Source organism: Panacagrimonas perspica (assembly GCF_004364935.1).
Lineage (GTDB): Bacteria > Pseudomonadota > Gammaproteobacteria > Nevskiales > Nevskiaceae > Panacagrimonas > Panacagrimonas perspica.
The window spans coordinates 1,999,494-2,055,287 of record NZ_SOBT01000008.1; the positions used below are offsets into that span (position 1 = coordinate 1,999,494).

Below are 55,794 nucleotides of genomic sequence, written 5' to 3' on the forward strand. Positions count from 1 at the left end.
GGGCAAGCGCCCGAATGGTCCTGCCGCACCCCCGGATGCATCGGGCAGGTGTACATCGCGTCCGCCCTGGCGGGTGCAGGTTGGTTCGCTGCGAGGCGCAACGCCGTGAGCGGGTAGCGATCAGGGTTCGCGACGAACTTCGTCTTGCATACCGCGCTGCAAAAATAGACTCGCTTGCTGTCACGCTGCAGCACATGCGGCGATTGTTCGGTGACACTCATGCCGCAAACCGGGTCCTTCAGCCCTTCGGCTGAATGGCCGACGGGCTCTTCATGAGATGAACCGCAACTGTGAGTCGAGCGATCCTGATGCAAGAGAGCCTTGGGGTCGGTGTGCTGATGACTGCGGGCAGCTTTCGTGTCCTTCATATACGTGCTCCGTCGATCGGGATGCATGCAGGTTAAGCTCTGTACCCGACCCCAGAGTCAAGGCGCTTCATCATGCCCACACAGAACCCGGAGTCGATGACCATCGGCCGGCTTGCGCGAGCGGCTGGCGTCGGTATCGAAACGATCCGCTACTACCAGCAGCGTGGCTTGCTGCCGCTACCCGCGACCGTCGGCGCCTACCGGCACTACCCGGTCGTGCTGACGGAGCGGATACGCTTCATCAAGCGCGCACAGGAACTCGGCTTCTCTCTGGATGAGATCTCCAGCTTGCTTCGACTGGAAGACGGCGCTGATCGCGCCTCAATCCGCAAGATCGCCACGGACCGGCTGCAACAGATCGAGCAAAAGCTTTCGGACCTTCGGCGCATGCAGAAAGCGCTGAAGCACCTTGTTTCCGAATGCGAACACACTCGTGCGGATTTGCCGTGTCCGATCATCTCCACTCTTGCGGTGGCTGCCGGGGGGTAATGGAACCGTCCGCGCTGGTCCTGGATTGGGATGGTGATCCCGTTTGGCCCATCTCGACGTAGAGGGGCTCGCGGCGAGTATTCGATGGTCCGCTCAGAGTGGCTACCCGAGTACTTCATCGAGTGGGTATTCGGGTGAGGTCAAAGGCTGGCAGCGTCATTCGCCTGACGAACTCAAAGCGATGAACGATGATCTCGAGCGGCTCAAGCAACAGGGTATCGAGACAATCCAAGACGGAGTTCGCAGCTTGCGGGCCGCATCCGAAGGTTGGCGAAAAGGAAGAATACAGCGATGGACATGAGCGGACTGATCGACGACCTCGAGCAGGGCAAGACCCACGAGTACCTGCTGTTCTGGGGTCATCGAAGCCCCGCGAGTGGCGTCGTCACCAAGTCCTGCTTCAGCCAGTGGTTCGATGCGCCGTTCGAATCCGGCGGCCATCGTTATCGCACCGCCGAACATTTCATGATGGCGCACAAGGCCGAGTTGTTCGGCGATCTCCGGACGCGCGACGAAGTGCTGGCCGCCGACGATCCAGGCAAGGCGAAGGCACTGGGACGCCAGGTCGAGAATTTCGTGGAAGACGTGTGGGTCCGGCATCGATGGGACATCGTCGTGCAGGCCAACCTGCTGAAGTTCGGGCAGCACGACGGGCTTCTTCGTTTTCTGCTCGGCACCGGCCGGAAGGTTCTCGTAGAGGCCAGCCCGCTGGACAGGATCTGGGGGATCGGTCTGAGCGCCGACGTGCCCGAGGCGAACGACCCGCGGAAATGGAACGGCCTCAACCTGCTCGGCTTCGCGCTGATGGAGGTCAGGGAACGCTTGGCGTCGACGCCGCCGGCGATCCAGCCCCAGGGCCGCGCCTCCCACCGAAACACCGGCCGGAAACGGCGTGCCGGCTCATGACCGGCGTAATCTAGGCATCTGGCCACGCAGGGCATTCCGACCCATGAACGTTCCGCTCTCTCAAGCTGGATGACCGCAATGGATCCGATCGAGATCCGGGCCTGCGTACCCGCGACGGACGCGACCGCCCGATGCTGCGCGTCAAGCCGCTAGGCGCCCACGGTTCGCTGATCTACCAACCGCTCTCGCCGAGCCGGTTGATCGGGGGCCTGTTCTCGATCGCGTTCGGACTCACGATGCTGTTCCATCCGCAGGGCTGGACCAACGGCCACGTCCAGGACGGCGTGAAACAGATGGCGGATCCCAACCTGATCCGCGCCATCGGAACCGCGATCCTGGCGTTCGGCATCCTGCTGCTGTTCCTGAAGGTCACGTACTTCGTCAGCCGCAATATAGGGACGGTGATCGAACAATGGCGCGTGATCGTGCCGGTCCATACTTCGGGTCATGCGCTGTCGGATTTCTCGGAAGTCAGCGTCATTTCCGAGGCCGCCCGCAGCGCCGACGACAATTCCACGACCTATCGACTCTGCCTCGTAGGGCCGGCCCACAAGCTGTGCCTCGCATCCAGTCGCTATCGAGACGTTCTGACAGCGGATCGGAAGCTCGTCGAAGGCGCGACCGGAATAGGATCGTGACGCTGCGGACACTGTGCGGCAGGCGTCCATGTCCCTAGCCCGCCTGCTCGTCATCGTCGCGCTCATCGCCGGCGGCATGCAGTGGTGGAACCAGCGACGGGACGAAAAAGCCATGCAGGCCCTTGCGACGCCGGGCGGTTTTCTCCCGGTGCCGATGCCCGACGGAACGCCTGCGAATACCGTGCTGGTCTTCGCTCCGCTGAACTGCCCTCGCGAAGGCGCGCAACGGGCGAAGGCACTCGCGCAAAGCCTGGCCGATCGCGGAATCCCGGTCGTGAAGACGGACCACTACGCGGCGCAGGCCTTCGAGCCGAATCCCGAAACCGAGGCCGCGTTCAAGCGCCTGAACGTCGTGATGACCGGCGAGATCCCCATCGTGCTGGTCAACGGCATGGGCAAGGCGAATCCTTCCGCCGACGAGGTGGGCGCGGAGTTCCGGCGAACGCATCCATGACGGCATCCTCCACTCGCAACGCCGTCTGCCTGTGCGGACAACTCTCCGCGGCATGCGTGGGCGATCCGGTTCGCGTCTCGGTCTGTCACTGCACCGCGTGCCAGCGACGCACCGGCAGCGCCTTCGGCACCCAGGCGCGCTTCCCTGCCTCCAGCGTCACGCTGTCCGGCGCGGCCACGCCGTACACCCGCATTGCCGACTCCGGCCACGCACTGACCTTCCATTTCTGTCCCGTCTGCGGCTCCAGCGTCTACTACACCAACGATGCGCTGCCCGGATTCATCGGCATCGCGCTCGGCACGTTCGCGGGCGCCGCGACGTGGACGCCCTCGTTCTCGGTCTACGAGTGCCACAAGCATCCATGGGTCGAGTTTCCGGACAGCATCGAGGGCTCTGGATGACGATGAAGAAAACGGTTCCGGCGCCCAACCCCGCCGCCTACGTCGGCGCGCTGTCGGGCTGGCAGCGGCTCACGGTGGAAAAACTGCGGAGCGATGTACTCGCCGCCGCGGCCGCGCTCGACGAGGTCATCAAGTGGGGGCACCTGGTGTATCTCTCCAACGGCCCCCTGCTCCTGATCCGCGCCGAGGAAAGCCGGGTGCTGTTCGGCTTCTGGCGCGGAAAGCTTCTGCGCGAGATCGAGCCGCGACTGAAGCCCGGGGGCAAGTACGAGATGGCCACCGTCGAGCTGCACCAGGGCGACGAGGTCGCGTCGAACACGACGCGCCGCCTGGTCAGGGAAGCGATCCGGTTGAACAGGACGCTGGGAGATCCCACGCAGATCTAGAACCCAGGACCCCGCCCGCACCGATTATTCTCGAGGCTGCGAACCCTGCAGAATCGCGTCCAGAACCGATCGCCCTCCACCCGAATCCATGAACCCGCTCCCCAACACGGTGTGTCCGATCTGCGGCGGATCAAACCAATGTGCGCCGGCCTCGACCGGCACGTTCGACGTCGAATGCTGGTGCACCACGGCCAGCGTCAGTGCCGAGGCGCTGGCTCGCGTGCCTGCCGACCTGATCGACAAGGCTTGCCTCTGTCCGCGCTGCGCCGCAGGCCTGAACCTGTCCGGGTCGGCGCAGCCTTCGCAGGCGCCGTAAGACACGGACGCTGGAAATGGCCGGCAAATGCCCGACGACGATCGCCGAATACATCCAGGCCGCTCCACCCGAAGGCCAGGCCCATCTTCGACGGCTGTACGCACTCCTCCAATCCGTGGCTCCGCAGGCCGAAGAAGCGATCAAGTGGGGAACCCCTTTCTTCATCGAGCCCCGATTCCTGTTCGCCTTCTCCGCACACAAGGCGCACATCAGCTTTGCACCCACGAAGACCACGCTGGCGGCGTTTCGCAAGGACCTGGAACCGCACAAGACCACCAAGGGCACACTGCAGCTTCCGTACAAGAAGCCGCTGCCGGAAGATCTGATCCTCAGGATCGCGGAGTGCTGCGTCCAGGACGTGAAGAAGCGTGAAGATGATTCGTTCTGGTGACGGCGCCAGTCCCTACGCTTTCGGGCATGCAGCGATGATCGTGTTTCGACAACCGCGAACGAGGACGTCTTTCTAGGATGCAGGCATTCCCTCTGCTGATCGGCCTGTTTGCCGGCCTTTGTCTCGTAGCGCTCGTGTTCCTGCTGCGCTGGGAACGGGCTTACTTCCTGCAGCGCGGAAAACACGGATCCTGGCTGCCGGTGCGACTCGCGACGGTACCCATCGCGCTGGTGACCGCAGCGGCCGTAATCATTCCCGCGCGCGGCACGTCCGGCATGGAAGGGCTCGCCGTCTTCTACATCCTGCTGTTCACGCTCGGGCCCGTCTTCTGGTTCGGGGCGCACTGGATCGTCGGCAAGCTCGTGAAACCCGCGCTCGGATTCGGCGAGTCGGCACAGATCGCCGGGTCGCCAATCCTGCTGGGCGTCGCGCTGAGCGTTCTTGCGCACACCCTGCAGCCCATCGCCTGGTCGATCCTCAGGTCGACGGGGACAGCCTGAAGCTCGTTGGCACCATCCCGGCTGCTCTCCTCACCTCGGGCGCGATTTGCAAATCTGCGTTGGCATGATGACCCCGCTCGCCCGCGGATCGTATATTGGGTTTCGCTCCTGCCAGAACCCCTCATGCAGCATTCGATCATGGCCATCGTCGTCTGCATGACGATCACGCCCGCGCTCGCAGCCGACTTCGCCGCCTGCGACCCAGGCGGAACGCAGATCGAGATGACCGCCTGCGCCGTCGACGATCTCGACGTGGCGGACAGGAAACTCAACGAGACCTACAAGGCGCTGATGAAGAAGGAGGCCGCGAACAAGCCGTTCGTGGAAAAGCTGCGAGCCGCGCAGAAGGCCTGGGTGGCGTTTCGCGATGCCGAGCTTGCGGCGATGTTCGCCTGCGACAACGCAGATCCCGACGTGTGCTGGGGCAGCATGACGTCGCAGTGCTATTCGTCCTACCAGGCGAAGATGACGCGCGAGCGGACGAAACGGCTGGCGCAATTCCTCGAGCAGGGGCAGCCCGCCGACGAGTGTCACTAGAAGGCCGGCGTAGCCCGGACGAAGTCCGGGAGATTCGTCCATTTATCGAGCGTCATCCCGGGCTTCGCCCGGGCTACGGGGAGCGTCTCTCCCGCCCGATCACAAATTGATGCGGCTCTCGCGAACCGCACGGATCGCCTCGAGCCGGCTCTTCACGCCCAGCTTCGCGTAGATGTTCTTCAGGTGGTACTTCACCGTGTCGCGGGTGACGAACATCGCGGCGGCGATCTGGTCGTTCGACATGTAGTTCACGATCATCGAGAGGATCTTCTTCTCGCGTTCGGTGAAGGCCTCGCCCACGCCGCCACCGTGGCCGGTCGTCTTCGTATCGGTACGGCCATGCGCTTCGGGCGCGCTGGTGCCGATCAGACCGATCAGGAAGCGATCGCTCTCGGACTCCACCACGGCCGGCGACGCGTTCAGCCGCGGACGCACGTGCGCGAGCAGCAACTGCGCCACTTCCTCGCCCTCGTCCAGCAAGGCACGTGCATAGCCTCCCGGCGCCGCCAGGCTCAGCGCCTGGTCGAGACTGCGGTGGGCCAGGCCCTCGTTGCCGCTCTTCTTGTGCGCCAGCGCCGATAGCACGTGCAGCTTGATCTGCCGATGCACGCGCGTGCGCAGCGACGCCTGGCGCAGACAGGGCTGGATCAGCCGCAGCGCCTCGCGGTGCTCGCCCGCATGCACGTGCAGGCGGATGCGCCCGATCACGGTATCTTCGGAGTCCTCGGAGATGCGCACCCAGTTGGTGTCCGCACGCTCGCCGCCGTCTTCGATGCGCCCCGCGATGATGCGCGCACGATCCAGACGACCGGCCAGCAGCTCGCGACGCACGCGCTCCCACGAGATCAATCTGACGGCACGCGGCCACTGACCGCTGAAGGCCAGTTGCTCGGCTTCCTCGAGCATCGCCAGGGCTTCGGCAGGCTCATGGCGCTGATCGTGGATGCGCGCGATGGCGCGATACGCGATCACCAGATAATCGTGGATGCCGGCACTGGCGATGATCTCGCGGTACTGACGGTACTGCGCCATCGCGAGGTCGAGTTCGTCGGCCTCGTACAGCGCTGCGATCCACCCGCAGGCGAGACAAGCGGTGGACTGCGACTCCTCCACATACATGCGCGGATCGGACAGCGCGTTGCGGAACAGCGTCAGGGCTTCCTGGAGCTGGCCCTGCGATACCAGCGTGAGCGCGCTCTTGCCGATGGAGTATGCCCACGTGAACGTTGCATCCGCGCCGTCGCTGAGTGCGCGGCCGCGCGCGAGAAATCGCAGCGCTTCGTCGTACTGGCCCGCCGCCATCGCGTTATATCCGCGCGCATTCGACACGGCGCTGAGTTCGAAATTGCGGAAGCGCGAGGTGCTGGCCACGCTCGTGTCGATCATCGAGATGACATCGGCCATGCGCACGAGGTCGTCCTTCATGATGGCGGCCATGCTGATCGCCACGCGCGGATCGCCGCTGACGCAGGCGTCTTCCGGGATCGCGCGCAGCAGGCGCAGCAGTGGTTCGATCTTGCGATGGCGGCTCAGGAACGCCAGTGCCCAGACGATCTTGACCACCAGGCCTGGCCGGCGTTCGAGTTCCTCCATCGGCACCGTGTCGGACCAGCGATCGACGGTGACCATGTGTCCGTCCGGCACGAGCCGTTCGGCCCACATCTCGAACACGTCGGCAGCGTCCGCGTGATCGCCCGCGCACGAGAAATGATGCAGGGCCTCTTCGAAATGCCCTTCCTCGCGATGCCACTGTGCAGCGCGACGGTGCAGGCCTTCGATGCTGTCCGGATACGCGGCACTGAGATGATCGCGCAGGAAGCGCGAGAAGATCGCGTGGTACGTGAACGACTGCTGGTCGGACTCGTTGCGGCGCACGAACAGACCGGTGCGTTCGAGGAAACCCAGCACGTCCTGCGCGTCGCGCGACTCGAGCGCCGCGTTGCAGAGCGGCACCGTCATGCGATCGAGCATCGACGTCTTGAGCAGGAACTCCTGCACGCGCGGCTCCTGGCGGGCCAGCACGTTGTCGGCGAGGTAATCCGCCAGCTCGCGCACCTGATGCGCGCGTCCCTCGCGCAAGGACTGGCGCACGGCCGGGCTGTCGAGCGCCAGGCGATAGAGTTGCACGGCCGCAGGCCAGCCCTCGGTGCCCTCGTGAATGGCCTGCACCTCGGCCTGCGTGACCTGCACGTCGCCGGCGCGGTCGAAGAAGCGCTGAACTTCGAGTTGGGAGAAACGCAGCTCCTCGGCGCGGATCAGCATCGCCTGGTCGCCGACGACCAGGCGCGGCAGACCCAGTTCGGGCACCACGCGACTGGCGAGGAACCAGCGGATCCGAGGCGGACTGCCGGCCAGCAGTTCCCGCAGGAAGCCCAGCATCATGCGGCTGCTGACGAAGTGCAGGTCATCGAGGAACACCGCGATCGGGCGGTCGAGCTCGAGCAGGCGGCTGACGAGCCAGTCCGTACGCGAAGTGACGTCCGGCGCACGGGCAGGATCGGGCGAGGCGCCATCGAGTCGCGCCTCGGCGCGTATGCCCGACACCATCTCCTGGACGTGGCCCAGGAAGCGCGTGACGTCGTTGTCGGTCTCGTCCAGCGAGATCCAGCCGGTGAGCATGCCCCGCGTGCGGCAGGCACTCTGTGCCTGCAGCATCAGGGAGGTCTTGCCATGCCCGGCAGGCCCCTGGAACACCACCACACGTGCTGCACCTTCACCGAAAATCCGGCGCAGGAGCTGCTCACGTTCCACCGCGTGCCGATGTGCCTCGGGCGCGGAGATCTTGTGATTGATGACCGGAGCAGCGGGCTGCTCTGCACGCGCTTTGGGTCTCACGGAAACGTCTGTCCTCGGTTGAGACGCGCAGCATGGGGCCGGCGCGCAGGGGCAAGATTACCCTCAAGGGTAGTGTGCCCTCGATGCCCCAAGCCTACCGTCTACCGGTCGGGACAGATGGACATAAATAGAACCCGGCGAGCAGTCATTAGCATCTGGCGAAGCAGGTAAAAACACGTCCGGCGATAGAACCGGGCGTCTACCCGCGTCTCTTTTGGAGAGGAGCCCGATGCGCATCCGCAAATACGATTTCAACTATTCCCGCCGCAACTTCCTGGAAAAAACAGCCATGGGGGTCGGCGGCCTCGGCGTTCTGGCTCCTATGTGGTCGGTTGCGGAGACCAATGGCGACATCAGCAAGGCGTATCCCGATGAGCTGATGTCGATCGACATGTACACGAAGGGCAAGATCAAGACCGGCGATTACATCGACGCCAACAACGTCGACATCGTCAAGGATCTGCTCGACCCGATCCAGTACGAGAACCTGAAGAACCAGAAGCGTCGCATCAAGATCGTCGCGACGACGCGTGACATCACGACGATGTACAACAAGGATCACCTCGACGCGACGCTGCGCAACAAGGGGCGTGCGAAGTGGGCGGCGGATGGCAACCTGGTTGCCGACACCGGTGAGAACTGGCTCGGCGGCGTGCCCTTCATGGAGCCCAAGGACGCCAAGGAAGCGCTGGCCAATATCACGATGAGCTGGGGACGTCACAATTTCTCCATCTACGCCATCCCGGAAGTGAGCCTCGCGCCGGACGGCAGCATCGGTTACGACCGCGAATTCATCTGGGCGGAACTCCAGTGCCAGGCCCGCGCCGATGGCAAGGTGTTCAACGATCGCAAGGATCTGCTCCGCCTGCAGTCGATCTGGTTCACGCGTCCCAACGACGTCAAGGGATCTTCGTTCCTGTCGATCTGGTACTACGACCAGCGCAAGTTCCCCGATCTGCACGGCTACTTCCCGGCATTCAAGCGCGTGCGCCAGTTCCCCACCAACCAGCGCTTCGAGCCGGTCGTGCCGGGCATGACGTTCTTCCTGTCGGACGCGTGGTCCTCGGGCGACCCCATGCTGACCTGGGGTGACTACCAGATGGTGGAAAGAAAGCCTCACCTGGCGCCGGTCTCGGAGAACTGGCAGGGCGACGCGCCGAACTGGAACAAGAAGGTCCACGGTGGCGGACAGAACGTGACGTTCTATGACACCTGCTTCCAGCTCGTGCCCGAATGCGTGGTGTTCGACACCAAGCCCACCGGCTACCCGCGCGCGCCCGTGGGCAAGAAGCGCGTCTGGATCGACACCCGCAACAACATGTACAACTCGAGCATCACCTACGACCGTCGTGGCGAGGTCTGGAAGTCGTTCGAAACGGGCTCCGGCCGCCAGCAGAAGGGCACCTTCGTCCAGAAGAACCGGGACGGCACGCCGGCGTGGTCGTGGGATTACTGCCATGTCCACGACATCCAGTCCAACCGCATGACGCGTATTCATCACGCCCAGGCGAGCCCGACGGGATACAAGTCGGCATACGATCCGGATTACGACTTCTACAACCAGTTCCTGACCACCAGCGCCATCGCGCGTCTGGGCCAGTAAAAGCCGGGTCAGTAAAAGACGGAATCGAATCCAAAGACTGAATCGGCGGCACAGGCCGCCAACACGTTTTCCTCCTGCTCTCGCCAGAGCGCTCCGGCACCTTAACGCATAGGGTGCCGGATTTTTTTTGCGTTTCGCGCCACAGCTTCCCGCTCGCCAGAGCGCCCCGGCGGTCCGCCTCCTGGATCGCCGGTTTTTTTGACGAAGCGGTTCCGTCGCCGCGGGAAGCGGCCTGCCGTTTTCACTCGCCGGTCGCGGGCTCGGGCCACCCGATACGCCGTTGCGCCAATGTCATGGGCGTCCGCAAAAGACCCCGCACCACTCGCGATTCCCTGCTCGCGAAGAACCGGCGCAGGGACTTTGTCGTCAGAGCCCTTGAAGCTGTCCTCCCGTGCACTTGTCCGCTGCCTCGATACGCCACGCCACGAAAGCTGCGGTGAAGCATTTCCGATGCGCAGGAATGGGCGGGATGCGGGATCGGGGCGATGAACAGCGTTGGGAAAAAAAGCGCGGAAGCGGCGTCGGCCGCCGGGTTTTTCGGCCCCTCTGACCCGCTTTGGTGCGCCGCGGCAGCCGTCGGTTTTTTGCACGCTCGCATGCATGCCGATTCGTCTTCACGCGGATTCAGGGTCAGCCCTAATGGCGTGTTTACCCCACAGGGTAGTCATATGAGCTGGCTAGGCTTTTAACCTGCGTCAATCACAACGCGGGCCCGATTCGGGTCCAGCGGACGGTACCGATCCCCGGTTCATGCCCGCATACAAGGAGGAGATGGTGGGAAAGCTCATCAATATCGACAACGGCGGCACGCTGACCGACATCTGCGTGATCGACGGCAATCAGGTCCATAGGACCAAAACCCTGACGACACCGCATGATCTGGCGCGGTGCTTCTTCGACGGACTGACCAAGGCCTCGAAGGCCATCTACGGAAAGGAAGACCTGGTCTCGCTGATCACCAGCACTGACCACATCCGCTACTCGACCACGCAGGGCACCAATGCCCTCGTGGAGCGCAAGGGCCCGCGTCTGGGCATCGTGCTCACCGGCAAGCTCACGGCAGCGGCGCTCAAGAAGGACGCCAAGGCCGGCGAGCTGTTCGATGCCGTCATCGGTGAGCGCATCACGACGCTCGACCTCAAGCTCAAGGGCGAGGATCTCGAGCGCGCTGCGGTCAAGGCGATCAATTCGCTGTCGTCGGCGGGCGCCAACCGCGTCATCGTCGCCCACGGCGGATCGGATCGCTCGGAACAGGAAGAGCGCATCAAGAACATCCTGCTGCGCAAGTTCCCGCAGCATCTGCTGGGCGCCGTTCCCATCCTCTACACGCACGAAGTCGTCGAAGACGACAACGACGTGCGCCGCACGTGGACGGCCATCTTCAACGCCTTCCTGCATCCGGCGATGGAGCGCTTCCTCTACAACGCCGAGCACAAGCTGCGTTCGAACAAGGCGCAGAACCCGCTACTGATCTTCCGCAACGACGGCAACTCGGCCCGCGTGGCCAAGACCATCGCGCTGAAGACCTACAGCTCGGGTCCGCGTGGCGGCATGGAAGGCGCGCGCGCCATCTCCTCGCACTACAAGTTCAAGCACCTCGTGAGCATGGACGTCGGCGGCACGACGACGGACATCGGCGAAGTCAGCGACGGCAAGGTGCGCTCCGAAACGCGCGGACATGTCGAAGGCGTACAGGTGTCGTTCCCGCTCAGCGACGTGCACAGCGTCGGCGTCGGCGGTAGCTCGATCATCAAGGTCGTCGACGGCAAGATCAAAGTCGGTCCGCAATCCGTGGGCAGTGCCCCGGGCCCGGCCTGCTTCGGTCTGGGTGGAACCGAAGCCACGATCACCGATGCCTTCCTCGTGCTCGGCCTGCTGGACCCCGCCTCGTTCTTCGGCGGCGATCTGAACATCGACCTGTCGCGTGCGCGCGCCGTCATCGAAGACAAGGTCGGCAAGCCGCTGAAGCTGTCGGTGGAAGACGCTGCCGCCGCCATGGAACAGGCCTGGGTCGGCAAGATCGCCTCCAGCCTCAAGGAGTTCAGCAAGCCCACCAAGGACACGGTGCTCGCGGCCTTCGGTGGCGCGGGTCCGTTCGTGGTGTGCAAGGTCGCCGAGGCTGCCGGCATCTCGCGCGTGCTGATCCCGGGTCTGGCGGCGGTGTTCTCCGCCTACGGCCTGGGCTTCTCGGACATCGGCCATCAGTACGAGGCGCCGCTGCGCCAGCGTGACAAGGCCGGCTTGAAGGCCTGCCTCGCCGAGCTGGCCGAGCTGGCCGAACGCGGCATGTACGCCGAAGGCTTCGCCTCCGGCGACTACGACACCGAGCAGACCCTGCTCATCACGTCGAAGAAGGGCGACGAGCGCCGTCCTCTCACCAACGGCTCGCTGCCCTCCGGGCTGCCTACCGACGCCCTGCTGTCGGTGTCGCTGGCCACCACCAAGCGTCTGCCCAAGCCCTTGCTCGCCGGCGCCTTCGGCAAGAAGAAGGCGGATGCCAAGGCCACCGGCAAGCGCAAGGTCGCTGGCAAGGATCTGCCGCTGTACAAGGTCGAAGACCAGAAGCCGGGAGCCTCGGCGGCCGGTCCGGCGGTGCTCGAAGAGGCCTATTTCACGGGCCGCATCGACGCCGGCTGGCGCTTCGAGGTCAACGACAGCGGCGACATCCTGCTGAGCCGCGTCTAACAACATTTCACCGCAACGACGCAAGGAAGAAAGAGGACGCGAAGAGACGCAGAAGAAAGAAGGACGGAACACCCGACGAAACGGGATGCCCGGTCCAACCTTCGAATCCTTTGCGACCTTTGTTTTCCGTTAGCGCCTTTGCGGTAAAAAACTTTTGACGTTTGAGGAGAACAACCAATGAAAGTCCTGATGACCGAGAACCTTCGTATCAATCTCGATACGGAGAAGTGGGAATGCCGCCACTGCGACAAGGTGCTCAACTCCGCTCGCGACAACTACAAGCGCAGCCTGCTCGCCTACGACCGTGACCCCCGCGAGATCCACAAGCCGCTGCTCGATCCGAAGAAGTACACGCTCACCTACTCGCCCGACCCGACCTGGTGCCGGCTGATCGAGTACTACTGCCCCAAGTGCGGGACGATGATGGAAACCGAGTACCTGCCGCCGGGTCATCCGCCGCTGCGCGACATGGAGTTCGACATCGACGCGATGAAGGAGCAGTGGAAGCACCGCGAGGAGGTCCTCAAGGAACCGGGCGGCAAGGACTACCCGCGTAGCCGCAAGAGCGTGCATGCCGGCCAGGCGATGGCCCGCATGGCGACCGGAGACAAGGCATGAAGCGCGTTTCCGTCGATATCGGTGGCACGTTCACCGATTGCTTCGTGGCCTGGGACAACAAGTACATCGAGTCCAAGGCGCTCACGACGCACCAGAACCTGGCGCTGGGCTTCAACGAAGCCCTGAAGAACGCCTGTGTCGAGCTGAATCTCAAGGAATCCGATCTGCTCTCGCAGGTCGACTCGGTGCGCTACGCCACCACGCTGGGTACCAACGCGCTGATCCAGCGCAAGGGTCCGCGCCTGGGCATGCTCACCACGATGGGCTTTCGTTCCTCGGTGCCGCTCGCGCGCGCCAAGGGCTACGCCACGGGCCTTCCGCACAAGGAACAGATGGACGTTCCCAATGCGCAGCGTCCCGACCCCATCGTGCCGATCCCGATGATCCTGGATGTGCGCGAGCGCATCGACTACCAGGGCGATGTCCTGCTCAAGCTCGACGAGGATGACCTGCGTCAGAAGCTGCGCGAACTCGTCGACAAGGGCGCAGAGGCCATCGTCGTGACGCTCGCCAACTCGGTCGTGAATCCCGAGCACGAGCTGCGCGTACGCGAAGTCTTCCTGAAGGAATACCCGGGCCACATGCTCGGCGCCATCCCGATGCTGCTGTCGCACCAGGTCGGTGGCCGCAAGGGCGAATACGCCCGCGCGATGTCCACGATCATGGACGGCTTCCTGCACTCGACGATGTATCACGGCCTGGGCACGCTCGAACTGAACCTGCGCACCGCCGGCTACGACAAGCCGATGCTGTGCAACCACAACTCGGGCGGCATGGCGCAGCTCAACTCCACCGATGCGCTGCAGACGGTGCACTCGGGCCCGGTGTCGGGCATCGCGGCGAGCGAGACGCTGGCGCTGCAGACCGAGCTGGGCAACATCGTGGCCACCGACATGGGCGGCACGTCGTTCGACATCGGCATCGTCGTCGACGGTGGTGTGAAGTACTACGACTTCAACCCCGAGATCGAGCGCTGGATGGTGGCGGTGCCGATGGTGCACCTCGTGACGCTGGGTGCGGGCGGCGGCTCGATCTGCCAGTACGATCGCATCTACAAGACCGTGCAGGTGGGCCCCGAGTCCGCAGGTTCCGACCCCGGCCCGGCCGCCTACGACCGCGGCGGCATGCGGCCGACGGTGACCGACGCCGACCTGATGCTCGGCTACCTTGATCCGGCCAACTACGCGGGCGGCCACATCAAGCTCAATCCGAAGCGCTCGAAGCAGACGCTCGAGGAACTGGCCGAGGAACTCGATGGCGATCTGATCGAGACCTGCAAGCTGGTCAAGCAGACCGTCGACGGCAACATGGCCAACGGCATCGCGCGCGAGCTGCGTACGCGCGGCTACGAGCCGGTCAACTTCACGACGCTCGCCTACGGCGGCAACGGTCCCCTGCACGCCTGCGGCATCGCACGCGCGCTCGGCGTCAAGAAGATCCTGGCGCCCCCGTTCGCCTCGACCTTCTCGGCGGTCGGCGCCGGCAACATGAACCAGATGCACATCCACGAGCTGTCGACGTGGACGGTGCTGTTCGACGCCAACCAGAAGAAGCTGTTCCGCGACTACGCCAAGTTCAACGGCTTCGTCGAAGAGCTCGAGCGCCGCGGCCGCGAGGACCTGCTGCGTCAGGGCTTCGAGGCGAACAAGATCAACTACCGTCTCGAACTCGACATGCGCTACGGCAACCAGCGCGTGACGACGGCCGTGGTCACCGATCTGCGTCGCATGGATGGCCAGTCCGACGTGCTCAAGCTGATGGAACAGTTCCACCAGCGCTACGGCGAGCGCTTCGGCAAGGGCAGCCAGGTGACCGAGGCGGGTGTGCGCGTGAACACCTTGCGCGTCTGCTCGTTCGTCGAGACGCCTTCCGTGAACTTCCAGGGCCTCAAGCCCGAAGGCAAGGGCAAGAAGCCGCCCGCGCCGGTGAGCAAGCGCGCCTGCCACTTCGTCGGGCATGCCAAGGCGCTGGAAACCCCGATCTATGGCGAGGACGCGCTGGCGGCCGAAACCGAGATCGACGGACCGGCGATCGTCGTGACCAAGGCGACGACGTACCTGATCGAGCCGGGCTGGCGCTACCGCGCGACTGCACAGCGCGCTGTGTGGTTCACGCGGAACGACTAAAACCCAAGGACTCCGTCGCAGCGCTTTTCTGCGACGGAGCTTGAAAGTGATTGAGCGGAGCGAAGACATGAACGATATGAGCGTCACTCCCGAGGACAAGCTGCTCCTCAACAAATTCCTGAAGGACAACCAGCTGTTCCTGATCGCCGACCCGGAGATCATGAACGACCATGACATCGGTCCTCGCAGCGAGGAGGAAGAGCGCCTGCTCAGCGGCCCCAGCGATCCGCACCTCGTCAACATGGTGCGCGGTCGCATCCTGGCAGCGCTCGACGAAGGCAACACGATGATCGAGCAGATGGGCGCGGCGCCCGGCGCGAAGTGGGGTGACATCGTCGCCTCGATCTTCACCGCCAGCGGCGATCTTTCGATGATCGCGCCGCACGGCGTCGTCGGCTTCGCAGCCTGCGTCCATTACCCGATCAAGTACATCATCAAGTACTGGACGGACGAGCCCACCGTCGGCGTTCACGACGGCGACGGCTTCATCCACAACGATCCGCGCTACGGCGGCATCCACGGCACCGACCAGTCCTGCATCATGCCGGTGTTCTGGAAGGGCAAGATGGTGTGCTGGGTCTCCTGCACCATCCACGAGGGCGAGAACGGAGCGACCGAGCCGGGCGGCATGCCGCCGTCGGCCGAGAGCCGCTACGACGAAGGCCTCAAGATGTCGCCGTTCAAGGTCATCGAGAACTTCCAGCTCCGTCGCGATCTCGTCACGTTCCTGCAGAACATGGTGCGCGATCCCAAGCTGCAGCTCGAGGACATGAAGGTCAAGCTGCACACCTGCCTGCGCATGCGCGAGCGCGTGCTGGCGGTGCTCGAGGAATTCGGCGAGGAAGCGCTGACCATCTCCCTGCGCCAGCACATCGAGGACGTCCAGGAAGAAGTGCGCCGCCGTATCGAGGAACTGCCGGACGGCACCACCCGCGTCCTGACCTTCCCCGATTCGACGCTGCGCGAAAACGCCCTGCTGAAGTTCAGCATGGCGGTCACGGTCAAGGGCGACCGGATGACGCTGGACTTCCGCGGCTCATCGCCGGAGTTCATCAACCGCGCCATCAACTGCAACGCGGCCTCGCTCAAGACGATGCTGCTGACCAGCTACCTGCAGAACGTCTGGCCCGACCTGCCGCAGACGATGGCGGTGTTCGGTCCGATCAAGATGCTGTTCGATGAGAAGTCGGTGCTCAACGGCTCGTTCGAGACGCCGCAGCCGATGAGCCTCATCCCGCTGTTCAAGGCGATGACGATCCCGGTCATCCCGATGACCAAGCTCAGCTACTCGCTGCCGCACCGCTACACCGCGGTCGTGGCGCCGCAGTACGACCAGCCGGGCACGTTCATCTACGGTGGCCTCACGCAGAACGGCGAGAACGTCGGCAACTTCTGCGCGGACATCAACGGCAACGGCCAGGGCGGTCGCAACCACCGCGACGGCGAGCACTCGGTGTCCCCGCCCTTCGCCGCCAACTGCGACATCGGCGAGATGGAAGTCATCGAAGAGGAACTGCCGATCGTGCGCCTGGGTGCGTTCACCCTGGCCAGGGATCGCGTCGGCTTCGGCAAGTACCGCGGCGGCCTGGGCTACGAGATGATCGCCTCGACGCGCGGCACGGACATGTGGGGGTTCATGACGGGCTGCACCGGGTCGCTGTTCACGCCCTCGCAGCCGCTGTTCGGCGGCTACGGCCCGCCGGTGTACCCGCTCTGCAAGATCCAGAACGTCAACATCTTCGATCAGCTCGAGAAGGACCCGGGCAACATCAAGTTCGACATCCTGGACCTGATGAACAACCAGACGGTCGAGGGCGGCAAGTACTCCACGCACCCGATGGCGATGACGTTCGAGCTGTGCCAGAACGGCGAGGTCTACATGATGTGCCAGGGCACCGGCGCCGGATACGGCGACGTGCTGCTGCGTGATCCGGCACACGTGATGAAGGACATCGAGGAGAGCCTGATCTCGCACGAGACCGCGCTGGACATCTTCAAGGTGGTCTACGACCAGGCGACGCTGCTCGTCGACGAAGCTGCCACGAAGAAGCTGCGCGACAACGAGCGCAAGTCGCGCCTCAAGCGCGGCAAGCCCTTCGACAAGTTCGTGAAGGACTTCGTCACCAAGGAGCCGCCCGCGTACCTGCCCTACTACGGCAGCTGGGATGACCCGACGGTCATCTACGGCACCAGCCAGGGCAAGCGCATCAAGATGAAGGCTTCAGAGATGCAGAGCATGTTCATGCCAAATCCCAAGGACGAGAAGATCAAGTCCTTGGAGAGCCAGCTGGACACGGTGAAGGCGCAGCTCGAAGCCTGCCGCGCGAAGGGCAAGGCCAGCGTGAAGGCGGTTGCCAAAGCCAAGAGCAAGTCGAAGAAGAAGTAGGAAGAAGCTGAAGCAATCGGCCCCTCTCCCGAAAGGCAGAGGGGCCTTTTTTTGTTGGGCTGAACGTTTCTGCGGGGCCCCGTTCGGGTTTGTCCTAGGACGCTTCCCGCTGTCTTCGCGGGCACCATGCCGGCTCGGATCTACTTTTCCTGCTGGAGACCTCGATGGACGTCCGCATTTCGATGATCGGCCTGGGCCGCATGGGCTCGGCTCTGGCGCGCGGCTTCCTGCGCTGCGGTGCTCAGGTGACCGTCTGGAACCGTGATGCTGCCAAGGCCGAAGCGCTGCGGGGCGAAGGCGCAACGGTGGCGCGCTCGCTGGCCGAGGCGCTCAAGGCCAGTGACCTGATCGCCGTGTCCGTGCTCGACACGGCGGCGAGCCATGCCCTGCTCTTCTCGCCCGCATCGGCACCATTGCTGCGCGGGAAGGCCGTTCTCGACTTCACGACGAGCACGCCCGCCGTCGCTCGCGCAGCGATGCAGCACGCAACGGATGCGGGAGCGCAGTATCTCGACGGCGCGCTGATGTGCTACCCCAGCGGTGTCGGCACGCCCAACGCGACGATCCTGTTTTCCGGCGCCAAGACCGTGTTCGACCGTTACGAGCCGCAGCTCAAGGCGCTCGGCAACGCGATGTTCCTCGGCGAGAAAGCCGGCGCCGCCGCGACGCTCGACCTGGCGCTGCTGGATTTCTACTACGGCGCGACCGCCGCGATGCTCCACGGAGTCGCGATGTGCCAGTCCGAAGGCTTCCCGCTGGAGATCTACGCCAAGGCGCTCGGCGGCTTCGCACCGATCGTCGCGCAGACCGCGGAACTCGCCGCGACGATGGTGCCGGCCCGCAACTACACCGGCTCCGAGGCCACGAACGACATCCATGCCGCGGCGCTGGCGCTGATCGTGCAGGCCGCGAAGGACGCGAAGCTCGATCCGTTTCCGGAACAGATCATGGGCTACTTCAAGTCGGCGCTGGCCAAGGGCCACGGGCCCGACGAGATCGTGGCGCTGGTCGAGACGATGCGCCCGTAGCGCGCGCTCCGCGCACGATCGCCGACGAGATGAACGCGGGCGAGAAAGGGGAAAAGCGCGTGCGCGGAGCGCACCCTACGCGACCAGGCCGTCGCGCGTCGTGACCGCCTTCTCGCAAGTCTGCTTGTAGAGCGGGAACCCGCCGAGGAACAAGGTCGCAGCGCGCGGCTTGCCCGGAATGTTGTCGCCCATGTAGTAGTTCTTGCCCTTCGTGAACAGCGTCATGTTCGCGATGGCGTTGGTCAGATCCGACCACTCCTTCTCGGCCGCGGGCGTGGCCTCGACGACGTCGCCCGATCCGCATCCATCCAGGAACCTCTCGATCTGCTCGACCTGGTACTCGGCCAGCAGCACCGGGTTGTAGAACGGACTGCCTGGGCCGAACAGCCAGAACAGGTTCGGAAATCCGTTCGCCATCATCCCCAGGTAGGTTTTGATGCCCTGAGACCAGTAGTCCTTGAGGCTGCGCCCGTCGCGCCCGCGGATGTCGATACGCGACATCGCGCCGGTACCCAGGTCGAATCCGGTGGCGAAGATGATCACGTCCAGCGGCACCTCGCGGTCGCCGACGACCAAGCCCGTGCGCGTGAATTTCCGGATCGGTTCGGCACGCAGGTCCACGAGCTCGACGTTGTCGCGGTCGAAGGCCTCGCAGTAGCCGGTGTCGCCGGCCAGCCGCTTGGTCAGTACCGGGTTCTGCGTCGGCGTGAGCTTGCGCGCGACCTCCGGGTTCTTCACGCGCGACCGGATCTTGTCGTTCATGAAGGCTTCGAGCGTGCGGTTGGCTTTCTCGTCGACCAGCAGATCGACGAACGCGTGGTAGAAGCACAGCCCGCCCGAGGCCCAGCGCTCTTCGTAGACGCGCGTGCGCTCCTCGTCGCTGACATCGGACACCTTGAGCGTCGGCGGCGGAACCGGCTTCGAGTGCACCGTCGTGAATCCCGCACCGGATGCCCATTGGGCGTCGCGCAAGACTTCGTACGTTGCCTTGCGGGCACGCGTGTCTTCCGCATCCGCCTTGTGGTTCTGCAGCGGCACCGTGTACGACGCCGTGCGCTGGAACACCGTGAGCTGCCTGGCCTGCCGGGCGAGAATGGGCGTGAGCTGCACGCCCGAGGCGCCGGTGCCGATGATGCCGACGCGCTTGCCCTCGAAGTTCACCGGCTCGCGCGGCCAGCGCGAACTCTGGAGCTTCAGGCCCTGGAATTCGTCGGCGCCTTCGAAGTCGGGCCGGTAGGGATCCGAGTAGGTCCCGGTGGCGGCGACGACCACGCGCGCCGTCACCGTCTCGCCGCGATCCGTGACGACCGTCCAGTGCCGCGTCGACTCGTCGTAATGGGCCGCCGTGACGCGCGTGCCGAACTGGATGTCCTCGCGCAGGCCGAAGCGGTCGGCCACGTGGTTGCAGTAGCGCTCGAGCTCGGGCTGTGGCGGGTAGCGTTCGCTCCACTCCCATTCCTGCTCGAGCTCCTTGGAGAACGAGTAGGAATATTCGAAGCCCTCGATGTCGACGCGGCAACCGGGATACCGGTTCCAGTACCAGGTGCCACCGACACCCGAGCCGGTCTCGAAGGCGCGCACGCGCCAGCCGCGCTGTCGCGCGCGATGGATCATGTAGAGCCCGCAGAATCCGGCGCCGATCACGACGACGTCGAACGCGGGCGCGGGACGCCCGGACGAATCCGCTGCTGAAACCGCCATGTCGCTCTCCTCCTGCCTGCCGCTCCGGCGATGCGGCCCCGGGTTCTGTGCCCAAGGGTCCGCGTCGCTCGTCGATCACCGCATCATGCCGCAGCGCCTGCCCTCGCCAGCAGGCGTGCGGCCACCACAGTCGCGTCGGCTCAGGTGATCTTCAGCGTCACGCCGGCCTTCTGCAGTTCGTGCTCGACCTGGATGAAGCCGGTCGACGGCACGCGCTCCTCGGCACGATCGGCCAGTGCCGCGGCCTGCGCCGCAAGCTGCTCCGGCACGTCGTCGCCCAGGCCCAGGTGCAGGCCCTTCGTCAGCGTCACGTGAGCCACTTCGAACGATCCGCCGCCGGCGCACAGCACGGTGCGCGTCGGCGCGTGTTCCGAGGCGAGCCAGACGACACCCGACGTCACCGCTTCGGGCTTCAGCAGATCCAGCGCAGCTTCGGGCAGCACGTCCTCGGTCATGCGCGTGGCCGCGCTGGGCGCCAGGCAGTTCACGCGGATGTCGTTCTTCGCGCCTTCCAGCGCCAGCGTCTGCATCAGGCCGACCAGCGCCATCTTCGCGGCGCCGTAGTTGGACTGGCCGAAGTTGCCGTAGAGGCCGGTCGACGAAGTCGTGAACACGATGCGCCCGTACTTCTGCGTGCGCATGATCTCCCACACCGCCTTGGTGCAGTTCACGGCTCCCATCAGGTGCACGTCGACGACGGTGCGGAAATCCGCGAGGTCCATCTTCGCGAAGGTCTTGTCGCGCAGGATGCCGGCGTTGTTGACCAGGATGTCGATGCGTCCCCACTTGGCCATGACGTCCGCCACCATCTTCTCGACGGCCGCGACGTCGGTCACCGACGCGGCGTTCGCCATCGCCTCGCCCCCGGCCGCGACGATCTCGTCAACGACCTTCTGTGCCGCCGTGGCCGAACTGCTGGTGCCGTCGCGTGCGCCGCCCAGATCATTGATCACGACCTTCGCGCCGCGCTTGGCCAGCGCCAGCGCATGCGAGCGCCCCAGACCATTGCCGGCACCGGTGACGATTGCGACCTTGCCATCGAACTTCAGCGTCATTTCCTGCTTCCTTCCTGATTCGGGACATTCCCAGAGCGGAATGATGCCATTGCAGGAGCAGGCGCAGCCCGGACGAAGTCTGGGGTCCTTGCCATCTACGGACGAATGACCCGGACTTCGTCCGGGCTACGGCAGGGCCTAGCCCATCCGCATCAGCGACGCGCTCGCCTGGTCGTTCTGCTCGGCGGTGCGCATCAGCTTGACCTGCATCTCGAACTGCCGCGCCAGCGCGATCATCGTGACCATCGACTCGGCCAGGTTCACGTTGGAGCTCTCCACGGCGCCGCTGGTCATCACCGCGCCGGACGCATCCTCGGGTGTCTGTCCGGCGCGCGCGCGCATCAGACCGTCCGAGCCGCGTTCGAGCTGGTCGGCCGTCGCATCGACGACCTTGAGGCGACCCACCGTCACCGGCGCTTCGGGGCCCTGCCCCAGTGGCACGACCGTCACGGTGCCGTCGTTGCCGATGGCGATCTGCGAGTTCGGCGGCACCGACAGCGGCCCGCCATCGCCCATCACCATGTGGCCACCGCCGTTGCGCAGCAATCCGTCCGCACCGACCTGCAGATCGCCGGCGCGCGTATAGGCCTCGGATCCGTCCGGCGCCTGCACGGCGAGCCAGCGATCGGGCGCGAGCGCCACGTCCAGCGGGTTTCCGGTCTGCATGATGCTACCCAGGCTGCCGTCGAAGCCCTGGCCCTGCAGCTGCGTGTTGACGCGCGTAGGCATCAGCGGACCGTCGACCGCGACGGCCTGCTGCGCCGCGAGTTCGGCCTTGAAACCGACCGTGCTCGCGTTCGCAAGATTGTGGCTGTTGACCGCCTGCGCCTTGAGCGTCTGGGCAGCTCCGGTCATCGCAACGTAAAGCGCGCGGTCCATGTGCTTTTCCCATCAAAGGACGGGGCCGACAGGCCCCGTTTGAAAGTAATTAACGGATGTTGATGATCGTCTGCGTGACCTGGTCGCTGGTCGAGATCATCTGCGCGTTCGCCTGGAAGTTGCGCTGCGCGGTGATCATGTTGACGAGCTGTTCGGTCAGGTCCACGTTCGAGGCTTCGAGTGCGCCGGACTGCACGAGCCCGAAGCTGCCCGATCCGGCGATGCCGCGGATCGCGCTGCCGGCGTTGAACGTCTCGCCCCAGGTCGTGTCGCCGAGCTGCTGCAGGCCCTGCTGGTTCGGGAACGTGGCGAGTGCGAGCTGGCCCAGCGGCGCGGACTGGCCGTTGGTGTAGCGGGCCTGCACGACGCCGCCATCACCGACCTCGATGCCGCTCAGGCGCCCGGTGGTGTAACCGTCCTGGCCCAGACGGCTGACGTTGAAGCGTTCGCCGTACTGGGCGGACGCCGACAGATCCAGCGTCATCGCCAGCGGCGCCGAGCCGTTGGTGGTGGGCACGGACGGCAGCGTAATCTCGCCGCCGGCCGGTGAGGTCAAGGTGCCGGTGTTCGAGTACGTCAGCGTCTGCGGCGTGCCGACGTCGACGCCGTCCACCCGCATGTGCAGGTTCCACTCGTTGGGGTTGGCGGTCTTGGCGAAGAACAGGCTGGCCTGGTGCGAGGCGCCGAGCGAGTCGTAGATCGTGACCGCGGTCGTGTGATTGAAGCTGGTCGGATCGGTGGCGTCGAACGTCGCGGTGGCCGGCACGCTGGCGTTGGCCGGCAGCGTGTAGTTGGCCTCGATGCTGGTCGTCGGCGCCGGCGGATTGTCGGCCGTCGACATGCGCAGATCGCTGAGCTGCGCGGTGTCGAAATTGTCCGTGCCCGCGATCGGCGGAAACACCTGCAGGCGCTGGCCCGAGGCGTTGACGACATAGCCGCCGCGATCGGTGCCGAACGCGCCGGAGCGCGAGTACACCATCGAGCCGTTGTCCGACATCGTGAAGAAGCCATCGCCCGAGATCGCCAGATCAAGCGCGTTGTTCGTGAAATTGACGGTGCCCTGCGAGAACTGCTGGGCGACGCGATCCAATCGCGCGCCAGACCCGATGGCGTTCTCGGACAAGCCGTATGCCGTCACCGGAAAGAAGTCCGCGAACTGCGCGCGCGACTGCTTGAAGCCGTTGGTGTTGGCGTTGGCGATGTTGTTGGCCGTGGTTGCCAGATCGGCCTGGGCGGCATTCAAGCCGGAGAGTGCGATGCGAAAGGACATTGTCGTGACTCCTGTTGGAACGGGGCGCGCGTTGCCGACGCGCCGCTCAGAGAATTTCGCGGACCGCGGACAGCGCGACCGGATCCATGCCGTAAAGATTGAGACTCAGGCCCGCGCTGCCGAGCGACACGCTGCTGACCATGCCCATCAGCTGCGTCGTCACGGCCTTGGTGCCGGATTCGTTCATGACCTTGGCGGTCACGCCGTAGCTGCCCTGCTCGACGCGATTGCCGGCGTCGTCGAGACCGTCCCACGTGAAGCTGGCATCGCCGACGGGCTTGGTGCCCAGGTCCATGTGGCGCACGACCTGGCCCGAGGCATCGGTGATCTCCACCGACAACGCGCCGCTGGCTTCCAGCTTGGCACTGCCGGCGACGCCGCCTTCGGCGAACAGGTACGCCTCCTTGCCTTCGACCATGACGCCGTGACCGACGAGGCTCGCGGCCTGCAGGGTCTGGTTGGACGTCAGCGCCGTGCTGAGGCCGGCCAGCGAGGCCTGCATGCCCTGGATGCCGGAGACGGTCGAGAACTGCGCGATCTGGCCGAGGAAATCGCCCGACTCCATGGGTTTCATCGGATCCTGGTGCTGCATCTGCGCGGTCATCAGCTTGAGGAAGGCGTCCTGCCCCAGCTCCGTCCGCTTGTTGTCGGCCGAGCTGTTCAGCGCCAGGCCGAGATTGGAATACGGGTTGTCCGTGTTGACGCCGCCGACGCTCATCGTGGGATCCTCATGCTGTTTTCGGTGCCGCTTACTTGCCGAGCGTGAGCGTGCGCATCGCCAGTTCCTTGGCGGTGTTCATCACTTCGACGCTGGACTGGTAGGAACGCGAGGCGGAGATCATGTTGACCATCTCCTCCACGACGTTGACGTTCGGCGCATAGACATAGCCCTCGGCGTCGGCGAGCGGATGTCCCGGCTCGTAGCGCTTCTGCGCCTCGGCCGTGCTCTCGACGACGCCGAGCACACGCACGCCGGCGGATTCGGGATTCGCCGCGTCGAGCTGTGCCTGGAACATCGGCATGCGCGCGCGATATATCGACTGCGCATCGCCGGACACGCTGTCGGCGTTGGCAAGGTTCGAGGCCACGGTGTTGAGCCGTGCGGACTGGGCGGCCATCGCCGATCCGGCGATGTCGAAGATACGCAGCGTGCTCATCGTTCAAAGGCTCCGTGTGCGTTCATTCGCCGGTGATCGCGGTCAGCAGGCTCTTGAGCTTGCCGTCGAGGAAACTCAGGGACGCCTGGTAACGCAGCGCCGAATCCATGAATGCGGCCTGCTCGGTCTGCACGTCCACCGTGTTGCCGTCGACGCTGGGCTGCAGCGGCACGCGGTACATCAGCGCCGGGTCGGCTTGCGTGCCCGCACCGTCGAGATGACCGGGCCGGTCGGTGTTCAACGTGGACGATCCGTTGCCCAGGGCCTGTTCGAGCGCCGTCTTGAAATCGAGATCGCGCGCCTGGAAGCCCGGCGTGTCCGCGTTCGCGATGTTGCCCGCGAGCAAGGTCATGCGGCGCTGCTGGATCTGCAGTGCGTGTGCGTGAATGCCGAAGAGCGGATCGACGGTGCCGGCCATTGCGGGCTCCGGGTGAGGTGTACCCGGGTGCTACAAGGCCTGTGCCAGCGGATGCAGGGCGTCTGATCGGGTAACGGCAGCGGCTTCGATTTCTTTAGTCCGCCCGCGTCGCTTGTGTAGCCCGGACGAAGTCCGGGATGCCAGTTCCGTTGAACGCGAAAAAGCCCCGGACTTCGTCCGGGCTACGGGTTGCGGCTTTCAGCTGCTTGCCTGCAACCGCTCCAGCACGCCTTCTGCCAGATCATCCGCGCTGAACTTCGGCACGAAGCGATTCGCGCCGACCTTCTCCGACATGTTGTGGTTGAACGCGCCGGACAGCGAGCTGTGCAGCATCACGTAGAGATTGGCCAGCCGCGCATCGCGGCGGATCTCCGTCGTCAGCCGATAGCCGTCCATGTCGGGCATCTCGACGTCGGAGATCAGCATCAGCAACTCGTCCTCCGGCTTCACGCCGCGATCGGCCATGCCCTGCAGATAGCGCAAGGCTTCGCGGCCGTTGGCGACGGTCGTGCAAGGCACGCCCAGCTCGCCGAGCACGCGCTCGATCTGCGTACGCGCCACCTTGGAATCGTCGGCGACCAGCGCACGCTTGCCACCGATACCCAGGCCTTCGAACCGCGCCCTCAACGTGTCGCTCAGGCCCGGCGGATTGCCGACGACGTCGGCCAGCACCTTCTCGACGTCGATGATGGCGACCAGCTCGTTGCCCACGCGCGTCGTGGCGGTGAGATGACCCTGGGGGCCGGACGGCGGCGGCTCCACCGAGGAGACGTCCACGTGCACGATGCGATCGACCGCGCGCACCAGGAAGCCCTGAACGGTGCGATTGAACTCGGTGACGATCACGTGCCGCGCGGTCTTGCCGCTGGCCTCGCCGCCGACGGCGCGATGCAGGTCGATCACCGGCACGACCTTGCCGCGGATCTCGGCGATGCCGGCGACCTGCACGTGCATGTCCGGCTGCCAGCTCAGCTTCGGGCAGGGGATCACTTCGCGCACCTTGAACACGTTGATGCCAAATATCTGGCGCTCGTCGAGTCGGAATAACAGCAGGGCCAGGCGGTTGTGCCCGGCGAGCTGGGTACTGCGATCGATGCTGTCGAGAAGGCCGGCGCCCATGTGGAGCCCTGGAACGGTCGTGGAATCAGCCACAGCCACGGCAAGTCCCGGACCAGCCCGCACGTCCGGTTTGCGGCGGACTGCCGTCGGCGCGCGGCTGGAACGAAGCTTGCCAGTCGGACCCCATGATCTACCTGCATATCCGAAGGGCTTGCCAGCCGTTCCTTGGCCTGATGCGGCCGCTGTCGGTGCTGCTGATCCTGTTCTGGTTGTTCTCCAGTCCTTCCGCGCACGCGCAAGCTTCGTATCAGAGCATCCCGTCGATCCGTCTGGCCGCGCTCGATCACGCCCGCGCCGCGTCGCCGGCCGACGCAAAGCTCGACGGCGGACGCATCGACGAGCGCCTCCGCCTCGCCGCCTGCGCCGGTCCGCTGAGTACCCGCACGGCTTCGACCAGCGCTTCGGCGCTGAGCGTCGAAGTGCGTTGCGACACCGCGGGCTGGAAACTCTTCGTGCCGGTCGGCGTCAGCGTGCAGGTTCCGGTCCTCGTCGCCACGCGCGGCCTGGCGCGCGGCGATGCCGTGTCCGCGGCCGACGTCCAGGTGCAGATGCGTCCGCGCGCCGGCCTGGGCCTGTCCTGGGTCGGTTCGCTGGACCAGGTCCTGGGACGCACGTTGTCGCGTCCGGTGGCCGCCGGCAGCGTCCTGTCGCCCGCCTCGTTCGCCGCCTCGCATCTCGTGCGGCGCGGCCAGTCGGTCACGCTGGTCGGCATCAGCGGGGGATTCGAAGTCCGGGCGCAGGGCAAGGCCTTGGCCGACGCCGGCGCCGGCGATCGCATCCGCGTGCAGAACATGGGCTCGCAGCGCATCGTCGAGGGCGAGGTCCGCGCCGACGGCAGCGTGGTGGTTCCGCTATGAGCCGGACCGCTCACCGACCGTTCGTCGGGCTGATTCAAGTTCGCCGGGGGCAGGCCGTTAGCCCGGCTGAACCCCTTTTCAGAAAGCAGCAGGTCCGACCATGAGCACCAAGATCGATACTTCCGTCGGGCCGGCGGCCGCGCCGGCACCGGTGCGGCCGGTGGCACGTCCGGACAGTTCCGGCACGCCGGCCTCGTCCTCGACCTCCCACGCCAAGTCGGCCGATTCGATGGCTCTGACCGGCGAAGCGCGCGCGATGCAGGAATTCGAACAGCGCGTGCAGAACGACTCCGGCGTCGACGAGACCAAGGTTGCGGAGATGCGTCGCATCCTCGCGCAGGGTCTCTACAACGCCGATCCCTCCGCGATTGCCGGACGCCTGATGCAACTCGAATGGTCGCTCTCCCGCACTCCGTAACGCCCGCGGAACGCTCCGCGCCCCCGTCCGCGACGCGCCTGCGCGCCGCCCTCGACGCCCTCACCCCGCTGGCCGAGGAACTCGGCACGCTGCTCCTCGCGGAACGCGAACGCCTGGTCGCGCGCGACTGGGAAGCCGTGCTGCGTCTGGCGGACGACAAGGACGCGCTGGTCCAGCGACTGCAGACCCGGACGCGCGAACTCGAACAGGCCTGCGATGGCCGCACGCCCGAGGAAGCCTTTGCCGCGGCTGGCCTTGCGGACGCGCATGCCGCACTGCGCGAGCGCGCCGCACGGCTGCAGGACGCCAATCGCGAATCCCGCGCACTGCTGGACAACCACCGCGCGCGCGTCGATACCGCGCTGCGCCTGATGAATCGCAACGATGCCACCGGCCTCTACGGCCGCGACGGCTACGCCGGCACCGGCAACATGCGGCAGCGCCTGGCGTCCGCGTGAACCTGCCGCTGGCCCCGGCTGCCCACGACCGCGCGCCCGGCACGGGGTCCGACGTCGTCACCGATCCTCGCGAGTGCTGGAACCTGCTCGCGGCGCTGCAGATGCTGCGTGCGCATCTCTGGCTCGGCCGCGTCGGCGAATGTTCGCTGGGCCTGAGCGTGATCGTCGCGCTCGAACCCGTGACCGCGTCGTTCCTGATCGACGCGCTGCGCGATCCGGATGATCTTGCCCCCGGCACCGACCTCTACTTCGACACCCAGGTCGAGGGACGGCGCCTTCGTTTCGAATGCACGCTGATCGAGATCGTGGAACTGGACGGCGGCCCGGCCTATCGCGCCACCGATCCGCGCCTGGTGCTCGATCAGCAGCGTCGCAACGCGTATCGCGTCCGCGTTCCCGAAACGCTGAGACTGCCGGCTGCGCTGGGCAGCGGCCTGCAGCGGGCGCCGGCGCGCATGCTGGATCTCTCGACGCGCGGTTGCAGCACGCGAGTGGAGTCGCCGCTGTCGGTTGCGCGCGGCGACACGCTGCAACTCCAGTTCAAGCTCGGCGAGTTCGACCTGTCGTGCTCGGCCACCGTGCGTCACATCCAGCGGCTCGCGGGCGCCTCCCGCATCGGCATGGAGTTCGACTTGGCCGAGAAAACCGACGCGCCTTCGCTGGACCAGGCCGTGGCCCGTCTGCAACGGGAGATCCTGCGGCGGCGGCAGTCGTAGAAGGAGACACGGCACGGGTTTTCGACCGTGCGGCGTCTTCCTTGAGGGAGGCCAAGTCAACGGCTAACGCAAAGGACGCAAAGGAAAAAGAAAGGCGCAAAGGATTTTCGATTGATCCTTTGCGCCTTTCTTTGGCTTTTCTCTGCGTCCTTTGCGATGGCCTTTCTTGTTTCCGGGCCGAAGTGCGTCCGGTCGGGGCCAAGATATTTGTAGGAGGGGCGCCAGCCCGACAGGACCGGCGCAGATCGCCCCTAAGCCAGCGCGTCCTCCATCCGACGGAACATGTCGCGCCACGCGGCCTCGCTGGACTTCTTCTCGACGCCCGTCTGCACGAAGCCCATCCAGCTGCCTTCACCACCCGCGGCGATATCGACGCTCACGACGCTGGTGCCGCCGAAACGCCGTGGCGCTTCCAGTCTGAACATCAGGCGCTTGGGCCGATTGACCTCCAGATATTCGCCGACGTGCTCGATCCGCTCGCCGTCTTCGGTGATCTCCAGAATCCGGAAGGTTCCGCCGACGCGCGGTTCGGTCTCGACACGGCTGATCTCGTTGGTGCCGGTCTTCAGCAGCCAGGTCTTCATCAGGCCGGGATCCACCCAGGCCGCGAACAGGCGCTCCGGCGGGATCATCACCTTGTGGAAATTCTGGAACGTGTGAGCGTCATCGGTGGCAGGCGACATGGGCGGATACTCCAGAGGCAATCGAAGCAGATTCTTCGATGCCATGGCCTCATGTACCGCCAGAAGTGTCAACACCCTCGAGGGGGAATCCCATGCTCGCGAGGGAGGACCCTCGACGTGCGCGGCTGCGACGAGCCGCCGGAGGTTCGAGCCGCCGGCCTCGCGGCCGCGACACCCCACGCGATGGCGTCCTCGAGACGATCGTTCCCCCAGAACAGCTCGCGGCCGTCGACGACGAAGAACGGCGCGCCGAACACGCCCAGACCGATCGCCTCCTCGGTCTGGGCACGCAGCGCGTCCTTGGCGGCCGGATCATCGATGCGCGGGAGAATCGGCGCCGGGTCCTGGTTCGCAGTCTCCAGACAGCGTTCCAGCGTGCCGCGCAACGCGATGTCCCGATCCTCCGCGAAGTTCGCGCGGTACACGGCGCGCACGAATGCGGGCAGCCAGGGTTCGGCCGAAAAATGGCAGGCGATGCGCGCGGCCAAAAGGCCGTTGCGCGGGAAGGTCGTGGGACGGGTGAAGGGAATCTGCAGCGAGGCGCACAGACGCTCGAGATCACGCCACATGTAGCGGCCCTTGGCGGGCTGCAGGTTGAACGGCGAATCGTTCCAGCCGAGCTCCTTGAAGATCGGGCCCAGCAGGAACGGCCGCCAACGCGCGCTCACCCCATGGCGCGCGGCCACGTCCTCGACCCGCATCGCGGCCGGATAGGAGTGGGTGCTGGCAAATTCGAACCAGAAGTCGACCGTCATCGAGCCCTCGTCACCCAACGCATCGGATCGAAGTCTAAGCAGGGGCGACCCCAGCCGTCCTGCAGGACGCAAGGGGCGTCCAGGAACCGGAGCTGGGCGCGCGCCGTCACCGAACTCTCCCCCGCCTGCCGCTGTCCTGACATCGTCCGCGCATAATCCTTCGATCGATTGGCGCCCATTGCGGTCCCGCCAGTAACCCAAGAAGGAGCGTCGCTGCGTGTGGCTGTCTGATCTTTCGGTGAAACGGCCGGTGCTCGCCACCGTGCTCAACCTGCTGCTGGTGGTCTTCGGCATCGTCTCGCTGCTGAGCATCTCGGTGCGCGAGTACCCGGACATCGATCCGCCGATCGTGTCGGTCAGCACCAGCTACGCCGGCGCCTCCGCAGCGGTGATCGAGACCCAGATCACGCAGATCATCGAGGACCAGATCGCCGGCATCGAGGGCATCAAGCGGCTGACCTCGTCGTCGCGCGATGCGCGGTCCAACATCACCGTCGAGTTCCAGCTCTCGCGGAACATCGACGACGCCGCCAACGACGTGCGCGATCGCGTGTCGCGCGTGCTCGGCGACCTGCCCGACCAGGCCGACCCGCCGGAAGTCACCAAGGCCGACGCGGATGCCTCGGCAATCATGTTCTTCGTGCTGTCGTCGCCCCATCTCAACCGGCTGCAGCTCACCGACTATGCCGAGCGCTATCTGGTGGATCGCTTCGCGGTGCTCGACGGCGTCTCGCGCGTGTCCTTCGGCGGCGACCAGCGCTACGCCATGCGCATCTGGCTGGACCGCGCGCGCCTGGCCGCGCGCAGCCTGACGGCGGCGGACGTCGAGAGCGCCATCGCCGGGCAGAACGTGGAGCGTCCCGCCGGACTGATCGAATCCAGCGAGCGCGAGTACACGCTGCGCACCGAGCGCCAGTACACGACGCCCGAAGCCTTCGGCGCGATGGTGGTCGCAACCGGGGCCAACGGCTTCCCGGTCCGCGTGCGCGATGTCGCACGCGTGGAGCTGGGCGCGGAGAACCCGCGCACCGCGTTTCGTGCGAACGGCGTCGAGACGCTGGGCATCGGCATCATCAAGACCTCGAGCGCCAACACGCTGGAAGTGGCGCGCGGCGCGCGCGCGATGGCCGAACAGATCCGCGCCGATCTGCCAGAAGGCATGACGCTGGATCTGAATTTCGACACCTCGGAGTTCATCGAGGCGGCGCTGCACGAAGTGGAAGTGACGCTGGCCTACGCGGCGCTGTTCGTCATCGCGGTGATCTACCTGTTCCTGGGCAGTGCGCGCGCCACGCTGATCCCGGCGCTGACGGTGCCGATCTCGCTGGTGGCGTCCTTCATCTTCCTGTCGGCCTTCGGCTTCTCGATCAACATCCTGACCTTGCTGGCGCTGGTGCTGGCGATCGGCCTGGTCGTCGACGACGCCATCGTCATGGTGGAGAACATCCATCGCCGCCTCGAACTCGGCGAGCCGCCGCTGCTGGCCGCCTACCGCGGCGCGCGCGAAGTCGGCATGGCGATCATCGCGACCACGGCGGTGCTGATGGCGGTGTTCACGCCGCTGGCCCTGCTCGAAGGCAACGTCGGGCGCCTGTTCAGTGAGTTCGCGCTCGCGCTCGCGGCCTCGGTGGGCTGTTCGGGCGTGATCGCGCTGACCTTGTCGCCGGTGCTGTCGGTCTGGCTGCTGCGTGCGCATCAGGACCGCGGCGCGTTCTTCACGCGTTTCGACGCGATGTTCGACCGCTTCACCGAGGCCTACCTGCGCCTGCTGCATCACTTCGTCGCCAAGCCGCTGCTGTCGGCGGTCGCGCTCGCCGGCCTGCTCGGCGCGATCGTCGCGCTGTTCCTGCTGATCCCGAAGGAATTCGCACCGCAGGAAGACCGCGGCATCCTGCAGGTGAACGTCACGGCGCCCGAGGGCGCGAGCTTCGCCTACACGGCCGGCGTGATGGAGCAGGTCGAAAAGCCGCTGCTCGATCAACTCAACCAGGGCGAGATCTCGCGCGTGCTGTTCCGCCTGCCCGGCTTCGGCGGCGCCACCCAGGTCAACACGGGTTCGGTGGGCGTCACGCTCTCCGGCTGGAAGGAACGCGAGCGCAATTCCACCGAGATCTCCAACGACATCACGCGCTCGCTGGCCGACGTCACCGGGGCACGCGTGGTGGTCACGCAGCGCGGCGCCTTCGGCAGCCGCGGCGGGCAGCCGGTGCAGATCGTCATGGGCGGACCGAGCTACGAGGAGCTGGCCGGGTGGCGCGACCGCGTGCTGGCCCGCGTCGAGAAGGAGCTTCCGAAGCTGGTGAAGGTGGACACCGACTACAAGGAGACCAAGCCGCAGTTCCAGCTCGACATCGACGTGGGTCGTGCCGGCGACCTGGGCGTGCGCGTGGGCGACATCGCGCAGGCCATCGAGTCGATCTTCGGAGAGCGTCGCGTGACGCGCTACCAGGATCGCGGCGAGGAATACGAAGTGATGCTGCAGGCGCCTGCCGAGGATCGCACCGATCCGGCCGCGCTCGGAGAGGTCTACGTGCGCGCGCAGTCGGGCTCGCTGGTGCCGCTGTCCAACCTCGTGCGACTGCGCGACGACGCGGCAGCGGCCACATACAACCGCGTCGATCGGCTGCGCTCGATCACGATCTCCGCGAACCTCGCGCCCGGCTACACGCTGGGCATCGCGCTGGCGGCGCTCGAGCGCATCGTGCGCGAGGAAAGCGGCGGGCAGGCGCGCATCGCGTACGCCGGCGATTCGCGGGAGTTCAAGGAATCCAGCACCGCGCTGTACTTCACGTTCGCGATGGCGCTGGTGATCGTCTACCTCGTGCTCTGCGCGCAGTTCGAGAGCTTCATCCACCCGGTCGTGATCCTGACGACGGTGCCGCTGGCCCTGTTCGGCGCACTGATCGCGCTATGGCCGCTGGGCATGACGCTCAACGTGTATTCGCAGATCGGCATCGTGATGCTGGTGGGCCTTGCGGCGAAGAACGGCATCCTGATCGTGGAATTCGCCAACCAGCGGCGTGACCAGGGCTTGAGCTTCGACGACGCGCTGATCGATGCCGCGCGCATCCGCCTGCGCCCGATCCTGATGACGTCAATCGCCACGATCGCGGGCGCGATCCCGCTGATCATGACCAGCGGCGCGGGTTACGAAGCGCGCCGGATTTTGGGCGTCGTCATCGCGTTCGGCGTGGCGTTCTCGACGGTGTTCACCTTGTTCATGGTGCCGGCGTTCTATTCGGCGCTGTGCCGCAAGACCGGCTCGCCGGGGCGGCATGCCGCGAAGCTTGCGCAGGAAGATCAGCTCGTCGCGCCGACGGACGAAGTCGCCGCGAAGTAGGCCGTAGCCCGGGCTTCGCCCGGGGTTCCTGCTCGGAGATTTCCTCGCGTTGATGGAGGAACCCCGGGTTTCACCCGGGCTACGGGCTGCCACAAGATCGGCGCCTCACGCGCTTCGGCAACATTCGACTTCGCGCAGATTTTCCGGCGACGCACGATCCGGATACCGCGCGCGGAAATAAGCCCCCGTAGCCCGGATGAAACCCGGGATCCCGGCTCGGAGAAGGAACAAGCCTCGGAGATTTCCTCGTGTTGATGGAGGAACCCCGGGCTTCGCCCGGGCTACGGGGTTTGAAGTTCGCGCAGATCCTTGGGCAACACGTAGTCCGGATACCGCGAGCGGAAACTGTCGAGCAGCTTCTTCGCGGCCGCGATGTCGCCGCCATCCCGCAGCTCGCGGATCCGCCGGATCCAGTCCTCGGGAGGCGCGGGCGCGAAGCTGTCCGCGGCTTCCGCCTCGGGCTGCGAAGACTTCGCGGCTGGCGCCATGACCGGCGCACTCGACGTCGCCGCTCGCGGCGCCAGGGCGCCGGCGGCGGCGCCGTCTTCCTCGGAGGCGGCACCGGATCGCCCGCCCGCCATCGATCCGACCGAATCGCGGGACCGCTTCATGTCCTTCGCTTCATCGCGCGGCGCCTGTTCGACGCGGTCATCGAGCGCGCGATCGGCGGCGGCTCCGAACGGCACAGCCCGCTGGGCGCCCGGCGATGGGCCCGTGACCGGCGCGGGAGGCGGCGGTGGCGCAGCCGCAGCCGCAGCGGGCGGCTCCGGCACGAACCCGTACGAACTCGCCGACGCCGCCGGCTCGGGCATCGGCGCTTCAGGCTTGGCCGGCTCCAGCCTCGGGGCCGCGGCCTTCGGGGCGGCGGCGCCGGCCGACAAGGCCTCGTTCGCCGTCCTGTTCGAAACCGACTCCTTGGCTTTGCGCGGCTCGTCCGATGACGACGACTTTTCTTCTCGACGGGCGGCAACCGCGTCGGCACGGCGTTCGGCCTCGGCTTCCACCGGCTCCGCCGGAGCGGCCAGCTCCGCCACCGCAGGCGACTCCGACACGACCGGCCCCGCCTCCTTCTTGGCCTCGACGACCGCAGGCGACACGCCCTCTTCCAGCGCCTGCGCCTTCATGCGATCCAGATCGGACGACTCGGCCGGCGCCATCTGCTCGCGCGTCCCGGGATCGCGCCAGATGTTCAGCAGCACGCCCAGCGACAGCGCGAGCGTCGCCGCCACGGCGACCGGCTGGAACCAGCGCGGCCGGCGTGCACGCGGCGTGCGCACGGCTTCGCGCGCGGCGCCGAGGATCAGCGCATCGAGTTCGGGCGGCGCGGTGTCTTGCCCGGAGGCCTCGCGATAGGCCTTGCCCACCGGGTGGCGGCCGGCGAGGAAATCCTCCAGCTCGCGATCGTCCGGCATCTTGCGGTCAGAGGACATCGCTGAGCTCCTGGCGCAGCTTGGCCAGCGCGTAACGCAGGCGGCTCTTGACGGTCTCGCGCCCGACGCCGGTGGCGGTGCCGATCTCCTCGAGGCTCATGCCGCCCTCCTCCTTGAGCAGGAAGGCCTCGCGCTGCTCGATCGGCAGGCCTTGCACGGCGACCAGCACGCGCCGCAGCCGCTGCGCCCCGGAGACCGCGGCCTCGGGCTGCTCGTGTTCCGGCGCGGCGACAGGCAGTTCGTCATCGATCGGGTCGGTGGGCAGGCGGGCGAGGCGGTACTCGTCGATGAGGCGGTTGTGCGCGAGGCGATACAGCCAGGTCGTGAACTTGGCCCGGGGTTCCCAGGCCGCGGCGGACTTGACCACCGACATCCAGACTTCCTGGAACAGCTCGGATGCCCGCTCGCGATTCGAGCACCCGCGCAGCAGATAACGGAAAACGGGGTCGCGGTGCCTTCGATACAAAGTCTCGAAGGCAGCCGCGTCCCCGCGCTGGTAGCGCTGCATGAGGGCTTCGTCGGAAATTTCATGGCGGCCTTCATCGAGGACCGCTTCCGGCGCCGCAATCGTTGCAGGACCTGCTTCCAGTCGAACTATCCCCCGATCTGCGCTCCCTCGCCCTTGGCCTGACCGGACAAGGTGCCCGCGAGCTTCACGAGCTGGCGGAACCCGGCGCGATCGCCGTAGGGGTCATCGCCCACGTTGCGGGCCAGGCGCTCGATCGAAGTGTAGTCGAAGCCCTTCATGTGAACGCCGCCCGAGAGCAGCTGCCCGAAGGCCGCCACCGAGGCCGAAAGCCGCAGCGCATCGGAGGCCTGCGCGACGTCGGTCTTGATCTCGGACTTCAGCAGCGGACGCTCGATCAGACGGCTCGTCGCGTTGGTGCCGTCGTCCGGCCGCTTGTAGCGCAGGCGCAGGTGCGCCAGCTCGCCACCGCGGTTCTCGATCTTGTGCGAGGGCGCGTAACGCAGCGGCTGCACGCTCTCGCCGCCGCTGCCGGTCAGCGCGATCTCGTACAGCGCGGTGACGGTGTGACCAGCACCGATGTCGCCGGCATCGACCGCGTCGTTGTTGAAGTCTTCGCGGGCGAGCATGCGGTTCTCGTAACCGATCAGGCGGTACTCGGCGACCTGCGCCGGGTTGAACTCGATCTGGATCTTCACGTCGCGCGCGATCGTCGTCAGCGTGGCGTCGCGCTGGCGCACCAGCACCTTGTGCGCTTCCTGCACCGAGTCGATGTAGGCGTTGTTGCCGTCGCCGACGTCGGCGAGCTGCTCCATCAGGTGATCGTTGTAGTTGCCCTGGCCGAAGCCGAGCGTCGTCAGCGCGATGCCGCTCTTGCGCTCGTTCTTGACGATGTCGAGCAGGCTCTCGAAACGCGTGACGCCGACGTTGAAGTCGCCGTCGGTGGCGAGCAGCACGCGGTTCACGCCGCCTTCGATCCAGCCCTTGCGAGCCATCGCGTAAGCGAGCTGTATGCCTTCGCCGCCGTTGGTGGAACCGCCGGCGGACAGGCGATCCAGCGCGGCCGAGATCTTCGCGCGCTCGTTGCCCGGCGTGGGTTCGAGCACGACGCCCGAGGCGCCGGCGTAGACCACCAGGCTGATGCGGTCCTTCGAGGTCAGTTCGCCGAGCAGCATCTTGAGCGCCGACTTCACCAGCGGCAGCTTGTCCGGATCTTCCATCGACCCCGACACGTCGACGAGAAACACCAGGTTGGTGCCGACCGGCTTGGTCTCCGGCTTCCAGCCCTGGATGCCGACGTGCAGCAGGTGCGTCTTGGCGTTCCACGGCGTCGGCGCGATCTCGGTGGTCACCGAGAACGGCTGGCCACGTTCCTGCGGCACCTTGTAGGCGTAGTCGAAATTGTTGATCAGCTCCTCGACGCGCACCGCGTCCTGCGGCGGCAGCTGGCCCTGCGTGAGATACCGGCGCACGTTGGCGTAGCTGCTGGTGTCGACGTCGACGCTGAACGTCGACACCGGGTGCTCGATCGAGCGCTGGATCGGATTGGGATCGATGACGGCGTAGTTCTCGCGGTTCTCGTCCTTGGGCACCAGGCCCGGCGCCGGCGGCGGCGCGGGCGCGATCAGCACGCGGTTGGCGACGGCGCCCTGCGCGATGGCGCCCGTCACGGCCGGCTTCGCGACGCCGAATTCCGCCAGGCGCTTGGTCTCCTTGGCCGACTTCTCGTACGGCGCGACGCTGACGGGCGCGGCGGCCGACGCACGACCGTCGCTGACGACTTCGTCTGTGGAGGACGGCGCGCTCCGCGGCTCGGCCTTGGGCGGTTCGGCCTTGAGCTTGTCCCCGGGCTGCGACGCGGCCTCGGCTTCGCGCGGCGACACGCTGTCGTCACGCTCGATCAATGCGCGGCGAGTTGCATCCGCAGCGGCTAGTTCAGGCGTCGTGGCGGTGACGGGGCCGCCGGACTCGCCCGGGACGGGCTCCTGGCGCGACGAGGTCTGGCTGCACGCGGCGAGCGCCGCGGCGGCGCCGAGAACGAGACCGGGAAGAAGGGCTGGGTTGCGCATCGAATCACTCCGTTGGGGTTGGTGTCGATGTAAACGGGGGCGCTCCGGGTCCGGGGTTAAGCGTGCGGAAACTTTTACCTGCGATCGTTGGCGCGGACGGGGCCCCGGCCCCGTAGCCCGGACGAAATCCGGGGCATCTCTGCATCACGATCTAGCCGCCGTACCCGCGTCCGTATTGATCTGGCTCAATTCGTCGGAGCGCAGGATGGTGGCATGCTCGCTTCAACGGCCGGTCGAAAGCGACCGACCGTTCCCCCGCATCCCTCACCTGATTCATGTTTCCGTCACGGAGCTTGCAATGATGATCCCGATCGAAGCGCGGCTGCTGGCCGCGATGCTGCTGGGCCTTTCGATGACAACGCTGACGGCGCGGGCCGACGACTCGGACCTGCCCCCGACCCGGACGCAGGGCGACGTCGTCTACCTGAGCGGCGGTATCGGCAAGGACGAAACCGCGGCGATCAAGGCCACAACGTCGCGCTATGCGCTGACCCTGCTGTTCGCGACGACCGGGGGCGGCGGGCGCGATGCGTTCCTGGCCTCGGTGCCGGTGAAGATCGCAGACGCCAGCGGCAAGGTCGTGCTCGATGCGGTCACTGACGGCCCCTACCTGCTGGTGAACCTCGCCCCCGGCAAGTACCAGGTCAGCGCGAGTCTCGACGGCGTGGAACGCAAGACCAGCGTGACCCTGAAGACCGGCGTGCCGCAGCAGCGCAGCCTGACCTGGCCGGTGCGCGCGAAGGACACGACGTCGGCGCCGATCCGGCCGGCAGCCGGGCCGATCGTGGTCACGGTCGCGCCTGACGGCACGACGGTGACGACCGAACCGGTGACGGCCAATGCCACGGCGGTCACCACGACGACTCCGCCGGTTCAGACCTCCGCGGTGCCCGTGCAGGCCAACCAGGGCGGCGTTCCCTACGTCAGCGGCGGCATCGGCTCCGACGAGTCCGCAGCGCTGAAGGCGCAGTTTCCGAAGTACGCGCTCGCGCTGACCTTCGCCAGCGTCCAGAACGGCCACAACGTGTTCCTGGCCTCGGTGCCGGTGAAGATCCTCGATGCGTCGGGCGCAACGGTGCTCGACGTGACCACCGAAGGCCCCTACCTGCTCGTCGACGTGCCGCCGGGCAAGTACGAGGTCGTCGCCACGAACGGGGGCAAGGAGCAGCGCGCGTCGCTGCAGGTGACGGCGGGGCGCACGACGGAACGCGCGTTCTCGTGGGCTGCGCCCTGACCCCGTAGCCCGGGTGAAACCCGGGATGCCGCTTCAATGAACGAGAGGAGCCCCGGGTTTCACCCGGGCTACGGGGTGAGCACGTCCCGCATCGAGTAGAGGCCGGGCTTGCGACCCGCAAGCCACGCCGCCGCACGCACCGCGCCGTTGGCGAAGTTGAGACGCGAACTGGCCTTGTGCGTGATCTCCACGCGCTCGCCATCGCCGAGAAACATCACGGTGTGATCGCCGACGACGTCGCCGCCGCGGATCGTCGAGAACCCGATCGTGCCCTTCGGCCGCGCGCCGGTGTGTCCGTAGCGCTCGTACACCGCGTGCTTCGAAAGATCCTTGCCGGCGCCCTTGGCCACCGCCTCGCCCATCATCAGCGCGGTGCCGCTCGGCGCGTCGACCTTGTGCTTGTGATGCGCCTCGACGATCTCGACGTCGAAGTCCTCGCCCAGCGCGGCCGCCGCGGTTTCGAGCAGCTGCAGGCACAGGTTCACGCCGAGGCTGAAGTTGCCCGCCTTCACGATCGCGATGCGCTGGGCCGCCGCATCGATGCGCGCGAGCTGTTCTGGCGTGAAGCCGGTCGTGCCGATGACCATCGCCTTGCCCTGCGCCACGCAGGCGTCGAGCGCGGCGAGCGTGCCCTCGGGACGCGTGAAGTCGATCAGCACGTCGAACGCCGATGCAGCAGCGGCGACGTCCACCGTGATCGCGACCTTGGCGGCGTCGAGTCCGGCCAGTTCGCCGGCGTCGCGGCCGACTTCCGCCGCGCCGTTGCGCTCGAACGCAGCGCCGAGTTCGAGCTGCGCGCTCGCGGCGGCCTGGATGACGGCGCGGCCCATGCGGCCGGCGGCGCCGAGAACGGCGATTCGGGTGGGAGCGGCAGCGTGCTTCATGTCGAGTCCTGCGGAAGGGGCAATGCGGTCCGCGAGTTTAGAGGCTGCGTTCCCCGGCCGGGAGCCAGCCCGTAGCCCGGGCTACGCCCGGGGTTCCCCTCGCATACGGAACGCAACCCCGGGCTTCGCCCGGGCTACGGTGATCTACGACCGCCAGGGCAGTTCGAGCAGGTTTCCGTCCGGCAACCAGGCCTTCACCGGCGTCTGCGCGAAGACACCCGTCAGCTCGAGCGCGACGCTGCCCACGCTGAAGATCTGGTGCACCGGCCCTGCAGGCAAGGTCAGCGTGGTGTTGGCACCGAAGCGCAGCACGCGACCCTCGCTGTGCACCTCGCCCTCGCCCGCGTGGCACAACACCACCTCGTCGCAGTCGTGACGATGCGGCGGCGTCGCCGCGCCGGCGGCGATCGACTGCCGCCACACCGACAGCCCCTTCAGGCCCTGGGCTTCGCCGGCCCAGGTGGCGTGATCGATGCCGGGAATCGGCGTGGCGACCGGCGCGGATTGTTCGGTGACATTCATCTGGATCTCCCCTCGACGTGGATATGGCATCCACAGCTTCGGTGAATTTCGATGCGGACAGAAGATCACGTCGCGTCATAAGATTGAGGCCATCATGTCCTCTATGCAGCAATACCTCGCGTTCGCCCAGACCGCCCGGCATGGCAGCTTCGCGGCCGCGGCGCGCGATCTGGGGACGGTGCCGTCGGCGCTGGCCAAGGCCGTGCGGCGGCTCGAGCGCGGCCTGGGCGTCGCGCTGTTCCATCGCACCACGCGACAGGTGCGCCTGACTCCCGACGGCGAGCGCCTGTTCCGTCGCTGCGAACGCATCCTGGGCGAGATCGAGGCGCTGCAGGCCGAGGCTTCCGGCGCCCGCGAGGCCCTCGTCGGCACGCTGCGCATCGATGCCCCGGTCGCCTACGGCCAGCAGGTGATCCTGCCGCGCCTCGCGCAACTGCAGAGGACGCATCCCGCGCTGGGGCTCGATCTGCGCCTGAACGATGCGCAGATCGACCTGCTGCGCGATGGCGTCGATCTCGCCGTGCGCATCGGCGAATTGAAGGACTCCACGCTGGTGGCGCGGCGCATCGACTGGCAGGGCCTGGTGCTGTGCGCGGCGCCGGCTTATCTCGCCGAGCGCGGCACGCCACGGCGCCTGCGCGACCTGGATGCGCACATCGCGGTGGCGTTCCGCATGCCGGGCAGCGGAAGGGACCGCGCCTGGCAGTTCCGGCAGCGCGGCGGGATCGTCACCGTTGCGCCGCCGGCACGCACGCACGTCAACGAAACGGGTGGGCTGCTGGAGGCCGCGCGACTCGGACTCGGCCTGTGCCAGATGCCGGACTACGTCGCGGCCGCGTCGCTGGCCCGGGGCGAACTGGTCGAACTGATGGCGGGACTGCGGCCGCCGCCGCTACCGATCAGCCTGGTGTACCCGGGCGGGCGATTGATACCGGCACGCGTGCGCGCGGCGATCGAGGTGCTGGCGCAGCCAACGTAGCCCGGGTGAAACCCGGGCTTCGTCTCGATGATCGAGAAGAGCCCCGGGTTTCACCCGGGCTACAGGCCGTCGCGCTTCGCCTGCTGCCAGAGCCGCTCCATCTGTGCGACGCGCGCGGGCCCCTGCAGCGCATCCCAACTCTCGCGTCCCGCCATCACCACCGCGAAACGCCGCCGGAACTTGGCGTTGGCGTGCGCGAGGGCGCGCACCGGGTCGACCTTGAGGTGCCGCGAAAGGTTGATCGCAACGAACAGCAGGTCGCCGAACTCGTCGAGCACCCTCGCCTCGCCCTGCGTCCGGTCGGGCGTAAGCCCGACCGCCTCGCGCAACTCGCCGATCTCTTCTTCGAGCTTGGCCCACAGTTCGTCAGCGTGATTCCAGTCGAACCCGAGCGCGGCGGCGGCGCGCTGCAGACCGATCGAATCGAGCACCGGGTCCTTTTCAGCGGCCATGCCGGTCCACACGCTCGCAGAGATCGAACAGCATGCCGGCGGTGGCGCCCCAGACACGGTAGCCGTTCCAGTTCAACTCGTAGTACGGCACCACCAGTCCATCGCGGCTGAGCTTCTTGCGCTCGTAGGCGGACGGGTCGAGCGCGATCTCCAGCGGCAGCTCGAAGACCTCGGCGACCTCGGAAGGATCGGCAATGGGTTCGAATTCCCCTTCGATCAGACCGACGACCGGCGTGACCAGGTAACGGCTGATCGTCGGGTAGTCGTCGAGATAGCCGAGCACTTCGACACGCCCCGGATCGAGTCCCACTTCCTCCTGCGCCTCGCGCAGCGCGTTGGCCACAGCCGACACGTCGGTGTCGTCGCGGCGTCCGCCGGGAAAGCTGATCTGCCCGCGGTGCGAGGACAGGGTCTCGGCGCGGCGCGTGAGCATCACGGAATAGCGGTCATCGCGACGGAACACGGCGGCCAGCACGGCCGCCGGGCGCAGCGCCTTCATGAAGGCCGGCGTCAGCCAGCGATCCGCGTCGAGCGGAAGATCGAGCCGGGCGAGCGGGCGCGGCGCGCGATCGTGCGTCGAGGCCAGCGCGTCGCGCAGCCGTTGCTCGATGGAGGCGCTCAAGCGCGACGTAGCACCACGCTGCCGGCGGAGTAACCGGCGCCGAACGCGCAGAGCACGCCGACGTCGCCGGGCACGAAGCCTTCGTGATGCTTGTGGAACGCGATCACCGAGCCGGCCGAACTGGTGTTGGCGTACTCGTCGAGGATGACCGGCGCTTCCTCGGTGGACGGCTCGCGGCCGAGCACGCGCTTGGAGATGAGCTGGTTCATCGACAGATTGGCCTGATGCAACCAGAAGCGCTTCACGGCGTTCGGCGCGATGCCCAGATCCGTCAGGTGCGAGGTGATCAGCTCCGACACCATCGGCACCACTTCCTTGAACACCTTGCGGCCTTCCTGCTTGAAGACGAGATCGTCCCAGCGGCGCGGCGGATCTTCGGCGTTGTTGAGGAAGCCGAAGTTGTTGCGGATGTTGCTCGAGAACTGCGTCTTCAGGCGCGTGCCGAGAATCTCGAAGCGATCGTTCGGCGACGCCGACTCGAAAGGCTCGACGACGATGGCCGTGGCGGCGTCACCGAAAATGAAGTGGCAGTCGCGATTGCGGAAGTTCAGATGTCCCGAGCAGACCTCGGGGCTGACGACGAGCGCGCACTTCGCGTTGCCCTGGCGCACCGCGTCGACCGCCGCCTGCACGCCGAACGCCGCCGAGGCACACGCGACGTTGATGTCGTAACCGTAGCCGCCGGCACCGAGGAAATTCTGGATCTCGACCGCCATCGCCGGATACGCGCGCTGCATGTTCGAGCAGGCCACGAGCACGCAGTCGACGTCTTCGGGCTTGCGGCCGGCACGCTCGAGGGCCTGGCGCGCGGCGGCGATGCCCATCTCGGCGAGCTGCGAGGGCTCGTCGTCGCGGCGCGGCGCGATGCGCGGGCGCATGTGCGTGATGTCGAGCACGCCGGACTTATTGATGACGTAGCGCGAGCCGATGCCCGAGGCCTTGACGATGAACTCGGACGACGACGGCGCGATGGCGGCCTCCGTCCCGGCGGCGATCGCGGCCGCGTTGTCTGCATTGAATTTCTCGACGTAGGCGTTGTAGCTCGCCACCAGCTCGTCATTGGAGATCGATTCGGCCGGAGTGAACAGGCCGGTGCCGCTGATGCAGACTTTCTTCATGGGTAGGTTCCGATCCGGTGCCTCGATCACACGTAGGGTCGCGTCTCTGGTGCGGTCCATCCGGCCACGCGCAGCGCCTCTTCGAGCGTGGCGCGCGGCTCGGTCTCGCTGCCGATGCTCATGTGCGACCCCTGGTACCAGCGCGTCTGGACGTCCCAATGCGCGGCGAGCAGTGCCGGCTGCTGCGCGGGGACGATGCGATCCGCCGCTGCCGCGAACACGAAGCGGCGATCGCGCGGAATGCGGCAGGGCAAGGTCAGTGGCGACACCGGCTTCAGCAGTTCGCGATAACGCGCTTCCGACAGTCCGCGCGCCTCGAAATAGCGGCGATGCGGCGGTGGCATCACGCGCCACAACGTCTGCGCGAAATCGACGACGGGAATGCCGGCCACCGCGAAGTCCAGATCCTTCTCGTAGCCGGTGAGCAGGCCGGTGTTGTAGCCGCCCAGGCTCACGCCGTAGACACCGATCTGCGGCCGGTCCTCATTGGCGCGCAGCCAGGCCAGCCAGCGCCGCAGGTCCCACAGCGCCTGCGACTGCGCGAACAGCAGGTCCAGCAGGTCACCGTCGAGATACTGATCACCGGACTTGCGGCCGATGCGGCGCGGGCCGTGCAGCGGCAGGACCGGCATCAGCACGTTGAAGCCCATGCGCTTGTGCAGGTAGCCCGGCTTGAACAGGCCGAAATCCATCCAGGTCTCGCCCATGCGATAGCCGTGAATGCAGACGACCCACGGTCGTGTCGGACCGGGGTGACGCAGCATCCACGCGGTGGCGCGATTGTTCGCCGCGTGGCTGGCCCAGCGTCCTGCGCCCGGCAGCGCGGCATCCGGCACGAAGCCCGAGTCGAAACTGATGCGCTCGAAGTCGAAGCCGAAGCGCTTGTCCGACTGTGCGTTGAGCTTGTCCGGCGCCTCGGGCGCAACGTGCAGCCGCTCCGGCGACTCGAGCCAGCCGCGCGCATCCATCGCCTTGGCCAGTTCGAGCGCCTCGCTGCACATGCGTTCGGCCAGCTCGCCGCCCGGCACGCGTGCGGCGATCAGGAAGTAGCCCATCATCGCTTCGTCGAAACCCACCTTGACCTGCATGTGCAGATCGTCGTCGGGCTCGGGGACCACCTCGTCCACGACCGCCTCGATCAGACTGACGCGCCCGGACACCGTGAAGCAGACCAGCCCGAGCAGGCCCACCACCACCGCCGGCACGAACCCGGCCGCGAACACCAGCGGCAGCGACACCAGCACCGCCAGCACCGACGCCACCGCCATGTAGGCGGTGACGCGCGCGTCACCGCGCAGCAGCACCATCGACAGGCCGGTGACCACCCACAGCAGCGCAGGCGGACCGGCGAGCAGCGCAGTGGCGAAGCCGTGGATCAGGCTCAGCGCGTAGAGGCCCGCAATGGCGGGCACCAGGCCCCACCATTGGTACTGGCGCGGCAACTTCAGCGGACGCGGCGCCACGATCAGGCCGTCAGCACGCGGTAGAGCATCAGCGAGCCGAACACCAGGCTCACCGCCGCTCCGGCCTGCGCCCACCATCGCCACGTCGCCTTGCGCAGCAGGCTCCAGAACGCAACGCCGGTGAACAGCGTGAGCACCGTGAAGATGCCCATCACCACCGCCACCGACGACATGTCCGTGGTGACCGTCGCGGAGAGTTCGGTGTGGAAGCTGTAGAGGATCAGGACGACACCAAGGACCACCGCCAGCGTGCCCGCGAGGGCGAACAGCGCGGCGTCCAGGATCAGCAGGGCTCTCATCGTTTCTTTCGGATCAGTTTCAGTGCGGGGACCAGTTCGCCCAGCACCTTGGGTTGCGACAGGCCGGCCTTGACGAGCAGCTTCACGAAACCGCGCACCATCGCGTCACGGCTGTCGAACACGGTGCCGACCATCGGGATGCGACGGTTGTCGATCATCGTGACCTTGTCGCCCGGCTCATCGCCGAACCGGAAGCTGACCGTGAGATCCACTTCGAGCGGCTCTTCGTCCTGACGTGCTTTTGATTTGCGGTTCGGTCTCGATAGCATGGCGCTTCTCCCGATCTTGCGAGCACTCGCGTGTCCGTCGAACGTCTCGTCTGTTTCGCCCACGGCAAGGAAAGCGGCCCCTGGGGCACCAAGATCACGCGGCTCGCCGAGGTGGCGCGTGCGCGGGGATTCGAGGTGATGAGCCCGGATTATAGTGGCACGCACGACCCGCACGAGCGCGTGCGCATCCTGCTGGACCTGGCACCACGGGCACGTCACCTGGTGCTGGTCGGATCCAGCATGGGCGGCTACGTGTCGGCGCAGGCCTGCGCGGCGCTTCAGCCTTCCGCGTTGTTCCTGATGGCGCCCGCGCTCTACTTCCCGCATTGGGAAGAGGAGCCGGAGGGCATTCCGGAGCATTGCTGCGTCGTGCACGGATGGAGCGACGACATCGTGCCGGTCGACCGCGCGCAGCGTTTTGCCGAGCGCCACCACGCGGAACTGCACCTGCTGCACTCGGGGCACACGCTCAACGACCAGCTCCCGATCCTGGGCTTCCTGCTGGACCGCATGCTTCAGCGGACGTTGGGCGGCTGATTCGCCTGCTGCGGGTCGACGAGCGTCCGCGGTACCGGGAAGAGGCCGTCGCCGTACTGCGCACGCGTCCGCCGGATGCAAGCGTGGAATGCGCCCTCGATGCGGAGACGGGCCGCGCCTGCTGCGCGAACCGGCTGACGTCGATGCAGTGCTGCTCGAGCCCATTGCCTGCACCGCGAATGCGGATGTAGCGTTGCGCATGCGCATTTCACCGTTCGCCTCGTTCCGTTCGATCCGGTCCTGGATGTTCGTGTTCGCGCTGCTGCTGGCCGCGCCCGCGCACGCCTTCCCCGGATTTCCGGCCTACGTCTCGCTGCCGCCGGACGTGCTGGCCTACGACGAGAACTCGCTGGTGAAGGAGGACTTCGCCGAAGTGGAATTCCCGCTGGCCGAAGGCCGCAACGTCACGCAGCGTGGTCGCCATTTCCGCAGCTACGCGCGCTGGGCCGATGCCGACAACAAGCCCGCCGCCGAAACCTGGGCGCGCTGGTGGCCGGCGCTGAAGGCCAGCGGCTGGAGCCTGCAGGGCCAGGCGGGCGAGGCGCCGATCTATTCGCTGAAACGGCAGGCCGGGGGCATCGAGAGCTGGCTGAAGGTGAGCCTGGGCGACTACACCTCGCCGCTGCTCGAACTGATCGAGATCGCGGGCAACGCATCGGTGCTGGTTCTTGCGGCGCCGGCCGCCAAGCCCGAGACGGTCGCCGATACGGACGACTTCCCGTACCTGCGCAAGCCCGAGGGCGCGGTCCTGACCGGCACCGGACATTTCGAGATGCCGCTGGACGTGACGGTGGGCGGCGTGGACCGCGAAACGCAGCTCGTCGGCGGCGGCTACCGCGTGAAGACCTACCGGCCACCGGCGACGCTGTCCAAGCTCGATTTCGAAACGCGTTACCGGCAGGCGCTCACCAAGGCCGGCTGGGACGTGAAGCCTGCAGCGGACGGCAAGCCGGGCGAAGGCGTCATCGTCGCGCGCTACGCAAAACAGGGACGCCACCTGTGGGCCGTGCTCGGCCGCGGCAACGACGACAGCGACACCGGGCTCGCCTTCAAGATCGCCGACCTCGGCGCCGAGGACTGGTCGGCGGCGCTGCGCAAGGACTGCCACGTCGCGCTGTACGGCGTGAACTTCGATTTCAACCAGGCCAGCCTGCGGCCGGATTCCACGCCGGTGCTCGACAAGCTGCTCGCGGTGCTGCGCCAGGACGCCGCGCTCGCGCTGGAGATCGAAGGCCACACCGACAACGTCGGCGGTGATCCGTACAACCTCAAGCTCTCGGATGCGCGCGCCAAGACCGTCGTCGAATGGCTGGTGAAGCACGGCATCGCCGCGACGCGGCTGAGCGCCCGCGGTTACGGACTGCGCCAACCGATCGCCGACAACGCGACCGACGAGGGCCGCGCGCGCAATCGTCGCGTGGAGCTGAGGCGTCGCGATTGCGTCGGGCCGTGATCTTGCGCCTTCACTGAGTCTTTCGTAGCCAGGGTGAACCCCGGGGTCCCCTCCCTCACGGAGCGCAATCCCGGGTTGCACCCGGGCTACGGGTTGCTGCAGTCCGTGTGGCCGAGGGCTCTGTCCGGCGCGACGCGGTCACGCACTGCCCGCTTGAGCGGCGCGATGTCCGGGAATCCGCCGTCGCGCTTGCGATCCGCCAGCACCTCGCCGTTGAGCCGGATCACGAACACGCCCGACGGCGCGGGACGCAGGGCCACCTCGCCGAGTTCGTCCTCGAAGCTGGTCAGCAATTCCTGGGCGTACCACGCAGCGCGCAGCAGCCAGCGGCACTTCGGGCAGTAATCGATCTCGATCCGGTTCATCGCGGCAACGCCGGCTTGTAGGCCGCAACGAACTCCGGCGGCTGGCGGCGGGGCCGGCCGCTGGTCATGTCCACGCAAATCCAGTGCGTACGGCCGCGCAGCACCGTCTTGCGGTCCTGCTCGCGGATGATCTGGTAGGCGCGCCACATATCGAGCTTGCCGGCGTTCTCCGCCACCCAGGTCGCGATGTGCAGGCGGTCGCCCGCGAACGTCGCAGCGAGATAGTCCAGCTCGTGCCGGCGCGCCACGCAGCCCGCGCCGACACGGCGGTAGTCCTCCATGCCGAATCCCAGCGCTACCGAGTGCGCCCAGGCCACGTCCTGCAGCCAGGACAGGTAGACAACGTTGTTGGTGTGGCCGAAGGCGTCGAGATGCTGGGCCCCGACCTCGAGCGTCTGGACGAAGGGCGACACGACATCCCATTGCAGCGGGTCGGCGGACATTGGGTCTCCTGGACAGGTAGCCAGGAAAGGCTAACGCAAAGGCACGAAGGGAAAAGATTAAGGACGCAAAGACCGTTGACCTTTGCGTCCTTTGCTTCACCTTCTCCTTTGCACGGCGCTGCTGTCGCCGCAGCGCCGCTGCTCTAGTCGCAGCTCCGTTGCGTTAGCTTTTTTCGTCTTTCAGCCCATGCACGGCCGATCGTTTGCCGGCTTCCGTGTCGGGGCGTTAAACTCCAATCCGTACCGATCTGGTCTTGATTGACCGCCCGCGCTGAAACCATGTTCAAACTCGGCAAGCTGACTGATTACGGCACCGTCCTGATGACGGCGCTGGCGGCACAGCCGGAACGCCTGCAGACCTCGCAGGAGCTCGCGGCCGGCACGCATCTGGCGACGCCCACCGTGGCCAAGCTGCTCAAGCTGCTGTGCAAGGCCGGCCTCGTGGATTCCTCGCGCGGCGCGCGCGGCGGTTACCGACTGGCGCGCTCGCCCGAGCAGATCACCGTAGCCGACATCGTCAGCGCGCTGGAAGGCCCGATCGCACTCACCGAATGCGCGGTCCACCGCGGCTGCGGCATCGAATCGCACTGCGGCGTGCGCTCCAACTGGCGCGTCATCAACGACGCCATCCGCAGCGCACTCGAAGCGGTCAGCCTCGCGCAGATGACCTTGCCGCTGCGACGCGGCGGGGCACGCAGCTTGCGCGAGCATCCCCTCCTGTTCTCCCCGCCGTCGCGGGGCTGAACGCGAACACGGCCACCCTCATGGCAGCCACTGAACAGACCACTCCCGAGAACGTACGAGACCTGGTGACGCGCCGCGTCGCGCAGGCCTACAGCGCGGGCTTCGTCACCGACGTCGAGTCGGAGACGGTTCCCCCGGGCCACAGCGAAGACGTCGTGCGCATGATTTCCGCGCGCAAGCAGGAGCCCGAGTGGCTGCTGGAATGGCGCCTGAAGGCCTATCGCCGCTGGCTGAAGATGACGGAGCCCAAGTGGGCGCACGTCGACTACAAGCCGGTCGACTACCAGTCGATCAGCTACTTCTCGGCGCCGAAGTCGATGAAGGACCGGCCCAAGTCGCTCGACGAAGTCGATCCGAAGCTGCTCGAGACCTACAAGAAGCTCGGCATCCCGCTCAAGGAGCAGGAGATGCTGGCAGGCGTCGTGCCGCAGGTCGCGGTCGACGTGGTGTTCGACTCGGTGTCGGTGGGCACGACGTTCCGCAAGAAGCTCGCGGAAGCCGGCGTGATCTTCTGCTCGATCTCCGAAGCCGTGCACTCGCACCCGGACCTGGTGAAGAAGTACCTGGGCTCGGTCGTGCCCTTCGGTGACAACTACTTCGCGGCGCTGAACTCCGCGGTGTTCAGCGACGGCAGCTTCGTGTTCATCCCCAAGGGCGTGCGCTGCCCGATGGAGCTGAGCACGTATTTCCGCATCAACGAGCGCAATACCGGGCAGTTCGAACGCACGCTGATCGTGGCCGAAGAACGCAGCCACGTGAGCTATCTGGAAGGCTGCACGGCGCCGCAGCGCGACGAGAACCAGCTGCACGCCGCGGTGGTGGAACTGGTGGCGCTCGACGACGCGCAGATCAAGTACTCGACGGTGCAGAACTGGTATCCAGGCGACGAGAACGGCGTCGGTGGCATCTACAACTTCGTGACCAAGCGCGGCGACTGTCGCGGTCCGCGTTCGAAGATCTCGTGGACACAGGTCGAGACCGGATCGGCGATCACCTGGAAGTACCCGAGCTGCATCCTGCGCGGCGACGATTCGGTCGGCGAGTTCTATTCCGTGGCGCTGACGCACCATCGCCAGCAGGCCGACACCGGCACCAAGATGATCCATGTCGGCAAGCGCACGCGCTCGACGATCGTCTCCAAGGGCATCGCGGCGGGTCATGGCCAGCAGAGCTACCGCGGCCTGGTGCGCGTGCTGCCGTTGGCCGAGGGCGCACGCAACCATACGCAGTGCGACTCGCTGCTGATCGGCGACCAGTGCGGCGCGCACACCTTCCCGTACACCGAGATCCGCAACCCGTCCGCGATCCTGGAACACGAAGCCACCACGTCGAAGATCGGCGAGGACCAGCTGTTCTACTGCCGGTCGCGCGGCATTCCCGAAGAAGACGCCGTCTCGATGATCGTCAACGGTTTCTGCAAGCAGGTGTTCAAGGAACTGCCGATGGAATTCGCCGTGGAAGCCCAGAAACTGCTCGCGGTCTCGCTCGAAGGCGCCGTCGGCTGACGCCGCGCCGGAACACACTCATGCTCGAAATAAACAATCTGCACGCTCGCGTCGAAGACAAGGAAATCCTCAAGGGCGTCACGCTCTCGATCAAGGCCGGCGAAGTCCACGCGATCATGGGGCCCAACGGCTCCGGCAAGTCGACGCTCTCGCACGTGCTCGCCGGGCGCGAGGGCTACGAGGTCACCAAGGGCGGCGCCACGTTCCAGGGCCAGGATCTGCTCGCGATGGAACCCGAGGCGCGCGCCGCGGCCGGCGTCTTCCTCGGCTTCCAGTATCCGGTCGAGATTCCCGGCGTCACCAACCTGTATTTCCTGAAGGCCGCGCTCAACGCGCAGCGCAAGACACGGGGCGACAAGGAACTCGACGCCGCCGACTTTCTCGCCTACGTGAAGCAGCGGGTCAAGCAGATGCAGATGGACGTCAAGATGCTCCATCGCGGCGTCAACGAGGATTTCTCGGGCGGCGAGAAGAAGCGCAACGAGATCCTGCAGATGCTCGTGCTGCAGCCCAAGCTGATGATCCTCGACGAGACCGATTCGGGCCTCGACATCGATGCGCTGAAGGTCGTCTCCGACGGCATCAACGCGATGCGATCCAAGGACACGGCGACCTTGCTGGTGACCCACTACCAGCGCCTGCTCGACTACGTGCAACCGGACTTCGTGCACGTGCTGGCCGGTGGCCGCATCGTGAAATCGGGCGGACCCGACCTTGCGCGCGAGCTCGAGGAAAAGGGCTACGGCTGGCTGGCGGCCGCCTGATGGGTTCGATGAATTCCCCGCTGCAGCATTACGCGGACGCGTTCGAGCGGCTGCCCGAGGCGGCGCGCACGACGCATCGCCGGGAAGCCCTGCAACGCCTGCTCGCGCTCGGCCTGCCGACGCCCGACCTGGAAGACTGGAAGTACACCGATCTGGCCGCGCTGCGTGAGCTGACGCCCGGTCCGTCCGACTATCGGACCATTCCCGAAGGCGCGCCGCCGGCCGATGCCGACGGCCTGGACGCGTTCAACGCCACGTTCGCCGTGGACGGCCTCGACGTCGAGATCGCGGCCAAGGCCGATCTCGCCGAACCGCTGCTGGCGACCGGCACCGGTCATCGCCGCCATCGCATCCGCGTGGGCCGGCATGCGCGCGCGCTGCTGCGCATCGAGCTCGATCCGGACGCGGAGTTCCAGACCGCGTTCTTCGACGTCGATCTGGCGGAAGGTGCGAGCCTGCAGGTGCTGCGCACGCAGGACGCGACACCTGACGCGCAGCTCATCACGCGCATCCGTGCGCGACTGGGGCGCGATGCGAAGCTCGACGTGTCCACCGTGGATCTCGGTGGCAAGCTGGGCCGCCATGATCTCAACGTCGATCTGGCCGAGCCCGGCGCCGAAGTCCGCCTGCGCGGCCTGTTCGTCGCCAGCGGATCGGGGCTGATCGACAACCACACGCGCTTCGACCATCGCGCGCCGCACGGCACCAGCCGCGAACTCGTGCGCGGCCTGGCGCACGACAGCGGACGCGGTGTCTTCAACGGCCGCATCGTCGTGCATCCCGGCGCGCAGAAGACGGATTCCGAGCAGCGCATCGCCAACCTGATCCTGTCGCCCAAGGCCGAGATCAACGCCAAGCCGGAACTCGAGATCTACGCCGACGACGTGAAGTGCGCACACGGCGCCACGTTCGGCCAGCTCGACCTCACGGCGCTGTTCTACCTGCGCTCGCGCGGCCTGCCGGAAGCCGAGGCGCGCGCGCTGCTGACGCTCGCCTTCGCGATGGAACCGCTGCGCCAGATTCCCAACGCAGCGTTTCGCAACGAGGCGCTCAAGCGGGTCGCGACGCATCTGCGCTCGGACCTGGACGAAGCGGCGCTCGTCTCATGAGCGGCGCGCCCTCGCCCGTCCCGCCGCCGCTGGACCTGGCGGCCATCCGCGCGCAGTTCCCGATCCTCGCCGAAAGGATCCACGGCAAGCGCCTCGCCTACCTGGACAACGCGGCCACGACACAGAAGCCGGAATCGGTGCTGCGCGCACTGGATGACTACTACCGGCACGCCAACAGCAACGTGCATCGCGCGGTGCACGAACTCGCCGCACGCGCCACGACCCAGTACGAGGCGGCACGTGATCGCATCGCCGCGTTCCTGAACGTGACGCGCGAGGAATGCGTGTTCACGCGCGGCACGACCGAGGGCATCAACCTGGTGGCGCGCAGCTTCCTGCAGCCACGGCTGCAGCCCGGCGACGAGGTGCTGGTCACCGGCATGGAGCACCACTCCAACATCGTGCCCTGGCAGCTCGCCGGCGCAAAGACCGTGGCGGCGCGCATCACCGACGAGGGTGAACTCGACCTCGACGACTGGCGCGCCAAGCTCGGCCCCCGCACGAAGCTCGTCTCGATCGTCCACGTCTCCAATTCGCTGGGCACGATCAATCCGGTCGCCGAGATGGTGCGCGAGGCACAGCAGCGCGGCATCCCGGTGCTCGTCGACGGCGCCCAGGCGATCGCCCACGAGGCGCCGGACCTGCGCGCCCTGGGCGCGGACTTCTATGCGATGTCGGCCCACAAGGCCTACGGCCCGACCGGCTTCGGCGTGCTGTTCGCCAGGCGCGAGCATCTCGAGGCGATGCCGCCGTGGCACGGCGGCGGCGACATGATCCGCACCGTCAGCTTCGAGCGTTCCACCTGGAACGACCTGCCGTACAAGTTCGAGGCCGGCACCCCGGACATGTCCGGCGCGATCGGCTTCGCCGCCGCGCTCGACTGGATCGACTCGGTCGGCATGGCGCGCATCCACGCCCACGAGCAGGACGTGCTGGCCTACGGCACGGCGCAGCTGGCCGACATCCCCGAACTGCGCCTGGTCGGCACCGCGCGGCACAAGGCCGGCGTGCTGTCCTTCGTCATGGAAGGGGCGCATGCCCACGACCTGGGCAGCGTGCTGGACCAGGAAGGCGTGGCGGTCCGGACCGGCCATCACTGCACGATGCCGCTGATGGAACGCTTCGGCATCCCGGCCACCGCGCGGGCGTCGCTTGCGGCCTACAACGGGCGCGACGACATCGACCAGTTGGCCGCAGCTCTCCGGAAAGCCCACAGACTGTTCAATTGATCGGTCCAAGCCCCTGCATGGCAAGGGCTTTGTGCGATCATCGAAACATGGTCGCAGCGCCCGTTCTCCCATGAGTCCGAACACCCCCGACGTGGCGGTGGCGCTCGAAGGTCCGCGCTTGCGCACCGGCCAGGGGCTGCAGGCCAAGCTCGCCCTGCTGTTCATCCTGGTGACCCTGGTCCTGGCCGTCTCGGCCTGGCTGACGGGCCGGATCCTGGTCCAGAGCAACATCGTCGGCGATACCCAGCGGTACCAGCGCGAAAGCGGGCTGCGCCTGGTCCACGAAATGGAGAGCCGCCTCGAGAAGGCGCACGTGCTGGCCGCCACGCTGGCCGAGCTGAGCACGCACGGTGGCGACCCGGCGGTGTGGTCGCAGCGGGTGCCGGCGCTGGTCACGAACAGCGGACTGGACGAGCTGATCGCAGGTGTGGGCTGGTGGCCGGAGCCGGTCGCAGGGGCGCCGCGCAGGAGCCGCTTCTGGATCGCCGATGGCGTCGGCGCGCTGCAGCTTCGCGACGACTACAACGATCCGCGCACGATCTCGTACTGGGAAGAGCCCTGGTACACGCCGGCGCGCTACGCCGCCGCCGGCGACTGCTACTGGACGCTGGTCTACCTGGAGCGCCTGAGCCGGCGCAACGTGGTCGGCTGCACGCTGCCGCTGCGCGACACGCGCGGATTCGCCGGCTCGGTCACCGTGCTGCTGCAGGTCGCCGCGCTCGACAAGATCCTCGTCGACGCCAGCGCCGGCCAGTCCGGTTACGTGCTGCTGGTGGACCGTGACAATCACCTGATCGCCGCGTCCGGCCCCGCCTCCGCGAAGTTCGGCACCGAGCGTCCGCGCAACATGGCCGAGCTGGCGCAGCGCATGCCGCCGTTCAACACCCTGGCACTCGACCTGCACCAGCGCGACGAGAAATTCCTGTCGCGTGCCGTCCAGTCACCGCTCTACGACGCCGCGCTGATCTCGCGGCTCAAGGACGGCACGCACGATTCGTCGCGCCAGGAGGCCGAGTCGGCGCTCGCGCTGATCTGGAACGCGTCGGCCGCCGCCAATCGCGAGGACATCGCGACGGTCGAGGAGCTGCGCATCCGGGACGACGCGCTGATCGGTCAGGACGCCTCGGCCACGTTGTTCGAACTCGCCCTGCCGTACTGGAAGCTCGTGCGCGTGACGCCGGCGCGCGAAGGCATGGCGGGGGCGCAGTACTTCTTCACGCAGACACTCGTCGTCGTGCTGGGAACCCTGGTGATCACGCTGGTGCTGATCTTCGCCGGACTGCGCATGCTGGTGCTGCGGCCGCTGGCGCGCATGGCGGACAAGCTGTCGGATGCGCGCACGCTGGAAGAATCCTTGCACGTGCAGCTCGACGCCGGTGCGCGCAACGAGTTCGGCGTGATCGGGCACTGGTACAACGAACGCGTGCGCCAGCTTCGCGACACGATGGACCGCGTGATGTCGCAGCAGAGCCAGCTCGTCATCGAAGCCGGCGAGCGCACCCGCGCGGACGAACAGTCGCTGCGGCTGCGCGAGCGCGCTGCCGCCGTGTCCACGTCCATCTCCGATGCCATGGCGGTGGTCGATGCGCGCGGCATGATCGAGGACATGAACGTTCCGGCGGAACGCCTGAGCGGTGTGCTTCTGCGCAGCGCACGGGGCAAGCCCTGCGGCGAAGTGCTGCGCCTGCGCCTGGCCAACCAGGGCGGTGCGGCGCCCGACATCGCCGCGAGCATCATCGGATCCAGCGCGCGCATCGAGTACAACGACGGCCTGTTCCTGCATGTGGAGGGACGCCCCGAGCGGGAAATCCAGCTCGTCGGCTCGCCGTTGCGCGGACCCGGCGGCCGCAGCCTCGGGGCGGTGCTGGTGTTTCGCGGCCGCGAAACGCCAGTGGCGGCGCCCAAGCTGGTCATCGACCGGCGCAGCGTGGACGCGGTCACCGGCCTGCCGACGCGCGCCGCCTGCGATCGCCGCCTGCGCGCCCTGCTCGACAGCGCGCGCCTGTCCAAGCGCACGCATGCCCTGCTGGTCTGCGATGTCGACCGCCTGCGCCAGATCAACGACACGCTCGGGCTGCGCGCCGGCGACGAGGTGCTGGTGTGCGTGGCCGAGACGCTGGTGGAAATTGCACCGATCGCCGACGTCTTCAGGCTGGGCGGCGATTCCTTCGCGCTGGTGATGGAGAACTGCGACCCGGAGGAAGCGCGCCGCATCGGCCGCTCCGCCTGCGAGACGCTCGCCAAGACCCAGTTCCAGTGGGCCGACCGCCAGATCTCGATCACCGCGAGCTTCGGCCTGCTTTCGTTCGACGGTACGGCCGAGCATCCGATGGACCTGCTGCGCC

56 protein-coding genes (2 of these 56 running past the window's edge) are annotated in these 55,794 nt (G+C 66.7%); 31 read left to right on the forward strand and 25 right to left on the reverse strand.

What is annotated here, in order from left to right:
- On the reverse strand, positions 1-221 hold the start of the coding sequence (locus tag DFR24_RS09030) for a heavy metal translocating P-type ATPase (RefSeq protein ID WP_407075117.1). It extends 2,068 nt beyond the left edge of the window; only the first 221 of its 2,289 coding nucleotides appear in the window; the start codon lies at positions 219-221; its stop codon lies off the left edge, out of view.
- Between the two features lie 219 nt (positions 222-440).
- Between DFR24_RS09030 and DFR24_RS09035 the strand changes: the two genes are divergently transcribed.
- From DFR24_RS09035 to DFR24_RS09085, 10 genes are all read left to right on the forward strand, one after another.
- The gene (locus DFR24_RS09035; RefSeq protein ID WP_133880936.1) at positions 441-857 is read left to right on the forward strand and encodes a MerR family transcriptional regulator; all 417 of its coding nucleotides are present in this window, start codon (positions 441-443) and stop codon (positions 855-857) included.
- 291 nt (positions 858-1,148) lie between these two features.
- Positions 1,149-1,763, forward strand: coding sequence for an NADAR family protein (locus DFR24_RS09045; protein ID WP_133880937.1), 615 nt, complete (start codon positions 1,149-1,151; stop codon positions 1,761-1,763).
- A 131-nt stretch (positions 1,764-1,894) separates the two neighbouring features.
- Positions 1,895-2,401, forward strand: coding sequence for a hypothetical protein (locus DFR24_RS09050; RefSeq protein WP_133880938.1), 507 nt, complete (start codon positions 1,895-1,897; stop codon positions 2,399-2,401).
- A 28-nt stretch (positions 2,402-2,429) separates the two neighbouring features.
- A complete protein-coding gene (locus DFR24_RS09055) occupies positions 2,430-2,855 on the forward strand; it encodes a hypothetical protein (protein ID WP_133880939.1) in 426 nt (141 codons plus the stop codon).
- Positions 2,852-3,256: a GFA family protein gene (locus tag DFR24_RS09060; RefSeq protein ID WP_133880940.1), complete on the forward strand. Its 405-nt coding sequence runs from the start codon at positions 2,852-2,854 to the stop codon at positions 3,254-3,256. Before DFR24_RS09055 ends, DFR24_RS09060 begins: the two co-directional genes overlap by 4 nt.
- Entirely contained in the window at positions 3,253-3,642 is a 390-nt protein-coding gene (locus DFR24_RS09065) for a DUF1801 domain-containing protein (RefSeq protein ID WP_133880941.1), read from the forward strand. Before DFR24_RS09060 ends, DFR24_RS09065 begins: the two co-directional genes overlap by 4 nt.
- 88 nt (positions 3,643-3,730) lie before the next feature.
- Complete coding sequence (locus DFR24_RS09070; protein WP_133880942.1) at positions 3,731-3,958, forward strand: cysteine-rich CWC family protein; 228 nt, start codon at positions 3,731-3,733, stop codon at positions 3,956-3,958.
- 16 nt (positions 3,959-3,974) lie between these two features.
- The gene (locus tag DFR24_RS09075; RefSeq protein WP_133880943.1) at positions 3,975-4,349 is read left to right on the forward strand and encodes an iron chaperone; all 375 of its coding nucleotides are present in this window, start codon (positions 3,975-3,977) and stop codon (positions 4,347-4,349) included.
- Between the two features lie 77 nt (positions 4,350-4,426).
- Positions 4,427-4,849, forward strand: a complete 423-nt coding sequence (locus DFR24_RS09080) for a hypothetical protein (protein ID WP_133880944.1) — start codon at positions 4,427-4,429, stop codon at positions 4,847-4,849.
- Positions 4,850-4,972: 123 nt separating this feature from the next.
- The gene (locus DFR24_RS09085; RefSeq protein WP_133880945.1) at positions 4,973-5,386 is read left to right on the forward strand and encodes a lysozyme inhibitor LprI family protein; all 414 of its coding nucleotides are present in this window, start codon (positions 4,973-4,975) and stop codon (positions 5,384-5,386) included.
- 99 nt (positions 5,387-5,485) lie between these two features.
- Here DFR24_RS09085 and DFR24_RS09090 read toward each other — a convergent pair whose 3' ends face one another.
- Positions 5,486-8,221, reverse strand: coding sequence for a LuxR C-terminal-related transcriptional regulator (locus tag DFR24_RS09090; protein WP_133880946.1), 2,736 nt, complete (start codon positions 8,219-8,221; stop codon positions 5,486-5,488).
- A gap of 229 nt (positions 8,222-8,450) precedes the next feature.
- Between DFR24_RS09090 and DFR24_RS09095 the strand changes: the two genes are divergently transcribed.
- The 6 genes from DFR24_RS09095 (at position 8,451) to DFR24_RS09120 (ending at position 18,667) form a co-directional block, all read left to right on the forward strand.
- Positions 8,451-9,824, forward strand: a complete 1,374-nt coding sequence (locus tag DFR24_RS09095; protein ID WP_133880947.1) for a DUF1329 domain-containing protein — start codon at positions 8,451-8,453, stop codon at positions 9,822-9,824.
- Between the two features lie 750 nt (positions 9,825-10,574).
- Entirely contained in the window at positions 10,575-12,509 is a 1,935-nt protein-coding gene (locus DFR24_RS09100; RefSeq protein ID WP_246051569.1) for a hydantoinase/oxoprolinase family protein, read from the forward strand.
- Positions 12,510-12,686: 177 nt separating this feature from the next.
- Entirely contained in the window at positions 12,687-13,127 is a 441-nt protein-coding gene (locus DFR24_RS09105; RefSeq protein ID WP_133880948.1) for an acetone carboxylase subunit gamma, read from the forward strand.
- Positions 13,124-15,253, forward strand: coding sequence for a hydantoinase/oxoprolinase family protein (locus DFR24_RS09110; RefSeq protein ID WP_133880949.1), 2,130 nt, complete (start codon positions 13,124-13,126; stop codon positions 15,251-15,253). Before DFR24_RS09105 ends, DFR24_RS09110 begins: the two co-directional genes overlap by 4 nt.
- Positions 15,254-15,320: 67 nt before the next feature.
- The gene (locus tag DFR24_RS09115) at positions 15,321-17,639 is read left to right on the forward strand and encodes a hydantoinase B/oxoprolinase family protein (RefSeq protein ID WP_133880950.1); all 2,319 of its coding nucleotides are present in this window, start codon (positions 15,321-15,323) and stop codon (positions 17,637-17,639) included.
- A 164-nt stretch (positions 17,640-17,803) separates the two neighbouring features.
- Positions 17,804-18,667, forward strand: coding sequence for an NAD(P)-dependent oxidoreductase (locus DFR24_RS09120; RefSeq protein ID WP_133880951.1), 864 nt, complete (start codon positions 17,804-17,806; stop codon positions 18,665-18,667).
- Positions 18,668-18,742: 75 nt separating this feature from the next.
- On the opposite strand, the gene DFR24_RS09125 is transcribed toward DFR24_RS09120, so the two are convergent.
- The 8 genes from DFR24_RS09125 to DFR24_RS09160 all read right to left on the reverse strand — a co-directional run bounded on the left by DFR24_RS09125 (position 18,743) and on the right by DFR24_RS09160 (position 26,266).
- Complete coding sequence (locus DFR24_RS09125) at positions 18,743-20,368, reverse strand: flavin-containing monooxygenase (RefSeq protein WP_133880952.1); 1,626 nt, start codon at positions 20,366-20,368, stop codon at positions 18,743-18,745.
- Positions 20,369-20,508: 140 nt separating this feature from the next.
- Positions 20,509-21,423, reverse strand: a complete 915-nt coding sequence (locus DFR24_RS09130; RefSeq protein WP_133880953.1) for an SDR family NAD(P)-dependent oxidoreductase — start codon at positions 21,421-21,423, stop codon at positions 20,509-20,511.
- Between the two features lie 138 nt (positions 21,424-21,561).
- Positions 21,562-22,302 (reverse strand): flagellar basal body rod protein FlgF, encoded by a 741-nt coding sequence (locus tag DFR24_RS09135; RefSeq protein ID WP_133880954.1) that lies wholly within the window; start codon positions 22,300-22,302, stop codon positions 21,562-21,564.
- A 49-nt stretch (positions 22,303-22,351) separates the two neighbouring features.
- Positions 22,352-23,572 (reverse strand): flagellar hook protein FlgE, encoded by a 1,221-nt coding sequence (gene flgE, locus DFR24_RS09140; RefSeq protein ID WP_133880955.1) that lies wholly within the window; start codon positions 23,570-23,572, stop codon positions 22,352-22,354.
- A 46-nt stretch (positions 23,573-23,618) separates the two neighbouring features.
- The gene (locus DFR24_RS09145; protein ID WP_133880956.1) at positions 23,619-24,290 is read right to left on the reverse strand and encodes a flagellar hook assembly protein FlgD; all 672 of its coding nucleotides are present in this window, start codon (positions 24,288-24,290) and stop codon (positions 23,619-23,621) included.
- Between the two features lie 31 nt (positions 24,291-24,321).
- Positions 24,322-24,729: a flagellar basal body rod protein FlgC gene (flgC, locus tag DFR24_RS09150; protein ID WP_133880957.1), complete on the reverse strand. Its 408-nt coding sequence runs from the start codon at positions 24,727-24,729 to the stop codon at positions 24,322-24,324.
- Positions 24,730-24,751: 22 nt separating this feature from the next.
- Complete coding sequence (gene flgB / locus DFR24_RS09155) at positions 24,752-25,147, reverse strand: flagellar basal body rod protein FlgB (protein WP_133880958.1); 396 nt, start codon at positions 25,145-25,147, stop codon at positions 24,752-24,754.
- 198 nt (positions 25,148-25,345) lie between these two features.
- Positions 25,346-26,266 carry a chemotaxis protein CheV gene (locus tag DFR24_RS09160; protein WP_133881543.1) on the reverse strand — a complete coding sequence of 307 codons (921 nt, stop codon included), beginning with the start codon at positions 26,264-26,266 and terminating at the stop codon, positions 25,346-25,348.
- A 125-nt stretch (positions 26,267-26,391) separates the two neighbouring features.
- On the opposite strand from DFR24_RS09160, the gene flgA reads away from it, so the two are divergent.
- The 4 genes from flgA (at position 26,392) to DFR24_RS09180 (ending at position 28,715) form a co-directional block, all read left to right on the forward strand.
- The gene (gene flgA / locus DFR24_RS09165; protein WP_133880959.1) at positions 26,392-27,123 is read left to right on the forward strand and encodes a flagellar basal body P-ring formation chaperone FlgA; all 732 of its coding nucleotides are present in this window, start codon (positions 26,392-26,394) and stop codon (positions 27,121-27,123) included.
- A gap of 100 nt (positions 27,124-27,223) precedes the next feature.
- Positions 27,224-27,541: a flagellar biosynthesis anti-sigma factor FlgM gene (gene flgM / locus DFR24_RS09170; RefSeq protein ID WP_133880960.1), complete on the forward strand. Its 318-nt coding sequence runs from the start codon at positions 27,224-27,226 to the stop codon at positions 27,539-27,541.
- Positions 27,517-27,999 carry a flagellar export chaperone FlgN gene (flgN, locus tag DFR24_RS09175; protein WP_133880961.1) on the forward strand — a complete coding sequence of 161 codons (483 nt, stop codon included), beginning with the start codon at positions 27,517-27,519 and terminating at the stop codon, positions 27,997-27,999. The genes flgM and flgN overlap by 25 nt, the downstream gene beginning before the upstream one ends.
- Entirely contained in the window at positions 27,996-28,715 is a 720-nt protein-coding gene (locus DFR24_RS09180; RefSeq protein WP_133880962.1) for a flagellar brake protein, read from the forward strand. The genes flgN and DFR24_RS09180 overlap by 4 nt, the downstream gene beginning before the upstream one ends.
- 251 nt (positions 28,716-28,966) lie before the next feature.
- On the opposite strand, the gene DFR24_RS09185 is transcribed toward DFR24_RS09180, so the two are convergent.
- Complete coding sequence (locus DFR24_RS09185; protein ID WP_162851120.1) at positions 28,967-29,398, reverse strand: SRPBCC family protein; 432 nt, start codon at positions 29,396-29,398, stop codon at positions 28,967-28,969.
- Between the two features lie 68 nt (positions 29,399-29,466).
- Complete coding sequence (locus tag DFR24_RS09190) at positions 29,467-30,447, reverse strand: 2-hydroxychromene-2-carboxylate isomerase (protein ID WP_246051571.1); 981 nt, start codon at positions 30,445-30,447, stop codon at positions 29,467-29,469.
- Here DFR24_RS09190 and DFR24_RS09195 point away from each other — a divergent pair.
- Positions 30,371-33,493 carry an efflux RND transporter permease subunit gene (locus DFR24_RS09195; RefSeq protein ID WP_133880965.1) on the forward strand — a complete coding sequence of 1,041 codons (3,123 nt, stop codon included), beginning with the start codon at positions 30,371-30,373 and terminating at the stop codon, positions 33,491-33,493. The two genes, DFR24_RS09190 and DFR24_RS09195, sit on opposite strands and share 77 nt — an antisense overlap.
- Before the next feature lie 281 nt (positions 33,494-33,774).
- Here the strand turns inward: DFR24_RS09195 and DFR24_RS09200 are convergent, their stop codons facing one another.
- The 3 genes from DFR24_RS09200 to DFR24_RS09210 form a co-directional block, all read right to left on the reverse strand.
- Positions 33,775-34,923 carry a hypothetical protein gene (locus tag DFR24_RS09200; protein ID WP_133880966.1) on the reverse strand — a complete coding sequence of 383 codons (1,149 nt, stop codon included), beginning with the start codon at positions 34,921-34,923 and terminating at the stop codon, positions 33,775-33,777.
- Positions 34,913-35,431 carry an RNA polymerase sigma factor gene (locus tag DFR24_RS09205; protein WP_133880967.1) on the reverse strand — a complete coding sequence of 173 codons (519 nt, stop codon included), beginning with the start codon at positions 35,429-35,431 and terminating at the stop codon, positions 34,913-34,915. Before DFR24_RS09205 ends, DFR24_RS09200 begins: the two co-directional genes overlap by 11 nt.
- 86 nt (positions 35,432-35,517) lie before the next feature.
- Complete coding sequence (locus DFR24_RS09210; protein WP_133880968.1) at positions 35,518-37,458, reverse strand: vWA domain-containing protein; 1,941 nt, start codon at positions 37,456-37,458, stop codon at positions 35,518-35,520.
- A gap of 298 nt (positions 37,459-37,756) precedes the next feature.
- On the opposite strand from DFR24_RS09210, the gene DFR24_RS09215 reads away from it, so the two are divergent.
- A complete protein-coding gene (locus tag DFR24_RS09215) occupies positions 37,757-38,692 on the forward strand; it encodes a carboxypeptidase regulatory-like domain-containing protein (RefSeq protein ID WP_246051572.1) in 936 nt (311 codons plus the stop codon).
- 68 nt (positions 38,693-38,760) lie between these two features.
- Here DFR24_RS09215 and dapB read toward each other — a convergent pair whose 3' ends face one another.
- Positions 38,761-39,576 (reverse strand): 4-hydroxy-tetrahydrodipicolinate reductase, encoded by an 816-nt coding sequence (gene dapB, locus DFR24_RS09220; RefSeq protein WP_133880969.1) that lies wholly within the window; start codon positions 39,574-39,576, stop codon positions 38,761-38,763.
- A 144-nt stretch (positions 39,577-39,720) separates the two neighbouring features.
- A complete protein-coding gene (locus DFR24_RS09225; protein WP_133880970.1) occupies positions 39,721-40,098 on the reverse strand; it encodes a cupin domain-containing protein in 378 nt (125 codons plus the stop codon).
- Positions 40,099-40,192: 94 nt separating this feature from the next.
- On the opposite strand from DFR24_RS09225, the gene DFR24_RS09230 reads away from it, so the two are divergent.
- Positions 40,193-41,077 (forward strand): LysR family transcriptional regulator, encoded by an 885-nt coding sequence (locus DFR24_RS09230; RefSeq protein WP_133880971.1) that lies wholly within the window; start codon positions 40,193-40,195, stop codon positions 41,075-41,077.
- Between the two features lie 59 nt (positions 41,078-41,136).
- Here DFR24_RS09230 and DFR24_RS09235 read toward each other — a convergent pair whose 3' ends face one another.
- The 6 genes from DFR24_RS09235 to DFR24_RS09260 are packed head-to-tail and all read right to left on the reverse strand — an operon-like array spanning position 41,137 to position 45,300.
- Positions 41,137-41,529: a MazG nucleotide pyrophosphohydrolase domain-containing protein gene (locus DFR24_RS09235; protein ID WP_133880972.1), complete on the reverse strand. Its 393-nt coding sequence runs from the start codon at positions 41,527-41,529 to the stop codon at positions 41,137-41,139.
- The gene (locus DFR24_RS09240) at positions 41,519-42,151 is read right to left on the reverse strand and encodes a CoA pyrophosphatase (protein ID WP_133880973.1); all 633 of its coding nucleotides are present in this window, start codon (positions 42,149-42,151) and stop codon (positions 41,519-41,521) included. The genes DFR24_RS09235 and DFR24_RS09240 overlap by 11 nt, the downstream gene beginning before the upstream one ends.
- Entirely contained in the window at positions 42,148-43,269 is a 1,122-nt protein-coding gene (locus tag DFR24_RS09245; protein ID WP_133880974.1) for a beta-ketoacyl-ACP synthase III, read from the reverse strand. The genes DFR24_RS09240 and DFR24_RS09245 overlap by 4 nt, the downstream gene beginning before the upstream one ends.
- Before the next feature lie 26 nt (positions 43,270-43,295).
- A complete protein-coding gene (locus DFR24_RS09250; protein ID WP_246051573.1) occupies positions 43,296-44,732 on the reverse strand; it encodes an alpha/beta hydrolase family protein in 1,437 nt (478 codons plus the stop codon).
- A 2-nt stretch (positions 44,733-44,734) separates the two neighbouring features.
- On the reverse strand, positions 44,735-45,031 hold the full coding sequence (locus DFR24_RS09255; protein ID WP_133880975.1) for a hypothetical protein: 297 nt from the start codon (positions 45,029-45,031) through the stop codon (positions 44,735-44,737).
- Positions 45,028-45,300: a hypothetical protein gene (locus DFR24_RS09260; protein ID WP_133880976.1), complete on the reverse strand. Its 273-nt coding sequence runs from the start codon at positions 45,298-45,300 to the stop codon at positions 45,028-45,030. The genes DFR24_RS09255 and DFR24_RS09260 overlap by 4 nt, the downstream gene beginning before the upstream one ends.
- Positions 45,301-45,330: 30 nt before the next feature.
- Between DFR24_RS09260 and DFR24_RS09265 the strand changes: the two genes are divergently transcribed.
- Together DFR24_RS09265 and DFR24_RS09270 are read left to right on the forward strand one after the other, a co-directional pair.
- Positions 45,331-45,837 carry a YqiA/YcfP family alpha/beta fold hydrolase gene (locus tag DFR24_RS09265; RefSeq protein WP_133880977.1) on the forward strand — a complete coding sequence of 169 codons (507 nt, stop codon included), beginning with the start codon at positions 45,331-45,333 and terminating at the stop codon, positions 45,835-45,837.
- A gap of 88 nt (positions 45,838-45,925) precedes the next feature.
- On the forward strand, positions 45,926-47,290 hold the full coding sequence (locus tag DFR24_RS09270) for an OmpA family protein (protein ID WP_133880978.1): 1,365 nt from the start codon (positions 45,926-45,928) through the stop codon (positions 47,288-47,290).
- Between the two features lie 86 nt (positions 47,291-47,376).
- Here the strand turns inward: DFR24_RS09270 and DFR24_RS09275 are convergent, their stop codons facing one another.
- Both DFR24_RS09275 and DFR24_RS09280 read right to left on the reverse strand, forming a co-directional pair.
- Positions 47,377-47,655: a SelT/SelW/SelH family protein gene (locus DFR24_RS09275; RefSeq protein WP_133880979.1), complete on the reverse strand. Its 279-nt coding sequence runs from the start codon at positions 47,653-47,655 to the stop codon at positions 47,377-47,379.
- Entirely contained in the window at positions 47,652-48,098 is a 447-nt protein-coding gene (locus DFR24_RS09280) for an acyl-CoA thioesterase (RefSeq protein WP_133880980.1), read from the reverse strand. The genes DFR24_RS09275 and DFR24_RS09280 overlap by 4 nt, the downstream gene beginning before the upstream one ends.
- A gap of 279 nt (positions 48,099-48,377) precedes the next feature.
- Here DFR24_RS09280 and DFR24_RS09285 point away from each other — a divergent pair, with 279 nt between their 5' ends.
- The 6 genes from DFR24_RS09285 to DFR24_RS09310 all read left to right on the forward strand — a co-directional run.
- Positions 48,378-48,842 (forward strand): SUF system Fe-S cluster assembly regulator, encoded by a 465-nt coding sequence (locus DFR24_RS09285; protein ID WP_133880981.1) that lies wholly within the window; start codon positions 48,378-48,380, stop codon positions 48,840-48,842.
- A gap of 20 nt (positions 48,843-48,862) precedes the next feature.
- Positions 48,863-50,347 carry a Fe-S cluster assembly protein SufB gene (sufB, locus tag DFR24_RS09290; protein WP_133880982.1) on the forward strand — a complete coding sequence of 495 codons (1,485 nt, stop codon included), beginning with the start codon at positions 48,863-48,865 and terminating at the stop codon, positions 50,345-50,347.
- Between the two features lie 20 nt (positions 50,348-50,367).
- The gene (sufC, locus tag DFR24_RS09295) at positions 50,368-51,111 is read left to right on the forward strand and encodes a Fe-S cluster assembly ATPase SufC (RefSeq protein WP_133880983.1); all 744 of its coding nucleotides are present in this window, start codon (positions 50,368-50,370) and stop codon (positions 51,109-51,111) included.
- Positions 51,112-51,119: 8 nt separating this feature from the next.
- Positions 51,120-52,220 carry a Fe-S cluster assembly protein SufD gene (sufD, locus tag DFR24_RS09300; RefSeq protein WP_210772288.1) on the forward strand — a complete coding sequence of 367 codons (1,101 nt, stop codon included), beginning with the start codon at positions 51,120-51,122 and terminating at the stop codon, positions 52,218-52,220.
- A complete protein-coding gene (locus DFR24_RS09305; RefSeq protein WP_133880985.1) occupies positions 52,217-53,449 on the forward strand; it encodes an aminotransferase class V-fold PLP-dependent enzyme in 1,233 nt (410 codons plus the stop codon). Before sufD ends, DFR24_RS09305 begins: the two co-directional genes overlap by 4 nt.
- A gap of 70 nt (positions 53,450-53,519) precedes the next feature.
- Positions 53,520-55,794: the 5' portion of a diguanylate cyclase domain-containing protein gene (locus DFR24_RS09310; RefSeq protein WP_133880986.1), read on the forward strand. Its footprint extends 860 nt past the window's final position; only the first 2,275 of its 3,135 coding nucleotides appear in the window; the start codon lies at positions 53,520-53,522; the stop codon falls past the right edge of the window.

Excerpts from the sequence above, each read along its gene's own strand:
- DFR24_RS09035 (WP_133880936.1), top strand. The coding sequence starts at position 441 with ATGCCCACACAGAACCCGGAGTCGATGACCATCGGCCGGCTTGCGCGA.
- DFR24_RS09045 (WP_133880937.1), top strand. The coding sequence starts at position 1,149 with ATGGACATGAGCGGACTGATCGACGACCTCGAGCAGGGCAAGACCCAC.
- DFR24_RS09050 (WP_133880938.1), top strand. The coding sequence starts at position 1,895 with ATGCTGCGCGTCAAGCCGCTAGGCGCCCACGGTTCGCTGATCTACCAA.
- DFR24_RS09055 (WP_133880939.1), top strand. The coding sequence starts at position 2,430 with ATGTCCCTAGCCCGCCTGCTCGTCATCGTCGCGCTCATCGCCGGCGGC.
- DFR24_RS09060 (WP_133880940.1), top strand. The coding sequence starts at position 2,852 with ATGACGGCATCCTCCACTCGCAACGCCGTCTGCCTGTGCGGACAACTC.
- DFR24_RS09065 (WP_133880941.1), top strand. The coding sequence starts at position 3,253 with ATGACGATGAAGAAAACGGTTCCGGCGCCCAACCCCGCCGCCTACGTC.
- DFR24_RS09070 (WP_133880942.1), top strand. The coding sequence starts at position 3,731 with ATGAACCCGCTCCCCAACACGGTGTGTCCGATCTGCGGCGGATCAAAC.
- DFR24_RS09075 (WP_133880943.1), top strand. The coding sequence starts at position 3,975 with ATGGCCGGCAAATGCCCGACGACGATCGCCGAATACATCCAGGCCGCT.
- DFR24_RS09080 (WP_133880944.1), top strand. The coding sequence starts at position 4,427 with ATGCAGGCATTCCCTCTGCTGATCGGCCTGTTTGCCGGCCTTTGTCTC.
- DFR24_RS09085 (WP_133880945.1), top strand. The coding sequence starts at position 4,973 with ATGCAGCATTCGATCATGGCCATCGTCGTCTGCATGACGATCACGCCC.
- DFR24_RS09095 (WP_133880947.1), top strand. The coding sequence starts at position 8,451 with ATGCGCATCCGCAAATACGATTTCAACTATTCCCGCCGCAACTTCCTG.
- DFR24_RS09100 (WP_246051569.1), top strand. The coding sequence starts at position 10,575 with ATGCCCGCATACAAGGAGGAGATGGTGGGAAAGCTCATCAATATCGAC.
- DFR24_RS09105 (WP_133880948.1), top strand. The coding sequence starts at position 12,687 with ATGAAAGTCCTGATGACCGAGAACCTTCGTATCAATCTCGATACGGAG.
- DFR24_RS09110 (WP_133880949.1), top strand. The coding sequence starts at position 13,124 with ATGAAGCGCGTTTCCGTCGATATCGGTGGCACGTTCACCGATTGCTTC.
- DFR24_RS09115 (WP_133880950.1), top strand. The coding sequence starts at position 15,321 with ATGAACGATATGAGCGTCACTCCCGAGGACAAGCTGCTCCTCAACAAA.
- DFR24_RS09120 (WP_133880951.1), top strand. The coding sequence starts at position 17,804 with ATGGACGTCCGCATTTCGATGATCGGCCTGGGCCGCATGGGCTCGGCT.
- DFR24_RS09125 (WP_133880952.1), bottom strand. The coding sequence starts at position 20,368 with ATGGCGGTTTCAGCAGCGGATTCGTCCGGGCGTCCCGCGCCCGCGTTC.
- DFR24_RS09130 (WP_133880953.1), bottom strand. The coding sequence starts at position 21,423 with ATGACGCTGAAGTTCGATGGCAAGGTCGCAATCGTCACCGGTGCCGGC.
- DFR24_RS09135 (WP_133880954.1), bottom strand. The coding sequence starts at position 22,302 with ATGGACCGCGCGCTTTACGTTGCGATGACCGGAGCTGCCCAGACGCTC.
- flgE (WP_133880955.1), bottom strand. The coding sequence starts at position 23,572 with ATGTCCTTTCGCATCGCACTCTCCGGCTTGAATGCCGCCCAGGCCGAT.
- DFR24_RS09145 (WP_133880956.1), bottom strand. The coding sequence starts at position 24,290 with ATGAGCGTCGGCGGCGTCAACACGGACAACCCGTATTCCAATCTCGGC.
- flgC (WP_133880957.1), bottom strand. The coding sequence starts at position 24,729 with ATGAGCACGCTGCGTATCTTCGACATCGCCGGATCGGCGATGGCCGCC.
- flgB (WP_133880958.1), bottom strand. The coding sequence starts at position 25,147 with ATGGCCGGCACCGTCGATCCGCTCTTCGGCATTCACGCACACGCACTG.
- DFR24_RS09160 (WP_133881543.1), bottom strand. The coding sequence starts at position 26,266 with ATGGGCGCCGGCCTTCTCGACAGCATCGATCGCAGTACCCAGCTCGCC.
- flgA (WP_133880959.1), top strand. The coding sequence starts at position 26,392 with ATGATCTACCTGCATATCCGAAGGGCTTGCCAGCCGTTCCTTGGCCTG.
- flgM (WP_133880960.1), top strand. The coding sequence starts at position 27,224 with ATGAGCACCAAGATCGATACTTCCGTCGGGCCGGCGGCCGCGCCGGCA.
- flgN (WP_133880961.1), top strand. The coding sequence starts at position 27,517 with ATGGTCGCTCTCCCGCACTCCGTAACGCCCGCGGAACGCTCCGCGCCC.
- DFR24_RS09185 (WP_162851120.1), bottom strand. The coding sequence starts at position 29,398 with ATGTCGCCTGCCACCGATGACGCTCACACGTTCCAGAATTTCCACAAG.
- DFR24_RS09190 (WP_246051571.1), bottom strand. The coding sequence starts at position 30,447 with ATGCCGAAGACCACCAGCAGCAGGTTGAGCACGGTGGCGAGCACCGGC.
- DFR24_RS09200 (WP_133880966.1), bottom strand. The coding sequence starts at position 34,923 with ATGTCCTCTGACCGCAAGATGCCGGACGATCGCGAGCTGGAGGATTTC.
- DFR24_RS09205 (WP_133880967.1), bottom strand. The coding sequence starts at position 35,431 with ATGCAGCGCTACCAGCGCGGGGACGCGGCTGCCTTCGAGACTTTGTAT.
- DFR24_RS09210 (WP_133880968.1), bottom strand. The coding sequence starts at position 37,458 with ATGCGCAACCCAGCCCTTCTTCCCGGTCTCGTTCTCGGCGCCGCCGCG.
- DFR24_RS09215 (WP_246051572.1), top strand. The coding sequence starts at position 37,757 with ATGATGATCCCGATCGAAGCGCGGCTGCTGGCCGCGATGCTGCTGGGC.
- dapB (WP_133880969.1), bottom strand. The coding sequence starts at position 39,576 with ATGAAGCACGCTGCCGCTCCCACCCGAATCGCCGTTCTCGGCGCCGCC.
- DFR24_RS09225 (WP_133880970.1), bottom strand. The coding sequence starts at position 40,098 with ATGAATGTCACCGAACAATCCGCGCCGGTCGCCACGCCGATTCCCGGC.
- DFR24_RS09230 (WP_133880971.1), top strand. The coding sequence starts at position 40,193 with ATGTCCTCTATGCAGCAATACCTCGCGTTCGCCCAGACCGCCCGGCAT.
- DFR24_RS09235 (WP_133880972.1), bottom strand. The coding sequence starts at position 41,529 with ATGGCCGCTGAAAAGGACCCGGTGCTCGATTCGATCGGTCTGCAGCGC.
- DFR24_RS09245 (WP_133880974.1), bottom strand. The coding sequence starts at position 43,269 with ATGAAGAAAGTCTGCATCAGCGGCACCGGCCTGTTCACTCCGGCCGAA.
- DFR24_RS09255 (WP_133880975.1), bottom strand. The coding sequence starts at position 45,031 with ATGAGAGCCCTGCTGATCCTGGACGCCGCGCTGTTCGCCCTCGCGGGC.
- DFR24_RS09260 (WP_133880976.1), bottom strand. The coding sequence starts at position 45,300 with ATGCTATCGAGACCGAACCGCAAATCAAAAGCACGTCAGGACGAAGAG.
- DFR24_RS09270 (WP_133880978.1), top strand. The coding sequence starts at position 45,926 with ATGCGCCCTCGATGCGGAGACGGGCCGCGCCTGCTGCGCGAACCGGCT.
- DFR24_RS09275 (WP_133880979.1), bottom strand. The coding sequence starts at position 47,655 with ATGAACCGGATCGAGATCGATTACTGCCCGAAGTGCCGCTGGCTGCTG.
- DFR24_RS09280 (WP_133880980.1), bottom strand. The coding sequence starts at position 48,098 with ATGTCCGCCGACCCGCTGCAATGGGATGTCGTGTCGCCCTTCGTCCAG.
- DFR24_RS09285 (WP_133880981.1), top strand. The coding sequence starts at position 48,378 with ATGTTCAAACTCGGCAAGCTGACTGATTACGGCACCGTCCTGATGACG.
- sufB (WP_133880982.1), top strand. The coding sequence starts at position 48,863 with ATGGCAGCCACTGAACAGACCACTCCCGAGAACGTACGAGACCTGGTG.
- sufC (WP_133880983.1), top strand. The coding sequence starts at position 50,368 with ATGCTCGAAATAAACAATCTGCACGCTCGCGTCGAAGACAAGGAAATC.
- sufD (WP_210772288.1), top strand. The coding sequence starts at position 51,120 with ATGAATTCCCCGCTGCAGCATTACGCGGACGCGTTCGAGCGGCTGCCC.
- DFR24_RS09305 (WP_133880985.1), top strand. The coding sequence starts at position 52,217 with ATGAGCGGCGCGCCCTCGCCCGTCCCGCCGCCGCTGGACCTGGCGGCC.